Consider the following 57,671-nt stretch of genomic DNA (forward strand, 5'->3'; position numbering starts at 1 on the left):
AGGCGACAACGTTGAAATGTCAGTAGAATTAATCCACCCAATCGCAATGGACCCAGGTCTACGTTTTGCGATCCGTGAAGGTGGTCGTACTGTAGGTGCTGGTGTTGTTGCGAAAGTAACTGCATAATCACTTTCAGTGAAAAAAGCGCTCTTTTTAGAGCGCTTTTTTTATACTTAATTGTCTAACAATCACTATAAAGGCTGGCCCTAACTGATATTTCAATGTCCTTATTTCCCCTTAATCCTTTTTATTAAATTTGTATGATAAGAATTAAGAAAACGAACAATAAAGTTTGAGTAACTAGGGTTACTTACTAAGGAGCTTTGGGTATGAATGCTAAAGTGAATATTACGAATCGTGCAGGTGCAAGCTTTCCAGTACGTCGTATGAATTTTGACTTTAATGATGTACCAGAATATTGGATGAATGGTTCTGCTGGACTCACACACTTTATGACTGCATTGTCAGCACTGTTTCCCGCTGGTGAGAAATTCTTTATAGATAGTGTAAGAGCAGTACGTTATCACCCAGCTATTAAAGATGATGAAGCGCTCCAAAAAGAAATTAGTGCTTTCATTGGGCAAGAAGCAATGCATACTCAAGAGCATGTAAACTTCAATGCTTCTGCTCAAAAGTTTGGTCATGATGTAGAAACGTTAGAGAAATTTACCGATACGGCAATTCAAACAGCCATTAAAACTTTTGTAAAAATTGTCAAACCTTTCGGTATGACAAAAGAAATGGTTGACTTGACTGCTACAACCGCTCTTGAGCATTTTACCGCTACTATTGCGTCGCAATTATTGGTCAATAAGCACATTCAAGAGCTTATGACAGATGAGACAATGTCAACAATGTGGTATTGGCATGCGATTGAAGAAAATGAGCATAAAGCCGTAGCTTATGACGTGTACGAAGGTGTGTTTGGTAAAGGCATAAAAGCTTATGCGTTACGAACCAGTTCTTTGGTATTTGCTATGACTTTAATCTTTTTAATCCAGTCATCCTTTGTGCTTCGTTTATTAAAGCAAGATAACAAGTTGAATTTAGATGAATTATCAGTAATTTACAAATACGGATATAGCCCATCTAAAGGTATTATTAGTGGTATGGCTAAAGAAATGTTAGCTTACTTTAAACCTGGCTTTCATCCAAATGACCTAGATACCGTTGGTCTATTGAAAACATGGAAAGCAAAATTAGGTTTATAGATTTAATTCATGATTTATAAAGGGCCGATAGTGGCCCTTTTTTATTTTTCTATAATTATATTAAAGAGATCGTGGAGCAGATATTGCACCTTTATGTGTCTATGAATGACCTCATCTGATATTTCTCTGTCCTCATCTGCACTTAATTGGTACATCGAAAGACGTATGATTATAAATATTAAGAAAATAAATAAAGTTATATGTGAATTAGCTATTCACTTAAAAGGAGTCTGAGATGAATGCTAAGGTAAATATTTCCAATCGTGCTGGCGCTAGTTTCCCTGTGCGTCGTATGGATTTTGAATTTGCTCAGGTCCCACGTTATTGGGCAAATTATGATGCAGCATTAACACATTTTATGACAGCATTATCGGCCCTTTTTCCAGAAGGTGAGCAGTTCTTTGTAAATAGTACGCGTGCTGTTCGAAATGATCCAAAGCTTGCTGATCCAGATCTTCAAAAAGAAATTAGTGCTTTTATTGGTCAAGAAGCGATGCACTCCAAAGAGCATTTAGCATTTAATGCTTCAGCACAGGCTTATGGTTATGATGTGCGTCATATGGAAAAGCAAACAGGAAAAGTCATTAAGATGGGTACAGCTGTTGTAACCAAATTAATGAAACCTTTTGGCTATACCAAAGAAATGATTGATTTGACTGGAACCTGTGCTCTAGAGCATTTCACATCGACCATTGCAGCTGAACTTTTACAAAACCCTGAAATTCAGGCCATGTTCCAAGACGACACTATGTATCATTTGTGGATGTGGCATGCAGTTGAAGAAAATGAACATAAAGCTGTCGCATTTGATGTGTATACCAGCATGTATGGACAAGGTCCGAAAGCTTATTTTATGCGTTCAACAGCCTTGATTATTGCAATGGCATTAATCTTCGCAACTCAGTCTTATTTTACTGCTAAGTTACTTAAAACTGATGATAAATTAACTTGGAAAGATACGAAGTACATGCTTAAGTTCATGTATGGTCGTAAAGGTTTTATGACTCGTCAAATTCCAGAGTTACTTGATTTTTTAAGACCAAAATTTCATCCAAATGATTCGGATACCACAGCATTGTTGGCAACTTGGCGAGAAAAATTAGGTCTTTAAAAAATACTGAAAAAAGGGCAATTCAATTGTCCTTTTTTTTGCTCGTTTTTTCTTGGGAAGTTTTTATAATACGCACTACTTTGGAATCTTCATTGCGTTGAAACTCATGATTCGTATTATGCAAAACACTGATGTGGATATTGTTGTTCAAATTGAAAAATCAGTTCAGACCCATCCGTGGTCAAGACAGCAATTTATTGAATCTTTGAATTCTTATCAATGTACAGTGATTGAGTCACAAAACAGAGTGGTTGGGTTTTGTATTTTACAGCCTGTTTTAGATGAAGCTAATTTGTTACTCATGGCCGTTGACCCTAAAATGCAAGGGCAGGGTTTAGGATATGAGTTATTAAGTGCATCAATTGAAAAATTAAAAAATCAGCCAGTACAAATCTTTTTAGAAGTTCGTGAAAGTAATAAAGCTGCCATCGGTTTATATGAAAAAACAGGCTTTCACCAAATTGACCTGCGTTGCAATTATTATCCTACCCAAGATGGTGGGCGCGAACATGCGGTCATTATGGTAAAAACCTGTACAGATGATTTCGCATCTTTATTTAATGATTAAATTATTCCATTCAGAAGGTAACGTAGTCATAAGAGACGTACCTAGCTGTTGAATTTCTTCTGGTGATAATGACCTGTTTAAACGGCGCCATTGCCCATCGAGCAGAAGTTCTAAAGGGGTATATTGCGATTTATAGTTCATTTTGGCTGAATGAGGCACCCAATAGCCTAAGTAGAGATATTCTAAACCGAGCGATTTCACATATTCAATTTGGTTAAGAATAGAGTAAACACCAAGTGATCTACGATGCTCATCGGGATCAAAGAATGTATAGACAGCCGATAGTCCATCATCCATTAAATCACAAGTAGAAACGCTAATGAGCCGATTGTCTTTCCAAAGCTCAAGAAAAAAACTATCTGTGCAGCTATGTACTAAAAACTTTTCAAACTGATCTAGACTTGGTGGAAACATATCACCATCTGCATGGCGTTCATTAATATAGCGTTCGTATAAATCATAATGAATTTGGGCTGCTTGTCGCGTAGGCAGAACAGTCATGGTGAGATCTTGATTTCGTTTCCATGCTTTTTTTTGCATGCTGTTCATTTGGAAATCGGCCACTGGGACACGACAAGACAAACATTGTCTACATAAGTGACATTCAGGGCGATAAACAAAGTCGCCACTACGGCGAAAGCCTAAACGAGAAAGTTCTGAAAGAGTGACCACATCAATTCGATGGATGGGATCTAAAAACACCATGCGTGCTGATTTATTTTCTAGATAGCTGCAATCATGAGGTGGAGTAATATAATACTGCAGATCATTTAAAAGGGACTTCGGGTGATATGATTTCATGATTGGTCCCTCCTGTTATCATTCCATTAATTTTGCATCTAATGCTATTGTTTTACTTGAAAATACACGTTCTTGATACTTTTTCCAATTGATAGAGGGGTGAATAATTACATCTTGTAACGATTTTAAGTAGTCTTGACGAGAAAGTGTACTGGCTCCCAGACTAATTAAGTGACTGTTTACGAGTTGGCAGTCTATCCATGGTAGCTGATTTTCTTGTCCAATGAGCATTAATGTATAAAAAGCCATTTTTGAAACATCGGTTTCGTTGCTAAACATTGACTCACCAAAACATCCTTTACCAATCGTAACACCATATAAACCTCCTACAAGCTCCTCTTGTTGCCATACTTCAATACTGTAACCATAACCAGCATTAAACATCTCACAGTAGCCTTGAATAATATCTTCACTAATCCATGTTTCGTCTGCATAACTTCTTGGCAAAGAGCAAGAGCGAATAACTTGTTCAAAGGCATGATTAACCGTAATTGCATAGTCATGTTTTTTCATATTTCTCAGTAATGACTTGCTGGGCTTGTAGTTTTGAGGGTAGATCACGCAACGAGGTTCTGGGCTCCACCAACAAATAGGCTCATCTTCATTAAACCAAGGAAAGAGACCATGGGTGTATGCTTCATATAGGGTAGAAGGGGAGAGGTCCGCTCCGATACAAATTAAACCATGCCCATCTGGGTCAGCTTCAATCGGGTCAGGAAAAATGAATTGAGAAAGTGGAAGTGTATTCATAGAAACAAAATAAGATGAGCTTTAAGGTTATGCTATAAAAATTAATATATGTCAGCTAGTCATTATTCTAAAAAAACAGCCGTTATAAGAACGGCTGTTTTTAAACTCTAGAAATCTATTAATTAAAGATTATCTAGATATTTTTCAGCATCTAGAGCCGCCATACAGCCAGACCCAGCAGAAGTAATCGCTTGGCGATAAATGCTGTCAGCGACATCACCAGCAGCAAAAACACCAGCTACAGAAGTCGCTGTTGCATTACCAGAGGTACCGCTTTGCACTTGGATGTAGCCATCACGTAGGTTTAACTGGCCTTCAAACATTCCAGTGTTTGGCTTGTGACCAATTGCTACGAACAGACCATGAACCTCTACGTCTTGCTTAGATTCATCTTGAGTTGATTTAAGACGAACACTGGTTACGCCAGTATTGTCACCCAATACTTCTTCAACTTCGTGGTTCCAGATAATGCTGATTTTGCCTTCTTTTTCTTTGGCAAATAAATGATCTTGCAAAATCTTTTCAGAACGTAAAGTATCACGGCGGTGTACTAACGTTACATGTGAAGCAATATTTGATAAATAAAGTGCTTCTTCAACAGCAGTGTTACCACCACCTACAACCATTACTTTTTGGTTTTTGTAGAAGAAACCGTCACATGTTGCACATGCGCTTACACCTTGGCCCATAAAGTTTTGTTCAGACTCTAAACCAAGATATTGAGCTGTAGCACCAGTTGCAATAATCAAAGCGTCACATGTGTACTCTTCCATGTCACCTTTAAGAACGAAAGGACGTACATTTAAGTCCACTTCGTTAATATGGTCATAGACGAGTTCTGTACCAAAGCGTTCAGCATGTGCTTGCATACGATCCATTAATGCAGGACCTGTTAAACCTTCAGGATCGCCCGGCCAGTTGTCAACTTCGGTTGTTGTTGTAAGCTGCCCACCTAGTTGTAAACCTGCAATTAAAGTAGGTTTAAGGTTTGCACGTGCTGCATATACCGCTGCACTATAACCCGCAGGACCAGAACCGAGAATAATTAACCGAGAATGACGAGCACTCATTGAGGGTATCCTTATTTATTTCGAGAATTTTGAAAATTATACGTGAATTTGCCGACCAATAGCGTTAAATCAATGTGGATAATATTGATCAGGTCAATCGAATTAAGTTATATAACAATATAGAAGTGCCTTATGTTAACAACAACTGTAAAGAATCATGCACCTTTTTTGTAAGAACAGGTGCATAATATAAAGTTCATTCGTTGAAGATCTAAAATGTAGTTCTTCACATCTCTAAACCAATAATTAAATGGGTTACAGGACAGTATATGACTGCGGTGTCAAGTGTTTATGCACAGCGCTTATTGATGACATTATTCTTGGTTTCTTTTGGTATTTATATGTTTTTGGCAACAGTAACATATACACCATTTGACCCGGGCTGGATGCATATTTCCAGTGATACTCAGCAAGTATCCAATGCAAGTGGTATTGCTGGCGCATGGATTGCAGATTTGCTGTTTGGTTTTTTAGGATGGGCAAGTTTGCTTATTCCAATTTTCCTTTTCATTGAAGCAATTCAGGTTTGGTGGCCACGTAGTTTCTTAAATCGTCCATTTCGTTACGCTGCTCAATTCTTTTTAATTCTAGTAATATCTAGCCTACTTTATTTGCACTGGAATGTGCCGGCAGATACTTTAGATAATGCAGCTGGGGGAATTATTGGTTATGAGTTAGGTCAAAGCTTATCTCAATTATTAACAATTTACGGTGCGACCTTATTTTTATTGGTTTTCGGAGTGGTCTTGTTTACTCTTGCATTTGGGGTGCAATGGAATAAAACATGGATTACGCTCAAAGCTACACCAAGTTATTTGCAAGATTTATTTTATAAAAATGTATCACCGAATGAATCGGATTATGACTTAACAACTCAACCTGCCAACAAAGCAGGCGCAGTTAAAGTTGCTGAAAATACAGAGACAAATGAGAATGCTTCAGATGAGAAAGAAATACCAGCTCAATCTGATACAGCTCAACCGCAATCTACGACAACACGACATGATGCGGTTGCTGAGCGCTTATTTGCAGATGTGCTAGCGAAAGAGCAGAGCCGACCTGAAGCTGTTGCAGATACACCAGTTGCAAATACTCAAAACTTTGAGCATACGCTTGAGCAGGCTCATAAACTTGAACGAGATAGCCAACGGTTAGTTGCAACTGGCGAAGTATGGCGTGCTTTACAGCGCGATGATGCGAGTCATAAGCAAGAAATTGATGCGCTTTTAAGAGCTGCTGATGATTCGACAGAAACAGGGCAAGTTCCTGCTCATGAGCAATTCCAGCAAACAATTTCTCAAGTAAATCAAAATCAGCCTTCATCTAAACAAGACATTCATGGTCTTGATTGGAATGATGATGAGATCTTTGATGAGTTACTTGCTGCGGTTCCAAACAGTAAAACTGCAACAGATGTGCATACACCGTTTGTTCAAGATCACCATGTAGAAACCGAACAAACTTCGCAATCTATTAATATTGCGAATGAAACATCTTCGCCTAACTCTAATTTAAATCAGTCACCTAAAAATTTAGCAAATGAACAAGTCTTTGAAGATTTTGATGATTTATTAATAGATGAAGACATTGCTCCAGCAGAGCCTGTAAGAGCAAGTAGTTATGCGCAATCTTCAGCATTTGTAAAAGCTCCTATTCAAACGACTATTCAGGCTGACAAACTTTCAAAAGAAGAGTTTATTGAGGCTTGGCAGGAGACTGCTGGGAAACCGCAGGAAAATTCTGATTTTGATGAAGATGATTTCGATTTTGATGCGCCATTAACTGATGCATCAGGTCGACCAATGTCTCGTGCAATGCAAGTTGCCAAAAAGCGTTTGGATTTGCCAACGTTACCTGGTCTTGAACTACTCGATAAGGTCGATCCGAATAAGAAAGTCAACTTTACTGAAGAGCAGCTTTCTCGTTTGTCTGAGTTACTTGAAATTAAACTGCAAGAATTTAATGTTAAAGCTCAGGTGGTAGAGGCTCAACCAGGGCCAGTTGTTACTCGTTTTGAGTTAGATTTGGCGCCGGGTGTTAAAGCTTCTAAGGTCACGAATATCTCACGTGACTTGGCACGTTCAATGTCGATGGCATCTGTACGTGTGGTCGAAGTTATTCCTGGTAAACCATACATTGGTATTGAAGTGCCAAACAGTGCCCGTGAAATGGTACGTTTGATTGAATTATTGGAAACACCAACATATCGCGACCCAAGTGCATTAATTAGTATGGCGATGGGTAAAGATATTTCAGGTAATCCTGTACTCACTGATTTAGCGAAAGCACCACATATGTTGGTTGCTGGTACGACAGGTTCTGGTAAATCGGTTGCGGTCAACTCGATGATTTTATCGATGTTGCTTAAATATACGCCTGATCAATTACGTTTAATTCTAATCGATCCAAAACAGCTCGAACTTGCAAACTATAATGATATTCCACATTTATTAACTCCAGTCGTTACTGACATGAAAGATGCGGTAAGTGCTTTGAACTGGTGTGTGAATGAAATGGAACGTCGTTATAAACTTATGTCGTTCTTAAAAATTCGTAAATTAAGTGACTATAACCGTAAAGTTGAAGAAGCGATTGCGAATGGTGAAGACTTAATTGATCCGACTTGGAAGCCAAGTGATTCAGCGACACAAGAACGTGCACCTCGTTTAACGCCATTGCCATCTATTGTCATTGTTGCGGATGAGTTCGCTGACATGATCATGCAAGTTGGTAAGAAAGCAGAAGAAATGATTACGCGTTTAGCGCAAAAATCTCGTGCTGCTGGTATTCACTTATTGCTTGCAACTCAACGCCCATCTGTTGATGTTATTACCGGTTTGATTAAAGCAAATATTCCAACGCGTGTAGCACTGCGTGTAAACAGTAAAATTGACTCACGTACTATTTTGGATGCTGGTGGTGCAGAAGACTTGTTAGGTCATGGTGATATGCTGTTCTTAGGACCAGGTAAAATTGAGCCAGAACGTGTGCATGGTGCTTTCATTAGTGATGATGAAGTAAACCGTATTTGTGATGCTTGGCGTGAGCGTGGCGAGCCTGATTATATTGATGAAATCTTGACTCCATTTGATGAAGAGCCTGCATCACGTGGCTTTGAAGAGGGTGAGGGTGGTTCTGACCGAGATGCACTCTATGATCAATGTGTGTCATTCGTATTAGAAACTCGAAAAGCGTCTACATCTTCGCTACAGCGCAAATTTAGCCTTGGTTATAACCGTGCCGCTCGTATCATTGACCAAATGGAAGAGAACGGCATTGTGAGCTCAATGGGCCCTAATGGTAAGCGGGATATTCTAGTTTAATACGTATAATTTAAGCCTCTTCGGAGGCTTTTTTATAACTTAAATAAAGTGAACCTATTTATAAATGACTTAAAGATTTTATCGTCTAGTAAAAAAATGCTAATGTATTTTCCCTAAATAAATAACAATGAATTAAATCAGGAGAAAGACATGCTATTAGCTCTGATTACTTTAGCCTTTATTCACTTTTGCGCACTTATCACTCCTGGGCCTGATTTTTTTCTTGTATCTCAAACCGCCATTAGTCGTTCTCGTAAAGACGCTATGCTGGTCGTTGCTGGTATAACGGCGGGTGTTATGTTTTGGGCGTGCTTGGCGCTGATGGGGCTAAATCTTATCTTTGAAAAAATGGCTTGGTTAAAGCAAGGGTTGCTCATTGCTGGTGGCTTATATCTATGTTGGTTGGGCTATCAGATGCTACGTTCGGCTTTTTCAAAAAATCAGCAAGAGGGCAATGTTGCTGTTGAGCTCCCTAAAGCACCTTACTTATTTTTTATAAAAGGTCTAATAACTAATCTATCAAATCCGAAAGCTGTTATTTATTTTGGTAGTGTTTTCTCTTTATTTTTAGCTAATCCTCAACTTGATCAGGTTCACTGGCTACTCTTTATTATTGTCACAGTCGAGACAATTTTATGGTTTTGCTTTGTGACTTTTATTTTTTCATTACCAAGTTTTAGAGCAGCTTATCGTAATTTTTCAAAATGGATTGATGGTATTTCGGGCGGTATTTTTACCGTATTTGGTATTTTCCTGATTGGTAATCGATAAGTTTAGATAAGAAAAAAGCCTCTTTAAGAGGCTTTTTTAATCGATAAGTTTAGATCACTGATATAGGAATAATATAACAAAACTGACAAGAATCAGCAGCCACATGATAGATCCTATAATAATTAAAATGATTTGAGGTGTATTGAACTTTTCTTGCTCAATTGTCGTATTTAATTGTTTTTGTGCATAGTTCAACGCTTTAAAGGCTGGGATTAAAAATATGATGCTGCAGAGCGAGATAAGCCAGTAAGGATCAGGTAGGCCAACCAGTAAAGATGCAATGAGATATCCTAGATACATCCAAACTGAAGAGAAATCATTAGTATACCCTTGTTCTTTGGCATAGTTTTTTATGTGATTAAATAGTGAATATAAAAATAATATAGAAAAAATTGCACGAGCAGCGGGCATAATATTTAACTTATCTTTGATTAGAAAAAATCGCCATGCCTTAAACATCCACCAAATTGGGTATAAGCCAAACGAAATTAAGGATAGAAAGATAAATTTATTAACACTAATAATTTTTAAATTTTCTATATGATTTGACTGGATGGATTGTGTTTGTTTTAAATTAATATGTTCTGGGTTCATAAATTTATATTTAGAATTAAATGGTGTTGATGACTTTAAGATTATTTGTAATAAATATAAATAATTTAGGTAATTAAATAAACCACATAATCTATCTCTTAAGTTTTACTAAGATAGATTATGCAGTCTTATTCAAATAGAAAAACTAGGCAAACTTTGCTAGAACTTCTAAAAATGGTGCCGATTGACGCGGAAACTTAGCAATCACGTCATGAATGCGTTCACCTTCAGGATTTGTTGCATTGATATCGCGTCCGTCCGCAATAAATTGCGTTAAAAGACGCTCATAGTCTGTTGGGCGCATATGTTTGAATGCATGGTAGAGCACATGAAAATCTGCATTCACACCACTTGGAGGAAGTTGGTTGAGGTAGGCAAAAACACGCTCATCGGACCATTCTTCATTGAAAGTTGCTGGCTGTGATAATGCCATGACAATCTCCTCATTTTAAAAAAGGCAAAATAACTTGCGTTATTTTGCCTTGATTCTGATTTATTGAATAGTCAGAAATAGAATTATCGTTCTTCAGGTAAATTGATATTCATTTCTAACATTTCGATATTAGCTTCAGAGCGAACTTGCATTTGGATATGCTGTTCACCTACACCGCTAACATAACGACTAACCACTTGCATGATTTCTTTTTTCATCTGATCAATTTTGTCTTGGCTTAAACGGCGGCCTAAACCTTGTTCAGAAGCAACAATAACTTTCAAACGATCTTTGGCAGTTTGAGCACTTGATGGTTTTTCTTCGCTGCTAAATAATTTACTCCAGAATCCTGCCATATCTACGCTCCAAATAGTCGTGCTAACCAGCCTTTAGGTTGAGCTGTGATGTGTCGATAAGGACGGTCTTCACCAAGGAAGCGTGCAACCAAATCATCATACCCCTGACCAGCTTTAGTTTCTGAATACAGAATAACTGGCTTACCTTCGTTTGATGCTTGTAATACACTTGGACATTCTGGAATAACACCTAATGTCGGTACGCGTAAAATATCTTTAGAAATATCATCAATTGTCAGCATTTCCTGACGGTCAGCACGTTCCGGGTTAAAACGTGTAATACATAAATGTTTACGTATACGCCCTTCGTTGTGTTCAACTTTCTTGGTTTTGCTATCTAACATACCAATAATACGGTCAGAGTCACGTACTGAAGAGATTTCAGGGTTTGTTACAATGATTGCTTCATCTGCATGATACATAGCTAAAATTGCGCCACGCTCGATCCCTGCAGGTGAGTCACAAATGATGTAATCAAACTCTTGAGATAACTCATCAATAACTCGAGCAACACCTTCGTCGCTCAACGCATCTTTATCACGTGTTTGTGAAGCCGGTAAAATATAAAGGTTTTCGATATCTTTATCGCGAATAAGGGCTTGCTGCAGACGTGCTTCGTTATTAATAACATTAACAAAATCATAAACAACACGACGCTCACAACCCATAATTAAATCAAGGTTACGTAAGCCTACATCAAAATCAATCACAACAGTTTTATGACCACGAAGGGCTAAACCTGTTGCAAAAGATGCGCTCGTTGTAGTTTTACCTACACCACCTTTGCCTGATGTTACGACAACAATTTTGGCCACCGAATCCACTCCTATTATGGTCATACACCCTTAAAAGGGCTGTTTTTTGGTGATTTGCTTAATAAATTAAAGTTCTAGAGCTTCAAATTCAAGCTCTTGCTTTTCATTTAAATAAATATGTACTGGTTTTTTTACCACATGTTTAGGGATATCATCTGCGACACAATACGTTCCGGCAATGGAAACGAGCTCAGCCTCTAAAGATTGGCAAAAAATGCGTGCAGCTGCGTGCCCGCCCGCACCAGCAATGACTCTACCACGAACTGTGCCATAAATATGTATATTTCCTGAAGCGATTACCTCGGAACCACTATTCATGCCAGCCTTTAAAATAATATCGCCGTTATCTTGTACAAGGGATTGGCCTGTACGCAAAATTTCATCATGATAAGAGGTAATATGAGCGACCGCTATCTTGTTTAGTGGTTTTTTTGTTTCTGATGAAGACGAGGCAGGGGCCGTAGTAGGTTTTTCCACAATCGCCACTTGTTCAGCTGTTGCTTTAATGCGCTGTAATGGTTGATCTGCCGGTAAAACAGGGAATTGAATAGCGCGAGCTTCATCTCCTAAAAGACCGTCGATTACCGCCATTGGTTGTAAACCTAAGCTCACCAGAAGTTGAATCAATGCAATTAACTCTTGCTCAACTGTACTGTCAATAATCACTAAAGTTCCTTGATAGGAACCTTCATTTAAAATATTTGATAATTGCTGGCGGATCACATCATGATCATTGGTATCGAAGGTTATCCTGCTAAAGTTAACCATTCTGCCGGTAATCCGTATATCAGCCATAAGTCTTCCTTCAAGGCGTTAAACGAGCTGTAATATCGTTAAGTTTATTGTAAATAGGGCAAATGCTAGAACAATTCGTGCCAATTCTCTAGCGTGATTCATAAAAAATTAAATAAATGCTTATTCTTTGATTCGATCATACTCCGCAAGGGTTTGTTGCCATTGTTTGACCTTAACTTGTTTGCGTACAGACTCCAGTGTCTCAAACACGACAGATTCAACCAATTGCTCAAGCTGACGATTATTAATATTTATTTCACTTACTCTTTGAGAAATTAATTGATAAGTGGGATTTGGAGTATCTTGAGATCCCTCAATTAAAGGTTCAATTAAACCTGCACTAATATTTTCACCTAATCTTTGACCAATACTTTGAATTTGTTGTTCAATGCGGCCGCCCACCAAAGGAATTAAGCGTAATAATTGAGTTAACTCAGGTGTATCAATGATGGCTTGATCTACAATTTTACCCACACCTTTTGTAATGGCAGGCTTTTGTTCTTTTAAAGCGGTCGCTAAAGACTCTTGTAATAATGCGGTTAGAGCGACAGTAAATTGTTCACGATGATGATTAACCAAGTCGTGAATAATTTGTTTATGACTAGAACTGGTTTCAAGTTCATATCTAATGCCATCAATCACGGTAATTACAACGCGGTCAGATAACTCTTCCATTACGACGCGATAGTAAAACAACCCAGTTTTTCGCCAGCTTTCCGGAACAACTGGATAGCCTAACTCATGTAAACGGTAAGCAATAATCCCTGCGCGGAATAAACGTAAAAAACGGAGTTGAGGAATAATAGCTAAAATTTCATACCAGTGAATAAACGGGAAAAAGAACCAACGTTTATGGTGCTTGTTGATAATCGCAATAGCCCAGCGCACAAGCAACTCAACAATTAAAAAACCAATAAACCAAGCTTCTGATGTAATCACCCACGGATGTAGTGAAGTACGATAAAAGCTGAGTACTTGGGGCAAGTGAATATGTTCAAAGAACCATGCCCCAATACTGCTCATTAGAAAGAAATTAGTCGCAAGACAGAACAAGTTAAAAATGATAATAAACACCATAAAGATGTCGTAGACCAAAAACAGCTTAAATGAAAGGCTGTTTGGGTCTACATGATGATATTTCGTTTTTTTCCCAGAACTGTTTTGCATAATAACGGGCGCTTTCTTAAATATTTACAGTGGTATATTGAGACTTCATTTGTTCAATAAGTTGATCTTTTTCAGTCCAAATGTCATGAACCCATTGCTGAAAACGTTCACGATAAGCTGCATCATCTTCATAATTGCCGCCAAGCACCCACTCTGGAATTTCAATTTTACGTAAGTTAACCGCAATTTTTGAAACATCTCCGAGCCAGAAATCACTATATCCCGGTACACCATCAGGATAGACGATAGTCATATCAACTAGGGCATCGATTTTGTCACCCAAGATATTTAATGCAAGTGCTAAGCCACCTGCTTTGGGTTTTAGCAAATGCTTATAAGGTGATTTTTGCTGATCATGCTTTTCTTGAGTAAAACGAGTCCCTTCCAAATAATTTAATAGTGTGAAGGGCTGACTTAAAAGCTGCTCACAAGCTTTACGTGCTTCCATCATGTCACGGTCTTTAAGTTCAGGATTCTTCGCGATCTGTTCTTTAGTGTGACGCTTCATCATTGGGAAGCCTAAAATTTTAAATGCTTGCCCAACAAAAGGAATAAAGATGAGTTCCCATTTAGTAAAGAAACGGGTAAGGGGCATACGAGTTAAACCAAAATATTGATTTACAGTTGTATCTACCCAACTTTGATGATTACAGGTCATTAAATAACGACCATGCATATTCAGATCAAGTCCTTCATCAATGGTAATGTCCCATTTTAGATTGGGTAGAACATGGTCAATTAACCAATTATTTACCCCTAACCAGCTATTTGTAATTTGAATATTAGTTTCATCTATTTTTGATGATTTTTTTAATAGTTTGGTCAGACCTAATGCAAGAACAGGAGGACCATGAAAAAAAGTACTTCCTGTAATGACTGTACCTACAGTGAGTCCACGTGTAATTTTTTTTAGCGCAGATTGTTTATTGGGTGCAGTTGACATATAAAAGACCCCGAATGTCTCAAATCCATAGAAAAGTTGTTCAACTATAACTGTCATAATATGAAATACAACGTTATCTTAGACAACAATGAAGAAATTGTGATGAGCTAGCATCTTAAAGTGCATCAAAATATTACAAAAACATAACTAAACTGTTTATTATTAACAAAATATCAATGTTTTATACTTCCTTTTTGTTTCATTATTCATTCAGACAACAAAACACACAAAGTGAGGAGGCATGCAATGCGTGCATTAGTTATTTCAACAGTAGTAGGGGCAGCAGTAGTTCTTTCTGGTTGTCAAACAACTGGTAATAATCTTGGTGGCGTTGAATACGATAAAGCCGCATTAGGTACTTTAATTGGTGCAGCAGCTGGTTATGGTATTTCTAAATCAAATGCAAACTCTAGCCGTCAAAACAACCGTGCTGCGGCAATTGGTGCAGTTCTTGGTGCTGCTGGTGGTGTATATCTTGACCAGAAAGAGAAAAAACTTCGTCAACAAATGGCGGGTACTGGTGTAGACGTTGGCCGTAACCCAGATGGTTCTGTTCAATTGATCATGCCTGGTAGCATTACTTTTGATACAAACAAATCAAACATCAAGCCAAACTTCTACGCAACTTTGAACAAAGTGGCTCAAACTTTGGCTGAAGATAACAAGAGTGCAATTCTTGTAACAGGTTATACTGATAACACTGGTAATGACTCTATCAACATTCCATTATCACAAGCACGCGCTCAATCAGTACGTAGTTATTTAGCTAGCCAAGGCGTTTCTGCTAGCCGTATCGACGCGCAAGGTTATGGTTCATCTAACCCGATCGCAGATAACTCAACTGCATCTGGCCGTGAACAAAACCGCCGTGTAGAAATCAGCATTTATGCTAAACAATAAGATCTAGTTTATTGTTTCAAAAACCACCTTCGGGTGGTTTTTTTATGTGTGCAGTATAAGAAATAATCACGACATTCTGCGGCGCATAAATTGCATTATTAGACATCATTTATACATATCCGTAGATTTACTATTGGGATTCTAAAAAAGAGATGACTATAATCATGCTCGAAAAATTAATAGGTAATACACGATGTCATCTGCCAGTCAATTGAACAACAAGCAAGAAGAAGCCATGAAATATACTCAGGGCCCTTTATTGGTGCTTGCTGGCGCTGGTTCAGGTAAAACATCGGTAATTACGCGTAAAATTGCCTATTTGGTGCAACATTGCCGTATTCCTGCGCATCGTATAACCGCGATGACCTTCACAAACAAAGCTGCACGTGAAATGAAAGAACGTGTGACTAAGCTTTTGTCACGTGAAGAAGCAAAAGGTTTATCCGTTTCGACTTTCCATACTTTTGGTTTAAATCTTTTACGTTTAGAACTTAAAAATTTACCTTTAAAAGCTAATTTTTCGATTTTGGATGCAGACGACTGTAAACGTATTTTGATGGATCTCATGCATCGCGACAATTTATCGGGTGCAGAGAGTAAAGAATTAATTGCCAAGGCAATGAAGAAAATTTCAGATTGGAAAAACGATCTGATTTTGCCAGAACAAGCACATTCGACTTGTGAAACACCAGAAGATGTCCAGTTTGCACATCTCTATCAACTTTATGAACGTAATTTACGTGCCTACAATGCCGTCGATTTTGATGACCTTATTGTTATGCCAACACGCTTATTGCAAGAAAATGCAGAAGTACGTGACAAGTGGCAAAACCGTGTCCGTTACTTATTGGTCGATGAATATCAAGATACCAACACTGCTCAGTATATTTTGGTCAAACTATTAGTTGGTGTAATGGGGCAGTTCACCGCGGTAGGTGATGATGACCAGTCGATTTACGCATGGCGTGGCGCTAAGCCTGAAAATATGGCATTGCTTAAACAAGATTTCCCAAATCTACATATTATTAAGCTTGAACAAAATTACCGTTCGACCAGCCGTATTTTAAAAGCAGCCAACTGTGTGATTCAAAACAACCCACATATTTTTGACAAGAAATTGTGGAGTGATAAAGGGCATGGGGAAGTCATCCGAATCATTACATGTCGTAATGATGACGATGAAGCAGAACGCGTGGTAAAAGACTTACTGACTCATAAGCTGATGAACGGTAAGAACTGGAAAGATTATGCTGTGTTGTATCGCGGGAACTTTCAGGCTCGTGTATTAGAAACCCAGCTTCGCCAAATGCAAATTCCGTATAAACTCTCTGGCGGTACATCGTTCTTCGCGCGTGCAGAAATTAAAGACGTGATGAGTTACTTGCGTCTTATTATTAATCCAGAAGATGACAGTGCTTTCTTGCGAATTATTAATACACCTAAACGTGCGATTGGCCCTGTTACTCTAGAGAAACTAGGTTTATTCTCACAAGAAAACAATTTGTCTTTACTCGGTGCTTCTGCTGACCAGCGTTTAAGCATGGTGCTTCCTAAAAAGGCAGAAACACAGCTTCATGAGTTTGCCGATTTTATCGCGACATTTACGCGTGAATTGTTAGAAGATGATGAGCCTGTGCCTAAAGTTCGTCAAATGATGAATGAAGCGGGTTATATGGATTACGTTCGTGAACAGTCTGCAACACCTGCACAAGAGAAAAGTAAGCTCGATAACATTGAGAATTTATTTACCAGTATTCAAAACCTCATTAACCGTGCAGAAGACGTCGATGAAAAGAATATTGAAAGTGTCATTCGAAAACTGGTTCTGCTCGATCTGTTAGAACAGCAGCAGGAAGAAGAAGATACGGACAAAGTTAACCTTCTTACTTTGCATGCAGCAAAAGGTCTGGAATTCCCATATGTATACATTATGGGACTTGAAGAAGAACTATTGCCTCACAAGAACTCGATTGCAGCAGAAACCATTGAGGAAGAGCGCCGTCTCATGTACGTGGGAATTACACGTGCACGCCAAGGTTTAACGTTAACTCTAGCGGAACAGCGTAAAAATGGTGGACAGATGAAACAAATGACGCCTAGCCGTTTCCTTGATGAGCTTCCGCAAGATGAGCTTGAGTGGTTAGGGCGTAAAAAGAAAATTGCGGCTAATGTTGATCCTAAAGAACAGGCTCAACAATATCTGGCAAATTTAAAAGCTTTATTAAAGCGTTAATTTTTTTAATTTTTAGGAAATCCCATGAAAGTTCAAGTGAAATTGCTCGATCCGCGTTTAGGTAAAGAATGGCCTTTACCTTCATATGCAACAGCAGGTTCAGCGGGTTTAGATTTACGTGCCTGTTTAGATGAAGCAATTGATATTGAACCAGGACAAACTGTTTTAGTTAAAACAGGTATGGCAATTTATATTCATGATGTAAATTTTGCTGGTTTAATTTTACCGCGTTCAGGGTTAGGTCATAAACACGGTATCGTGCTTGGCAACTTAGTTGGTTTGATTGATTCGGATTATCAAGGTGAATTGATGGTTTCAGTTTGGAATCGTGGTCAAACCACATTCCGTTTAGAACCAGGTGAGCGCTTGGCACAGTATGTTTTAGTGCCAGTCGTACAAGCTGAATTTGAGCAAGTAGAAGAATTTGAAGAAACTTTACGTGGCGCTGGTGGCTTTGGCCATACAGGTAAACAATAAGTTTTTTTAAATATTAACGAAAATCAAACGCCTGTTGAACAGGCGTTTCTTTTTACATCTTGAATGTTACAATGGATTATATTACAACACGCTTTACTCATATTCTTTTAACTTTTTTAGCAAACAAACCTTTCAAAAATTTTGAATAATCTATGTTTTTGCGATAGATCGAATTGATCTTTAAATAGAAGATACGCTATGAATGTAAGACACTCATTTCCAAAAAGTATTTTTCGTGCTTACGATATTAGAGGCAAACTTTCTTACTTAACCACGGATGTTGTCCGTTCAATTGCCTACGGATTGGCACAACAATACAAACAAGCAAAACAAACTCAATTAGTGATTGGCTATGATGCCCGTCTCACAAGCCCAGCCTATGCACACTTAATTGAAGAAATTTTAATAGAACAAGGTTTAAAAGTGACCAACATTGGTTGCTGTTCATCACCAATGATGTACTACATTGCCCGAGATTTTGGGGGCAATGGCATTATGGTGACCGCAAGCCATAATCCAAAATCTGACAATGGTATTAAGTGGATTTTAAAGGGCGAACCGCCGTCTCCGGAAATGATTCAACAGGTGGGTGAAGAAGCTCAAACTTATGTACCATCTCATTCAATTTCTGTACTTGAGTTAACCTTACCGCAATTTAAAGCTGAATTTTGCCAGCAATACCAACAAGCCATTTTTAAAGATATTCAGTTAAAACGTCCTTTAAAAGTTGTTTTAGATGGTTTGCATGGTTCAGCTGGGCATTGTTCAAAATTAATATTGGAAAAAATGGGTTGTGAAGTCATTGCTTTACGCACTAATCCAAATGGTGAGTTTCCAGATCACGCACCCGACCCTTCACATGCGGCACATTTAACTCATTTGCGTAAAGCTGTAGTTGAGCAGCAGGCGGATATCGGCATTGCTTTGGATGGTGATGGAGACCGCGTTGTTTTAGTTGATGAAAAAGCACAGATATTGACCGCAGACCGCTTATTGTCGCTTTTTGCCCAAATGTGCCTTGAGCAGCACCCAGAGCAAGAAATTGTTTTTGATGTGAAATGTTCGCGTATGGTTCAAGAAACTGTCGAGAAACTTGGCGGAAAAGCAAAAATGATCCGCACGGGAAGTAGCTTCCTACGGGCTTATTTGTCTCAGTCGGGTGGGCGTGCCATTTTCGGTGGAGAATATGCAGGTCATTATGTGTTTAATGATGGCCGTGGTTTTGGCTACGACGATGGTTTGTATGCTGCATTACGTGTAATGGAGTATTTTACTCAATCGAGTGCTACAACAATTTCTGAGTTATTTGCCCCATATCCAGAAAGATGTTGTACAGAAGATACCTATATTGGTACGTATCAGTCTGATCCAAAGTATGTATTACAAGATATTGAGATTTTGAGTCATCGCTTAGGGGCACGTATTAGTAAAATTGATGGCGTACGTCTTGATTTTGATGATGGTTTTGGCATTATTCGAGCATCAAATACTGGTGAATACTTTACAGTACGATTTGATGCAGATAATCCTTTACGATTAAAGGAAATCCAGCAAAAATTTGTGGATATGTTGCAAGAACACTATCCGCAAATTGCACAAGAACTTTCAGAGGCCTAAGTAAGGAGAGGCGTAATGCCACAACATCAGCATATCGGTGTCGACAAAGCAAAAATCTTGATTGAAGCTTTGCCGTATATTCAACGCTTTACTGGTAAAACGCTGGTGGTGAAATACGGTGGCAACGCAATGACTGATCCGGAGCTTGAAAGTTCATTTGCTCGAGACATTGTTTTACTTAAAACTGTAGGATTAAATCCGATTGTTGTTCACGGTGGTGGGCCACAAGTGGACTCATTCTTAAAGCAGTTAGGCCGTGAATCTGACCGTATTGACGGTATGCGCGTAACTGATGCTGCAACTATGGAAGTGGTTGAAATGGTTTTAGGTGGGAGCGTAAATAAATCAATCGTTAATTTGATTAATAAACACGGTGGACGTGCGATTGGTTTAACAGGTAAAGACGGCAATTTACTTCGTGCCCGCAAATTGCTTATGGAAAAGCAGGAAGAAGATGGTTCTATCAAACATATCGACTTGGGTATGGTTGGTGAAGTGACTGGCGTTAAAACAGATGTATTGGAAATGTTCACCCAAAGTGACTTTATTCCAGTTATTGCACCGCTAGGTGTAGATGAAGAAGGCAATACTTATAATATTAACGCTGATTTAGTTGCAGGTAAGGTTGCAGAAGCATTAGGCGCTGAGAAATTAATTTTGCTCACCAATATTAGCGGTGTGCTTGATGAAAATAAAAATCTGTTAACTGGTCTTACGACACAAGAAGTTGATCGCCTCATTGAAACAGGTGTGATCTATGGCGGTATGATTCCTAAGGTAGGCTGTGCGCTTGATGCTGTTAAAGGCGGCGTTGTGAGTGCGCATATTGTTGATGGTCGCGTGCCACATGCAACATTACTTGAAATCTTCACTGATCATGGCGTTGGAACATTGATTTCTAATCGCACTAAAACAGCTTAAGAAATCCGTTATTCTTAATAAAAAGATCACCCTAGGTGGTCTTTTTTTATACCATTTTAATTTGGTCATTTTTTTGTCATGAGCTTTGACTAGTGTAGGGGGTGTCACTAGGAGCGTTCATTATGCTGGAAAAATTTAATCAATATCGCCAAACCTGGACTTTACCTTTAAATCGTCATAAAGCAATAAATCAGACGCAATTTCGTTTTGAATGGGTTGATAATTTAAAAGAATTACAAGATGTACAACGGTTTCGTGCACAACAATTTAGTCAACAATTCGGAATCAAGTTTGAAGATAACCTAGACCAAGATATTTATGATTTTGGTTGTGAGCACGCAGTCTTACGTGAAAAGTGGACTGGAGAAATTGTAGCGTATACGCGTCTAAAACTATTTCAAGGCCATGAAATAGCACAGAGTTACAGCGCACATGAGTTTGATATAGTTCCTCAATTATCCCATCTTCCAAATGTGTTAGAAATAGGCCGTACTTGTGTACATCCCCGCTTTCGTAATGGTAAAGCGTTATCTATGTTGTGGTTAAATCTTGCACCGAAAGTGCTATGGTCAATGCGTGCTAAATATTTAATGGGCTGTGTCAGTATTCATTTGCAAGATAATTTGGCTAGAGCGTACTACACGCATCGCCAGATTCAGCAGTTACCAGAAAGCAAAACGATTGATATCCGTTCAAAAAAAATCTATGAACCTGAATATCCTGAGTTTAGCTTTCCACAAGATGAACGTATGCCAAAGCTGTTCCAAATGTATCTGAGCATGCAGTCAAAACTATCGAAACAGGCATTTTTTGATGAAGAGTTTAACTGTTTGGATTATTTTGTATTTCTTGAGGTGAATAAAGTTGCGACCTCATTTGTTATGAATAAAATGGTGCAGCGTTAATCATATTTTCTATTTTGTAATAGCCAGCACATATTGAGATTTGCAAGCACTTTTACTCTCATGCACAATAGAGCAGATGGGGTAATTAGAAGTAGTTTAAAAAGCGATATGTGCCAGCTATTAGGAATGAATTGTGCAACACCAACGGATATCACTTTTTCCTTCCGTGGTTTTTCACAGCGTGCAGGAATTACCTCAGATCATAGTGATGGATTTGGCATTGCATTTTTCGAAGATAAAGCGTGCCGTTTATTCGTTGATAACCAATCAGCAGTTGAGTCTCCAATTGCCGATCTCATTCGTAATTATCCTATTAAATCACGTAACGTGATCGCTCATATCCGTAAGGCCACTCAAGGTAAAATCACTTTAGAAAATTCTCATCCGTTTATTCGAGAGTTGTGGGGGCGACACTGGATCTTTGCCCATAATGGTGATTTACATGACTTTAATCCGCCATTAAGTGGACGTTTCACACCAGTAGGTAATACCGATAGTGAGCGTGCATTTTGTTATTTGCTCGATCAACTCGTTGAAGCTTTTGGTTATGAAGAACCAAGTCTTGAACAGATATTTGAAGTGTTAGAAAAGATTTCTCCGCAAATTGCGGAATACGGCACATTTAATTATTGTCTATCTAATGGCAAAGCATTATTTAGTTATGCCATTACTAAATTACATTGGCTCGTTCGTGAATATCCATTTAATCATGCGCATTTAATTGACTTAGATGTCGAAGTCGATTTTAGCCAGGTAACCACTCCAGAAGACCGTGTGGCAGTAATAACCACTGAACCTTTAACACATAATGAAAATTGGACAGCATACCAACCTGGTGAAATGATTTTATTTCAACATGGTCAACCAATTAAAAAAGCGATTACTTTTGTAGAAAGATTAAAGCGCGAACAGGAAAATCCTGAACTTAAACGTATTACGCGTGCAGATCAGTATTAATATAAAATACATTTAAAATATATGAATAAGGATGTTTATATATTTTTATCATTTAATAATAAAATAGTTTGTTCAAAAAATACTTTATTATTTTAGTTGGTTAATTTTAATTTAATATTTAAAAAACAATAACTTGAGTTAAATATAATTTTTATATGCTAAAGCCGACAAATTAGGTTTGTTTTTATTTATATTCTTTAAATATATCATGCAGTTTATGCAACGATCATTAATCATCATTGGGGAGATGTATGAAAATGAAATGGGCTTCAGAATATAATACGGGTATTGATGTTATTGATGAGCAACATAAACGAATACTTGATTATATTAATGAAATTGATGATGTAAAAGATGAAGAGGATAGACGTCGTATTAAAGATGTTCTAGACAATATTATCGATTACACGCAATCACATTTTACTTTCGAAGAAAGTTTGCAAGAGGAAGCTGATTATAAATATCGTGTACCTCATAAACGTGTACATGATTTATTTATTAAAAAAATAGAGTTATATCGTGAACGTTTTGAAATGGGGCACACGATTGAAGCAGAATTACAAGAAATTTTGGCTAAATGGTTAATTAACCATATTCAACATGATGATGCCGATTATGTAGGAGCAGTAAAAGAAAATATGATGGGAATTATTAGAGAAAAAGAAAAGAAAAAAGGGAAAAACTGGTTTGCTCGGTTTTTCTCATAAACTGAAATAAAAATAACTCATAATTTCAGTTAGCGCGGCAAACTATCATTTCGGTAGTTTGCTTTTTTTATTGAGCAAACTTTGATTTTCAAGCATGACACGGGCAAAATATCTCTAGTCTTTTTCAAGGAATGCATAATGCAGGACATACCTATGTCACGATGGTTATCGCCCCTGATGGCGTTTTGCTTATCTTTCATCATTATGGCGACATTGGCACCCACGATGGGCATCCAGATTGATCGTCAACTCGATTTCTGGTTGTTGTGGTTAGGCACAATGTTGCTATTGGCACTACCAGTTTGTTATTTGGAAATTGCTTTAGCAAAACGGTCGAAGACTACAGCCTTAAATGCTTTATCAAGTTTAACTCGTGAAGCAGATAGTTCCCCAAAATGGCGTTTGGTTGGCTGGCTTGCAGTTATTTTTATTCCATTTTTAGCTGGTAATGTATTAAGTACCGCTGGCAATTTACTGACTACACAACTTAATAATAGTGTTTCAGGACAACTTGTTTTTGCTGGCCTTGCTGTTGTGGCTCTCATTTTATCTTTTATTCCACGTCAAATTTTAATTTTACTGATGACGGTTGGTGTAATTGCTTCTCTTGTTTTAGCTAACACAATGGGAACAACTTTACAGCCTTGGCACTGGACCCATGTTGAGTTTAAAGAATGGGGTAATGCGACTGTACTTGCACTTGTTGCGAGTGGATTGGGCTTAGGGCTTTACTGGCAAAATAGTGTAGGTACTGTTCAGTCGCAAGAAGGTGCAACGAAAACTGTTCTTCCAATTTGGTTAGCTCAGTTAATTGCTGTGATTGCCTTTGGTTTCTTTTCTTTACAAGCACAGCTTCCTGTTTTTACTTGGATCTTTACCGCAGTAATGACCACAGCGTTATTTGTACAATTGGCTAGAGAGCAGCTTGCTCAGCGTCAGCTTATGCCTATTTTACAGTGGGTGATTATTGTTGTAACGATTGCTGTTTGGGCTGTGCCTGAGCTTCATAACATCTTTACGCTGATTTTGATGCTTTGGGGATTACTCATTTGCTTGATCTATGCCATTTTTGCTGGCTGGGTTATGAAAATTAGCCATTTACGTAAATCTATGAATTTTAGCAATGAGTTGTTTTATAACTTATGGCGCATTGCGGTACGTATTGTATTGCCGCTTTCAATTGTTATTGCCATGATTGCGGTGATTGGACAAATTATCTGATGGAAAAAGCTCAGCAAGTGTGGGTTGCTTATGCAGCCCCAGAGCAACAGTTTTTAGTTGCTATTCCATTTGAAGCTGGTATGACTGCATTACAAGCAGTTGAGGCGAGTGGCTTGCAGACACAGGTCAGTTTGCCTGAGCCATTACAACTTGGCATCTTTGGTGCAAAAGTTGAAGCACATACGATTTTGCAAGCTGGTGATCGAGTTGAGGTTTATCGACCTTTAACGATCAATCCCAAAGATATACGTCGTAAACGTGCTGAGAAAAACCCTGTGGGGCGATATATTAAAAGTAATCGCTTTAAGCAATAAGCCCCATAAACAAAACCCCTCAAAGTATTTCACTTGAGGGGTTTATTTTTATTAGAAAAAACGATTATAGTGGTGGTGCAGTTAAAATCGCTTCTTTAGAAGCAGGTAAACCTGGTTGCGATTCTGGAATAGTTTCTAAACCTTCAATTTTAGTTACAGTACCAGTTCCATCAAAGTAAATTTTTAAATGCTGACCATGTGCTGCGGGGATTTTAGCTTTTTTAGCATAAGTTCCCGGGATATAGTTGTAAATGTAGTCCCAACGTAGAGGATTTAGAGGATCAGTCACTGTTGGACTACCAAGCAAAAAACGCACTTGCTGGAAATTCATGCCGACTTGTACTTGAGAGGCTTGAGCTTTGGTCAATGGAGTCCCTTGAGGAATATCAACCTTATACACACCAAAGATTGAACAACCAGCAAGGAGTGAAGTGACTAATAACGTCAGCACGAGTTTTTGCATTTTGCTACACTATCCCAATAAATTATGATGCATTTGATCAAAGGATAGATCATACTTCATCTAAATTCTATTGCCTATTCCAACTTGAGATTTGTTGAGAGACCTTTTTTCATGCCTATTTCCAATCAAGATTTGCGCAAAGCTGGACTTAAAGTTACCCTTCCACGAATTAAGATTTTGGAATTATTAGAAAATTCAAAACAACATCATCTTAGCGCCGAAGATATTTACAAGACTTTGTTAGAACAAGGGGAAGATGTCGGCCTTGCGACAGTTTACCGTGTGTTAACACAATTTGAAGCTGCGGGTATCATTCAGCGCCACCATTTTGAAAACAATCATTCTGTTTTTGAAATTATGCAAGAAGATCACCACGATCATTTGGTTTGCCATAATTGCAACAAAGTTATTGAATTTACTAATGATATTATCGAGAAAGAACAGCATGCTGTAGCAGAGCAACATGGGTTTACCTTAACGGGTCACTCATTAAACCTCTACGGTTACTGTAACGAACCTGAATGTCAGGAAGTGCTGCGCAAGAAATAATCGTTTTCACACAAAGAAAACAAATAAAAAAGGAAGGTTACGTTTAACCTTCCTTTTTTTATGAAGAAATTACTGTCGGTCGAAGGTTAGATGCTGATTTGTGCCTGCAATTTGATCAGGACTTTCTTCAGCAAGCTTAATTGTTAAACGTAAATCGTTTGGTGAGTCGGCATGTTTTAATGCATCTTTGTAGGTAATTTGGCCTGACTTATAAAGATCAAACAGTGCTTGGTCAAAAGTTTGCATACCGAGTTCACGTGAGCGTTTCATTAAATCTTTAATTTCATGAATTTCGCCTTTGCGTATATAGTCTGAAATTAGTGGTGAGTTAATGAGAATCTCAATCGCTGCACGGCGCGAATTACCATCAGGCGTTGGAATAAGTTGCTGTGCAATCATGGCCTTTAAGTTAAGTGATAAATCCATGTAGAGCTGGCTATGACGGTCACTTTCAAAGAAGTGAATAATACGGTCAAGTGCTTGGTTGGCGTTGTTCGCATGCATTGTGGCTAATACAAGGTGACCTGTTTCGGCGAAGCCAATCGCGTAGTCCATAACTTCACGAGAGCGAATCTCACCAATCAAGATTACATCGGGTGCTTGTCGCAAAGTATTCTTTAAGGCAATTTCAAATGAGTCTGTATCAATTCCGACTTCACGTTGAGTAATGATGCAGCCAGCATGTTCATGAATAAACTCAATCGGGTCTTCAATGGTAATGATATGACCTTTAGAGTTATGGTTCCGATAGCTAATCATTGAAGCCAAAGATGTCGATTTACCTGTACCTGTTGCCCCTACAAAAATAATGATGCCACGTTTGGTCATCGATAAATCTTTAAGCACAGGTGGTAATTGCAAGTCATCAATTGAAGGAATTTTAGTTTCAATTCGACGTAGTACCATGCCTGGCATGTCGCGTTGCTGAAAAGCACTCACACGAAAGCGGGCAGTTTTATCACGGTTCATAATGGCAAAGTTACATTCACGAGTCTCAGCAAATTCTTTGCGTTGTTTTTCACTCATGATGGAGTGTAATAGTTGTCCAATAATTTCGCCTGAAAGACTATTTTTTGAAATGGGAACAATTTGCCCGTTAATCTTCATCGATGGTGCAACGCCATCTGTAATAAAGAGGTCGGATGATTTTTTTTCAACCATGAGGTTGAGTAGGTCATTAAAATCCATATTTATTCTCTAGTTATTTTTATAGAAATGATTCAGGCTGTTTGGCAGCAGTACGAGCTGTTTGAGGGCTGATCACACCGCGAGACACCAAATTTTTTAAGCTTTGGTCGAGGGTGGTCATGCCATGATTTGCGCCAGTCTGAATAGCTGAGTACATTTGCGCGACCTTGTTTTCACGAATTAGGTTACGAATGGCAGGAATACCAATCATGATTTCATGAGCTGCGACACGTCCGCCGCCATTCTTTTTAAGCAGGGTTTGTGAAATAACAGCCTGTAAAGATTCAGACAGCATGGCACGAACCATATCTTTTTCTTCGGCAGGGAATACGTCAATCACACGGTCAATGGTTTTCGCAGCAGAAGTGGTATGCAGCGTGCCAAACACCAAATGACCTGTTTCGGCAGCGGTAAGCGCTAAACGAATAGTCTCTAGGTCACGCATCTCACCGACCAAAATAATATCTGGGTCTTCACGCAGTGCTGAACGTAGCGCCTCATTAAAGCCGTGTGTATCACGATGCACTTCACGTTGGTTAATCAAACATTTCTTAGATTGGTGTACAAATTCGATAGGGTCTTCAACCGTTAGAATGTGGTCATAACGATTTTCGTTGATGTAGTCCATCATCGCTGCAAGCGTCGTTGATTTACCCGAACCTGTTGGACCTGTCACCAGTACAATCCCGCGAGGATAGTCACAAATGTCTTTAAAGATTTGTCCTAAGCCTAAATCTTCCATGGTGAGTACTTTGGACGGAATGGTACGAAACACTGCACCCGCACCACGGTTTTGGTTAAATGCGTTAACACGGAAACGAGCAACGTTGGGTACTTCAAAAGAAAAGTCGGTTTCGAGTTTTTCTTCGTAGTCACGACGCTGTTTATCATTCATGATGTCGTAGACCAAACGATGAACATCTTTATGATCTAGAGCAGGTAAGTTAATGCGACGGACTTCACCATCAACGCGAATCATTGGTGGCATGCCAGCAGATAGGTGTAAATCGGACGCGCCATTTTTCACAGAGAAGGCGAGTAGCTCTGTAATATCCATAATTTCCCCAAGTAAATCAAAATATGTCATTATTTTGTAGAATAATATACGGCTTTCACCGAGGCTTACCAACACCTCGCTTTAGGTGAAAAGCAAAAAAGTTTTTTGAAAATGAGAACCTTGTCAATGAATTACCTGCAAGATGCGCGTCAGCACGTATTACAGCAAATCCAAAGTGCCTGTGTACATGCTCAGCGTGCGCCTGAAACTGTGCAACTTTTAGCCGTATCGAAAACACATCCAAGTGAAAGTTTGCGTGAAATGTATGCAGCAGGGCAAAGAGCATTTGGCGAAAACTATTTGCAAGAAGCTTTGGAAAAAATCGAAGCTTTACACGACTTAGACATTGAATGGCATTTTATTGGTCATGTTCAACGCAACAAGACGAAGCATTTGGCCGAGAAATTTGATTGGGTACATGGTGTAGATCGTTTAATTATTGCCGAGCGATTATCTAACCAACGTGGCGATGATCAATCTGCACTTAATATTTGTTTGCAAGTCAATATTGATGGGCAAGACAGTAAAGATGGTTGTGTACCAGATGAAGTTGCCGAGCTGGTTGCTCAAATCAGTCAATTACCAAAAATCAAGTTACGCGGTTTAATGGTCATTCCAGCACCTGACAATACTGCTGCATTTGCAGATGCTAAAGCCTTGTTTGATGCTGTGAAAGACCAACATGCCCACCCACAAGATTGGGATACTTTAAGTATGGGAATGTCGAGTGATTTAGAAGCTGCAATTGCTGCTGGTTCAACCATGGTTCGTGTAGGAACAGCCTTATTTGGTGCTAGAGACTATTCGCAAAAAGGCTGATGTAAGCTTTATCTTACAGAAACTGCGGCCTTTTGCGGCTATGGCAGACAACGTTTTTTTCGTACTATGAACTCATCAGGAAACAGGATGTTTCTAAGAATAACAATAAACAGTGATGAATGGATGCATACAGGTACGACAGGAGTTATACCAACGCAGAATCTAAAAAAGCCCCGACAGGATGTCGGGGCTTTTTAGTTTTAACCTACTACTTCAATGGTACTTGCACCCGCGCCGAGTGGTTTTACCTGAATTTGTACAGGAATACGTTCATGCATTTCTTGAATGTGTGAGATGAGAATGACTTGGCGTCCCTGATTTTGTAGTTGGTCTAGAGCATTCATGACCATATGTAAAGATGAGGCGTCTAAAGTACCAAATCCTTCATCAATAAACAGCGATTCAATTTTCATTGAGCCCGAGGCCATATTGGCAATCGCTAAAGACAAGGCAAGGGCAGTTAAGAACGACTCACCGCCAGACAAAGATGCAACAGAACGGGTTTCTCCATCCATGTCATGGTCAATAATCGCAAGACTTAGAGACTGATCTAGACGTTTTAACGTATAACGTTGAGACAGCATCGCCAGTTGCTGGTTGGCATGTTCTACTAAAATATCTAGGTGATATTGCTGGGCATAGTCACGGAACTCTTTACCTTTGGCATCGCCAATCAAACCTGAAATTTTGCTCCAGCGATGTTCTTCTTGCTGAATATTTTGAATTTGCTCGGCGTATTGTTGCTGTTTAGCCAGATTTTGCTGATGGACTTCAAGCTTAAGCTTGAGGCGATCACGTACTTCAAGCTGGCCTTTGAGCTCTGTAATATTGTCTTGAATAAGGCTAACAAGCTTTTCATATTCAATATCTGGCTGAGTTTGTAAGTGCTCGCTCAATTGCTCTTGCATAGTTTTAAGGGCAGAAGAGGCTTCACTTAATAAACGCTCGGCATGATTAAGACGGTTACGAATGTCTTGCTCTTGAGCTGAATTAATTTGCATGAGCCATGTAAGATCAGATGCTTGAAAATCAGCGTGGGCCTTTAACCAGTTTTGAATTTGCTCATCAACCTGCTGCTGGTGCCCCGCAGTGTGTTGATGTTGATGCTTGAGTTGGTCGAGCGCCTGTTTTTGTTGTTCAAAGTGCTGTCTGGTTTGTTCGAAACGTTGTTTAGCTTCATGATACGCCGTTTGTTGCTGCTGACGTTTAGCGTCATGCTCAATTAACCATTCATATGGTTTAATATCCGAGCGGCCTGTCATTTGCTGAATAAGCGATACCGCTTTTTCATTATTTTGTTGGCCTTTAAGCGTAATTTCTTTGAGATTTTGATCGATCTCATCAATTTGCTTGGTCATTTGCTCAAGGTTAGCAGCTAACATTTTAAGTTCTTGTTGCTGCTGCTCAAAACGCTGTGAAAGCTGTTCTTGTTGTTCAAGCTGCTTAGCGCGTGCATCTAAAACTGACCAAATCTGCTTAGCTGTTTGGCTACTTGCTTGCTGCCATGCATGCTGTTCGGCTTCAGATAAACACTCAACAATATGTTGAACTTGTTGTTGCCATTGCTGTGCTGTATTGAGCAAGCTTTCATTACGTTGAATCGTTTGAACGAGCTGATTATGCTGTTTAATCGCTTGGGCTAAACGCATGTTTTCTGAGTCAAATGAACTTATAACAGTTTGCGTGGTTTGTCTGAGTTCGTTCAGCGTTAGCAAGATTTGTTCAGGAGCTTGATTAAGCTCAATATTTAACTGATTGAGGTTAAGCGCTTGCTCAAGTTCTTGCTGTAAGTTTGTTTGTTTTGCCTGAAGTTGAGCTAGATATTTCTGAACTTGCTCAAGCTCGGCACGACACTGGGTGAGGGCATGCTGTTGGGTTTGCCACGCATTAAATGTAGTTTGCTCGAGTACAATAGCTTGTTGCTCTTGCTGTTGATGCAAATCGAACAAGGCCTTGGAGACTGCACTATCATCAATACGGTAAGGATGATGGGTACTTCCACACACTAAACATGCTTCACCTTCTTTAAGATTGGCCCGTAACTGCTCAATATTTTCGGTGTGTAGTAAACGCTGCTGTTGCAAAATGTGCTGTAACTTTTCACGTTCATTTTTTGCTGTTTGGTAGTCTTGTTCAGCTAACTGGCAAACGGTTTTAAGCTGCTGCTCTTGGGCTGAGACTTGGGTTTGTTTTTCAGAGAATTGCTGAAGCTCAGCGTATAGCTCATGATAAATCTTTATTTTCTGTTGAATCAGATCTAACTGAGTGATTTGAGCAAGCTTTTGATCTTTGTCTTTACGCTGTTGCTCAAGTTTTAACTCAATTTGTTCAACTGTGCCGAGTGAAGCTGTGAGTTGTTCAACTTCACTTTTAGCTTCCGATAGCTTTTGGCGAGCAAGGGTAGGGTTACCGAGCTGTTGTTCAATCGTTTCGTAATTTTGAATAAATTGCCCGAGCTGATGTAGATGTGCTGAAAGGCCCTTATCTAATACAGCATATTTCTGAGTCTGAGTAAGTTGTTGTTGTAGATAAACTTGGTTCTGCTCAAGCTGTGCAATCTGCTGTTGCACAGTATTTTGCTGTTGTTGCAGTGGACTGAGTTTCTGATCAAGTACATTTTTCTTTTCTTTGCACTTTTTATATTCATCGGCAATAAAGGCACGTTCTTGAATGGACTGTCGAACTTGATTTAAAGCTTGTTGATGTTGCTGCTCAAAATCGAGTGTCTGTTTGAGCTCTTGTTCTGTGAGTTGATACTGTTTTTGTCCAGTTTCAAAAATTTGTACTAAATCATTAAACTTGGTTTGCGCTTGCTGAATTTGCGGCTCAAGTTGTTGTAGGGCTTGTAAATTTTGAGCTTGCTGAAAAACTTGTGGGCGTATTTCAGAGAAAACTTCGAGTCTTTTTAATTGCTCACGCTCACCAGCCAATTGTTGATGATGATTTTGCTGGGTTTGAAACTGTTGTTGTTTAGCTTGAACTTCTTGCTCAAGTTTTGCTTTACGTTCAAACCATTGTTGCTGTTTGTCTAAAACATTTTTTTGTTGTTCTAACTGTTGATGGTTTTGCTCGGCTTGCTGATATTGTTCGGTAAATGTAGCAATATCTTCATCAGACAAAATTTCGATATGGCCTAAAAACTCTTCAAGCTGTTTACGCTGCTTTGCAATATCGGCTGTTTTACGAAAAGCCAATTCACCGATTTTGGCGAAAATGCTGGAGTTGGTCAGGTACTCAAGTAACTCACCACGCTCGCTGTCTCGTGCTTTTAAAAACGCGGTCACTTCTGACTGAGCAAGTAGTACAGCACGAGTAAACTGTTCAAAAGAAAGCTGGGTAATTTGTTTAACTTTTTCATCAACCGCTTTGGCTTTGTCGGCAAGCACCACGCCATCGGTTAGGCATTTTAAGTGGCGTTGTACGCTTTGTAATTTACCATTTGGGTTTTCACGCGCACGTTTAATTTCCCAACGTGCCAAATAGCGTTTTTGATCTTGCGCAATAAAGCAAAGCTCAGCAAAACCATGTCCTGTACCACGGCGTAAGACAGTTAAAGGTGAGTTGGTCAGTAATTCAGAACCATCAACATCTTTTAATTTGCCATCACTGTCTTTAAGACGTGGAACCCGATTAAACAAAGCTAGACACATGGCATCTAAAATGGTTGACTTACCTGCGCCTGTTTTCCCTACAATTGCAATCAGACCTGCATGGGCGAGAGGCGCGCTTTCAAAATCAATAAAGTGTTCATCAGAAAGAGATGCCAGATTTTTTATTCGAATGGATAAAATTTTCATGACATATCCTTAAGGGGTTGCATCATTTTCAAGATGTTTTTGTGCTTCTTGTACCAAGCTTAGAAAATCTTTTAAGACAGCATCATCGGCGCTGTAACCTTGTTTTTCCCAAATATTTTGAAAGAGTTTTTCTGGTGTTGGTGGTTCAAGAGCAATGTGCTGAGTAGTATTTGAATCGGTCGCGTCTTTATTCACATATTGACGTGAAATACGCACTAAACGGTAGCGGTCAGGTGGCAGGGCTGCCTCAAACTGCTGACGTAAATTAGGCTGTGGTGGCGTTAAACTATAATATTCAATATCCACATATTCACGGTGGTCAATATTCTCAATCACGCCGTGAGGCAAGGCTTTAAGTTGTTGCAGTACCTCGTTTAGCTCACCACGAATGCGGTGCAATTGTATGCAACGTGGAATTTCGACAGCTTCAAATTGCAAACGGCTGTCTGTGTCTTGAGTCGGATCAACTTTGACCTCAACCACTTGGTGCTTATAGTTAATTTCACTAAAAGAAAGCGGAATTGGCGAGCCACTATAACGAATGTGTGGCTGACCTACTTTTTGTGGTTTATGTAGATGTCCTAAAGCGACATAGTCGACCGCATCTTCAAACAAAGTTGTTGAAAGCGCCTCTTCGTTACCAATAATAATTGGGCGTTCAGAGTCGGATGTTTCTCCACCTTGCATATGGGCATGCGACATCAAAATAAGTGCTTGGTCTGGTGTCTTGCGACGTTTGGCTTCAGCAATGAGTTGCTGGTGCAAATAGGCAATCGCATTTTTACTGTTAGTGGTATGTTCATTAAAACCCGTAATTTCGGCCGAACGTAAAAAAGGTAGGGCAAGACACCACGCAACAATATCTTGATTTTGGTTATAGATAGGTAAAAGTAGTCGATCGAGGTCTAAGGTTTTATCTTCATTCCAGCGAACCACGCCCACGGTTTTTGCGTTATATTTTTCTAAGAGTGGTTCGACCTGTTCAATACGATAGCCTGAGTCATGGTTACCCGCAATCATGAGTGTTTGCATGTGCGGCGCAAGGCGATGAGCATCTGCTAAAAATTGGTAGAGTTGTTTTTGTGCTTGAGAACCGGGGTTAATCACATCAAAAATATCGCCGGCGATGAGTAGGGCGTGTGGCTGTTTTTCTTGAATTTGAGTGAGTAACCAGCTTAAAAATTGTTGGTGTTCGTAGTGGCGTGAATGATTATAAAAAAACTGCCCCAAATGCCAGTCAGAAGTATGTAGAAAATGTACGGACATAGAAACAGACATCAAGCCAAAATAAACACAGATACGTTAGCATAAATTGGCAGGAGATTTTATCAAGACATTTTAAAGTGCTCGTTATTTAAGCCTAAGTTGAAACTTGAATTAATTTTTTCACTTTAAACGCCGCTTTGTTACTATCGACTCAAACCATGAACTCTGAGAACAAAATGACCATTCATAAATACGAAGTAAAAATACAGTGGGAAGGCAATACGGGTACAGGCACTTCATCTTATCGTTCATATAAACGAGACTTTAGCATTCAACATCCTCAGAAAACCACAATTCAAGGTTCATCAGACCCTGCCTATTTAGGCGATGTGACCAGATGGAACCCTGAAGATTTATTGGTGGCATCAGCTTCAGCTTGTCATAAGCTTTGGTATTTACACCTGTGTGCAGTCAATCATATTCATGTGCTGAGTTATGTCGATCATGCGCTTGGTTTTATGGAAGATGCAGATCCAGTTAAACGTGGTCACTTTACTCAAATTATTTTAAGACCCGAAGTTGTTTTAGAAAAAGGTGCAGACCAAGCGCTTGCAGCAAAACTGCACGAAGAAGCACATCACGAATGTATGATTGCCAATTCGGTGAATTTCCCGATTATATGTGAAGCGAGTTTTAGGTTTGCTGAATAATTAATATGCAAAAGCCACCGATAAAAAGGCGGTGGCTATACATTAAAAATAAATAAAATCTTTAAGCTGCATTTTCATCGACTTGGAAAATACCAAAAACGTTGTGGTCTAAATCGACAAAGTAACCATGCCAAGCACGGCCCGGAATAGCAAATTTATCCATCGCGACAATACCGCCTTGCGCTAAAATTTTTGCAGCCACTTCATCAAAGTTTGCCACCTGAACCGAACAGGTAAATGCATTGGTGCCATATTCCATTGGAGGCGTTTGAGCGGGGCGTTTTAATAGCCCACCCATAATTGAAGGTGTCTCTATGCGATAATATTCAATCGGTAAGCTTTCATCGAGTTTAAATTGCCAACCAAACACAGCTTGGTAAAATTGCGCATCGCGGGCAGGGTTTGAAGACTGGATTTCAAAATAGGCAATAGTGTTCATATTATTTAAATCATATTTTTATGGTGCAAAAAGTATACGCATAGCCTTTATAGCCACGAAAGCACTATTGTGTATGGTGAGCGTAAAATAAATGAAAGTGCTAGAAAATAAAAACCGACGATTCGAGTGATGAGAGAATCGTCGGTCAAAAACTTCATCAAGGGTTTCGGCTGCTAACAAAACCTAATCCGAAGGAAGGAAAGAGTCGTAATGAAAGGTCACCGAAACAATTTTGCGGATGCCGTGCAAAGGAAGTATTCGGTTGCTGCGACCTTGTTACCCTATATAACGTCAAGAGATCAGGATTGGTTGACAGAAAAATGAAAAAAAATCGAAAAAAATTTATAATTATTTTTTGAACCCATAAATTAGGCAAAAATATGACCAAATTACGTTCTTACTTTCTCTGGTTTTTTGGTTTATGTATTGTGCTCACCTTAATTGTAGGTGTGGTTGCAGCACTATTACCAGCGAGTGTAGGTGGTATTTTAACAGCCGTTCCATATTTAGGTGCAATGATTTTTGTCTTATTTAAATTTCTAAAGAAAGAACGCCGTGCCCCGACTGTACCAGAAAAAAAGAAATTTACTTTGGGTTTTACCCTGATTTTTTGGGGCTATAACTTGTGTGGTGTTTTATTTGGTCTGTTTTTATTTGCCAGAAAAGACCCTGAGATTTTGCAGAACTTTATGCTTTACCTCAAACAGCCTCAGTTTTTAAGCATTATGGTGATTATGCTTTTAATGTTAGCTATTCCGCTTTATTTAATTACCTACTGGTTTTATGGCAAGCAGGCACAGCGAATGGCTGCCAAAATGTTTAACGTGTAATAGATCACTACGAAAACTCATACGATTAAATATAAATGAGTCTTATACAATTAAATAAAACTTGAATCCTCAGCTTAGGAGGAAATATGAATAAGAATGTATTAATTACAGGTGCAAGTGGTTTTATCGGAACGCATTTAATTAAGTTCTTGCTACAAAAAAATTATAACGTGATTGCTATGACACGGCAGGCTGGAAAGGCATCTGACCATCCTGCCTTGCAGTGGGTGCAAAAGTTTGAAGATATTTCGACCCGACAAATTGATTATGTGGTGAATTTGGCAGGTGCAAATATTGGCGAGAAACGCTGGACCGAGTCACGTAAAAAACAACTCATTGAAAGCCGTGTAAATACGACCCGAAAATTGTATGCATGGCTCAAACAATCTGAAATTTTTCCGGAAGTAATTGTGTCTGGTTCTGCAATTGGTTATTACGGAATAGATGATCAAGAAAAGTGGGCAGAGGTGTGCACAGAACAAAGTCCGCCACAGCCTATTTTTATGTCCGAGCTTTGCCAAGAGTGGGAACGCGCAGCTTTAGCAGACGCTCAGCAAAATACTAAAATTATTCGTTTAGGTGTAGTGTTTGGGCAGGGCGGTGGCATTTTGCCTAAAATGTTGCTTCCGATTCGACTCAATTTAGTGGGTCAAATTGGTCATGGTCGTCAGCCTGTGGTTTGGGTGCATATTGAAGATGTATTAAATGCAATAGAGTTTATATTTCAGCATCCTCAATCTGCTCAAATTCACAATGTCGTGGCGCCAGAAAATGTGACTCAAAAGGTATTTGTTGAACAAGCTGCTGCGGTTTTGAATAAGAAACCACTGTTGTCAGCACCAAGCACTGTTTTTCGTTGTTTGTTAGGGGAACAGTCGCAATTGATTTTGAATGGTCAATATGTCAAACCTGCTACCTTACAAGCAGAAGGATTTAAGTTTGCTTATCCTCAGTTAAAAATGGCTTTAGAAAATATACTCGCCTCAGGCTAAGATTTTATTTTGCAAGCGCTCTGGTGAATATGCTTTGGCATCAACTAAAGTCGGTTGACCCAGCATAAGCTGACGGAGCAATTGCGCAGAACCTGCACCCATACATAACCCATTTCTAAAATGACCAAAGTTTGCCCATAGGTTATCCATTTCAGGCATTTTGCCAATGTAGGGAACGCCATTTGGTGAACTTGGTCTAAGTCCCGCCCAACGATGTACAATCGGGAAATCGGCCAGTTCAGGCACCATTTCTAAACATGCTTCTAAAATATTGTGCTGGGTGGTTTCATCGGTAGACGTGTCAAAACCACGATGCGCCATGCTAGACCCGCACACAATATGACCGTCCATACGTGGAATGAGATACATCACTCGATTCATACACATGGTCGGTAGCCAGTGGGCAGGGGTTTTAAACAACAACATTTGGCCTTGAACGGGTTCGACTGGAATTTCGAGTTGTAATTGGGAGTTCCAGTAATGGCTCCAAGCACCCGAAGTTATTACAAAATGGTCTGCTGTATGTTTGCGACCATCTTCAGTTTGTAGGGTTTGTATCACATCACCCTGTTGAATCAGCTTTTTAACAGCTGAGTGTTCAAAAAACTCAACATTTGGATGTTGCTTTAAATAGCTAATCAGGGACTGTAAAACGCGTGGGTTGCGAATATTAGACAGTTCAGGGAAATAAATCGCTTCTTGAAACTGATCGGAAATATGCGGGTTGACTTGTTCTAGCGCATCTCGCTGTAAATATTCACAGCGCTGCATTGGTTCTTGATGCTGTTCTGCGTAGGACAAACCAAAGTCAAAATCTTCTTCATCAAAAATTAGCATGCCTGTGTCATGAATTTCAAAATCAATCCCTGTAATAGGGTAGAGCTTTTGGTTCCATGCTTGATAAGAGGCTTTGCCAAATTGAGCGAGTTGGTTCACTGCATGCACATAGCGCCACGGATACATCGGAGAGAGAATGCCTCCGCCAGCCCAAGAGGCTGCTTGTCCCGCTTGTTGTTGATCAAAAATGCTGACTTTACAGCCTTGTTCAACCAACTCCAGCGCAGACATTAATCCACTTATGCCCGCGCCAATGATTGCAATATGCATGCAGTGTTATCCTTTCTCTGCGAACTTAGTTCATTTCCTTGAGTTTTTCAGCAGCGGTTTCTGCAAAGTAAGTCCAGATCCCGTCTGCACCAGCACGGCGGCAGCACATGAGTGATTCTAAAATGACTGAGTCTGATAACCAGCCATTTTGAATTGCGCCAGCTAACATTGCATATTCACCACTCACTTGATAAATGAATGTCGGAATACCAAAGGTATCTTTCACTTCACGTACCACATCTAGATATGGCATGCCTGGTTTTACAATTACCATGTCGGCGCCTTCTTGAATATCAAGCGCGATTTCATGTAAAGCTTCGGCACGGTTGGCAAAGTCCATCTGGTAGTTATATTTATTACCACCTTTTAGGTTGGATGCAGAGCCAACAGCATCGCGGAACGGGCCATAGAAGCTAGATGCATATTTCGCAGAGTAGGCCATGATGTTGGTATAGATGTGACCATTAGCTTCTAAAGCCTGACGAATTGCGCCAATACGGCCATCCATCATGTCACTTGGAGCAATCACTTCGGCACCTGCTTCTGCGTGACTTAAGGCTTGTTTAATCAAGCACTCTACAGTCTCGTCATTCAGCACATAGCCTGTTTCATCAATAATGCCGTCTTGACCATGAGTCGTGTAAGGGTCGAGGGCACCATCAGTAATTAACACCATTTCTGGTAATTCTTTTTTAAGCAGACGGCAGGTGGTTTGGACTAAACCATCTTCACGCCATGCAGCTTCTGCGGTGAGGCTTTTATCTTCTTGCGGAGTAACTGGAAAAAGAGCCAGTTTTGATACGCCCAATTCCAGAAGTCTTTCAGCTTTTTTCAGTAACAAATCTGCCGACAAACGCTGAATGTTTGGCATACTTGGAATATCTTGGGTCTGATTTTGTCCCGGTAATACAAATACTGGATAAATCAAGTGATTGGTAGTGAGCTGTGTTTCGCTGACCATCGCACGCAACTGGTCATTTTTACGGATACGGCGCATGCGAGTAGCTGGAAATGCAGGACGATTGAACGTATAAGTCATAACAATCTCGATGTTCGGTATTACACTAGGATAGGTTGGCGGATATTCCATTACTGTCAACCGACTGCTGTATTGTAGCCCCATAATGCTGGATTTGTACAAAATTATGGGTGTTTATCATGCTTTTAAATTTAGGCAATGTATGAGTGAAGAAAAGAAAAATTGGACTGGGAACATCCATTTAGGTGCAAAAACAGACTTAACGGTGGTTCTCAACCAATTATGTAAGGCGTTTAATAGCTCTCCTTTTTTTAAGCATAGTGGAATGATTATGCGTGTGGTGGACGGGCACATTGAAGGCTATATCGAGATGCAACCCAACCTGATTGGCAATTTGGCATTTCAGATTTTGCATGGCGGCGTTGCTGCAACTTTGCTCGATAGTATTGGTGGAATTGTGGCAATGGAACACCTATACCGCCGTTCAACTCCCGAAACTTTAACTGAAACCATTAAACAAGTATCGCGTTTGGCAACCGTCGACATGCGTGTAGATTATTTAGCACCAGGGCGTGGTAAATATTTTATTGCACGTGCTGAAGTATTACGTTTAGGTCGTAAAGGCTGCACCATGCGCATGACCATGGTCAATGATGAAGATAAAGCCATTGCTGCGGGTATTGCTTCATATGCCTATTAAGCAATGAATTGAATCATTTAAAAGCGCCAAGTGCGCTTTTTTTAGTGTTTGAAAAGCTAAAATTTTCATAAAAACTTTGAGATAAACATTAATTTAATTAGAACGAACGCATGAGTTATAAAATTTTATTCTCATATTATGAGGTTTTAGCGTTAAAATTAGCTCCTTTGACAATGCGGTATGTCTTGTTTATAGAAAAAGAAAAACTCTATAACAAGGTGTAGTGCGAGATTGATGGCAAAGCCAACTCATCTTTAGGAACATACCATGACTGATGCACAAAGCAATGTACAAGAAACAGTGCCAACAACATCTGCCTCGGATGAAAACAATCAAAACAAGCGCAAAAAATTTCTTGGTTTTTTTGCGCTGATTTTATTGATCGCCGCTATTTTGTATGCAATCTGGGCATTATTTTTAAATAATTCCGTGAGTACGGATAATGCCTATGTCGGTGCAGAAACCGCGCAAATTACTTCAATGGTGAGCGGACAGGTCGCTCAGGTTGTCGTAAAAGATACCCAAACTGTACATCGTGGTGACGTGCTGGTTCGTATTGATGACCGTGATGCCAAAATTGCATTGGCTCAAGCTGAGGCAGAACTTGCCAAAGCAAAACGCCAATATAAACAAACTGCGGCAAACAGTAGTTCTTTAAACTCTCAAGTGGTGGTGCGTGCTGACGAAATTAACAGTGCCAAAGCACAGGTTGCTCAAGCACAGGCAGATTATGACAAAGCTGGGTTAGAACTCAACCGCCGTGCACAACTTGCCGCATCTGGTGCAGTATCTAAAGAAGAGCTCACTAAAGCACAAAGTGCAGTTGAAACAGCTAAAGCAGGGCTAGAGCTTGCCAAAGCTGGTTTAGCGCAAGCCTCTTCAAGCCGTAAAGCTGCTGAAAGCACCTTAGCTGCAAACGAAGCGTTAATTCAGGGTGTAAGCGAAACATCAACACCTGATGTACAAGTTGCACAAGCGCATGTTGAACAAGCTCAGCTTGATTTGGAACGTACCGTGATTCGTGCACCAGTTGATGGAGTAGTTACGCGCCGTAATATTCAAGTCGGTCAACGTGTTGCGCCGGGTACGAGCATGATGATGATTGTGCCACTTAACGATTTATATGTAGATGCAAACTTCAAAGAAAGTCAGTTGAAAAAAGTCCGTCCAGGTCAGGCGGTCACGCTGACTTCAGATTTATATGGCGATGACGTTGAATATCACGGCAAAGTGATGGGCTTCTCTGGTGGTACAGGCTCTGCCTTTGCCTTAATTCCGGCTCAAAACGCAACAGGTAACTGGATTAAAGTGGTTCAACGCTTACCAGTCCGTATTGCACTTGACCCGAAAGAACTTGCTGAACACCCACTGCGTGTTGGCTTGTCGATGGAAGCAAAAGTCGACTTATCTGCGAAGTAAACGCTTATGAAAACGCAAACACCTTTTGCCGAACTAAGCGGTGGCCGTTTAATACTGGCAGCGTTTGTTATTGCCTTGTCGAACTTTATGGTTGTGCTCGATACGACCATTGCCAATGTATCTGTACCGCACATTACCGGTAACCTTGCCGTTTCAAGTACACAAGGGACATGGGTTGTTACTTCGTATGCAGTTGCAGAAGCGATTTGTGTACCTTTAACAGGTTGGCTTGCAGGGCGCTTTGGAACTGTTCGGGTTTTTATTTTTGGTCTGATTGGTTTTACCATTTTTTCTTTTTTGTGCGGCCTAGCAAACTCGTTAGGTATGCTGGTGTTTTTCCGTATTGGACAAGGTTTATGCGGTGGCCCGCTTATGCCACTCAGTCAAACCTTGCTGATGCGTATTTTCCCTCAAGAAAAGCATGCACAGGCGATGGGCCTATGGGCCATGACTACCGTCGTTGGGCCAATTTTAGGGCCGATTTTGGGTGGTCTGATTAGTGACAACCTGTCTTGGCACTGGATTTTCTTTATTAACTTACCGGTTGGTATTATTTGTGTTTTAGCGGCAATGCGCTTGTTAAGAGTGGCTGAAACAGAAACGATTTCTTTAAGAATCGACACCGTCGGTTTAGGTTTGTTAATTCTGTGGATTGGTGCACTACAGCTCATGCTTGATTTGGGGCACGAACGAGACTGGTTTAACAGCACCAGCATTATCGTTTTAGCTTTAACTGCCGCCATTGGCTTTGTGGTGTTCCTCATATGGGAGCTCACCGACAAACACCCCGTCGTAGATGTGAAAGTCTTTAGGCATAGGGGCTTTGCTATTTCGGTACTGGCCTTGTCGCTCGGCTTTGGAGCATTCTTTGGCAGCATTGTACTGATTCCGCAGTGGCTGCAAATGAACCTTTCCTACACTGCGACATGGGCCGGATATTTAACCGCAACCATGGGCTTTGGTAGTTTGACCATGTCACCGATTGTGGCAAAGCTCTCGACCAAACATGACCCACGCGCACTGGCAAGTTTTGGTTTGATTTTGTTGGGTGCTGTTACCTTAATGCGAGCATTCTGGACCACAGATGCCGACTTTATGGCGTTGGCTTGGCCGCAAATCTTACAAGGTTTTGCTGTGCCATTTTTCTTTATTCCACTGTCGAATATTGCACTTGGTTCGGTACTCCAGCAAGAAATTGCATCTGCTGCGGGCCTCATGAACTTCTTAAGAACCATGGCAGGGGCGATTGGCGCTTCAATTGCAGTGACCGTGTGGGACGACCACGCCAAAGTTGCCCGTAGTGAAATGGTGTCAAACCTACATACGACTGAAGTACAAAACACACTTTTGCAAAATGGTTTTACGGCTGACTCGACGCTCGGAATTATTTCAAACCTTGTCGATAAAGAAGCCATTACCATGTCGGCAAACCATGTGTTTTTGCTATTTGCGATGGTGTTTGTCTTTGCAGGGCTGGTGATTTGGCTGTGTCCTAAACCCAAACAGGTCAGTGGCATGCCTTCTCACTAAACACAAAAAAGCATCTCTTCGGAGGTGCTTTTTTTAGGCCAACTACAAAATGAGCGAGTTTATAAATAGCAGATTTTGCCTGTATTTAAAGAAATAAAGCATGCCAGAATTGGGCAAATCAGTTATAAAAGAGTGTGATAACAAACAAGGAGACATTACACAGAGTATAAAATAAACACCGCCAATCATTTAATATTATTAAAACTTTATTTTTATCAAAGATTAAAAAACTGAAGACCTGAAAACAAAGAAGCTTGCATGGCAATTGCATGGATAGGCAGGCGTATATATTGGAGTTATCACGTGAATAAAAGATATTCATTTTTGTTCAGTAGTTTATTAGCAGTCGGTTTATTACAAGGATGTGGAGATGACTCCTCGTCAGATCAGCCCAAGGATGATTCAAATATAACCCCACCCAATTTAATTGTAGATAATGACCCGACCAGTTGTAGCAAACTGGCACAAGACGGTTCAAACGTGGTGGTCGGTTCAAACCAAAATGGTGACCCAGCCGCGCCAGAGGGTGCATCGGGTTATAGACTCGGTAACACGGTTAAATACGCAGATAAATATATGGTGGTGGCAAACACGCCACTTGCGGTAAAAGCAGGTTGTGATGTTTTAAAAGCAGGCGGTAGTGCAGTTGATGCAGCCGTAGCGGTACAAGCCGTGCTTGGTTTGGTCGAACCACAATCGAGCACGATTGCCGGTAGTGGTTTTATGATGTATTACGATGCTAAAACCAAACAAGTCACTGCTTATGATGGCCGTGAAACCGCACCAGCAGCAGCCAACGAATTTTATTTAATTCGCCAAAATATATATGACCCAAATTCACCTCCGCCTGTACCAAGTGCGCGCCGTAGCGGTCGCTCGATTGGTGTGCCGGGTGTGATGCGTTTATTGGAACAAGCACAAAAAGAGCATGGCAAACTCAAGTGGAACCAACTTTTTGGTGAAGCGATTGGTTTGGCTGACAACGGTTTCCGTATTCCGGGGCGTTTGGCAGATGCAATTGCAAGCAATGCAAACAACTTAGCGCTCGATGCAAATGCAATGGCAACCTATTTCTACCCAGATGGATCACCTCGTAAAGTGGGTGAAACCATGACCAATAAAGCCTATGCAAAAACCCTAGAAGCACTCGCTTCACAAGGGGCAAATGCACTGCACACTGGGCCGATTGCGCAAGCCATTGTGGCAAAAGCAGGGCAAACGGTGGGGGATGACCCAGCACGGACTCCAATTACCCCAAGTTTGATGACCTTGCAGGATTTATCAAACTATCAGGTGAAAAAACGCGACCCGATTTGTACGACGTATCGTGACCGTTACTATATATGTACCATGCCACCTCCATCTTCGGGAGGGATTGCAGTTGCACAGACGCTGGGTATTTTAGAAAACTTTGACATGTCGCTCTATCCACCTAAGAACCCTGAAAATGAAGGCGGTGTACCTGATGTGATGGGTGTGCATTTAGTGTCTGAAGCAGAGCGTTTGGCCTATGCCGACCGTGACAAATATGTCGCAGATACTGACTTTGTTCGTTTGCCAGCACAGGGTATTCCAAGTTTTATTGATAAAAATTACTTAAAACAGCGTGCTGCACTGATTAACCCGAACCAAAGTATGGGCGTTGCACCAGCGGGTAATTTCAACCCAGCTTCGGGTGTCGACACCACTGTTGAACATGGTACGACTCAGTTTACGATAGTAGATGCCTATGGCAATGTGGTTTCAATGACATCGACTGTTGAATCGAGCATGGGTTCATTCCATATGGTGGATGGTTTCTTGTTATCAAACCAGTTAACTGACTTTAGCGCAAACCCTTATGACAGCACGGGAGCACTTGTTGCCAACCGTGTAGAAGGAGGCAAACGCCCACGTAGTACTATGGCGCCAACCTTAGTGTTTAAAGGCACCACGCCAGATGAGTTTTATATGGCAACAGGTTCACCAGGTGGCGGTACGATCATTCAATATGTAGTTAAAACTTTGGTGGGTGCATTGGACTGGAATTTAAATGCACAGCAGGCCACTTCGCTTGTAAACTTTGGCGCGACCAATAGCAAAAACACCAATGTGGATAGCTCAAATGTACAGCTTTCTTTAGTTGACCTGATTGAAGGCTTAAAAGCAAAAGGGCATGGCATCTCTAACACTGCACAAACCAGTGGTATTTCAACGATTATGAAAGTAAATATAAATAATCAAAGTAAATACGCAGGTGGGGTAGACCCACGCCGTGAAGGGATCGTGTTAGGCAATGGTGCTTTATAGGCCAAACTTAAAAAAGCTGTCATTTTTGGCAGCTTTTTTTTATGAGGGGCCTTGAAAAAAACAAAAGGCACTCAATTATGTAAGTATGTTCATCAGTGGCAGACTGTTGATAAAATGCACAGCATTTTATTTTAGTTATGCTATGATGTGCAGACATTCATGGGGATGTTATTGGCTTCGACGCCGGTGATGAAACTCATAGATGCATGCCGAGAGCGCATTTTCTCTCGTAAATAAAATTTGCATTTTAATAGTCGCAAACGACGAAACTTACGCTCTAGCTGCCTAAGGGCAGTTTGTCCGCTTCCTAGAATACTTGTGGTTTAGGAACCCGACCGTAGCGCACGCACACAAGTCCGTATAGAGTCAAGCCTCGGGGCTTTATACCAAACTTAGAGGATCGCACCTTGTACCCTGTTCGTCGGGTCACTTGGTGTTAAAACAATAGACGATATCTAAGCATGTAGTATTCTCGAGCGTAGTGCTGGCGGACGCGGGTTCAACTCCCGCCATCTCCACCAAAATACTTTAAATAAATCAGCCACTTATCATAAGTGGCTTTTTTATTGACAGAATTTTGACAGGCTAGAGTTTATTATAATTTTTGCTATTTCTCATTTATTCTTGGATTTATATAATTAGGATTTTAAAAACGTGCTTTAGTTAAACATTTTTACTTATATTTTATGGATAAAGTGGAAATGTGTGATTAGATATATTTTGAGTTTATAGTTTACTTTTATAGATTAGAGCTAGATTCGATAGAGATACTAAAAACTATAGATTCATCGAATTAAGTATTAGAATTATTTTTAGCTTCATGTGGTTAAGAGAACTGGTTTTCTGTATTTTTAGCTCTATAATTAATTATCAATCTATTATTATGATAATATTTAACGTTAAATGAACGATTATTTGTATCCTATATTGTGGTGGAATACCAGCCTATCTCCTCCTATTAGTTCTAAAAGAGGGGTTGCTAATAATGATAAAAAAAAATTAGTAGCGCTAGTATTAGAAAAATTTATGAATATTGGATATGAATTTATTTGCTTGGGTGAAGTTAGCCAAAGCGACCTAGATTTTTTTGATATGGAAATTTCTCCCCAATCACTTGGGTATTATTGTGCTAAGGGAGTTGAAAAATCCGGAAGAGTTTATTTTGATACATGTATTTATTATAAAAAAACAAACACACTAATAAGGCATGGAAATACAGATGTTAAAAATTTTGAAATGTACTCTTCAACTAGAACTTTTAAATATGGTCAAAAATATACTTTCCAGCTAAGTCTAGGAGATGTTGCTATTATTTATCTTTCGCATTGGCCGAGTAAGAGGAATGATGTATATCTAAAATTAACATCAATAGCAGAGAGGTTGAGGATTGATGTTGAAGCAGAGCTAGCCTTGGGAAGAAAGGTTATAATGATGGGAGACTATAATGTGGAACCTTATCATGATGCTCTAGTTCATCATTTACAGTCGTCTCGAGAAAAAGAATTAGTGCTAAATAAAGCTGCAGCACGAGTGTTATATAACCCATGCTGGAAATTTCTATCATCTATTCAAAACAGTTCAGGAGTGATGAAAGAGGGGACTTATTATTATCCATCAGGGGCATTTAATCGTTGGTACACGATAGATCAAGTTTTATTCTCCCATGGTTTTTTAGTTGGAGATTGGGAATTAAAAGATGAGCATGTCAAAATCATTGATATTGATTTATTAATGACAGATTGTAAAAATGGATTAAGCCCTAATGTATCAGATCACTTACCAATAAGTGCAATTTTAACAAGGAAATTACCATGACAAAATTTTTAACGGCTATTGAGTCTGGAATAGAAGCCTCCTTGGATAAAGAAAAAAATATTAAAGAAATATTAAGCATGGTTGATCAAGTTAAACATGAAGTAGAAAGTTTTTCTAAAGGTAAAGTTACACTAGAGTTAGCATCTCCTTACGAGGGTTTAGGGGTATTTTTGAAAACAATAGCAATTGCAGAACATAATAAAGTAAATAATGGAACAGACAAACCTGCTGATAAAATTTTGAAGGCTGTCTTGGTGAGTGATAAGTCAATTTCAGAACGACTAACTGTAATTGAATTTGGTACGCAAGGCTATCCTTGTACAATTAAGGTTGATGGTGACGAATTATCTGCGGGGGATTCTGAAGGATTGGAAAGGATATTTGTCAGGCTTCTAGGCTCGCCTGTAACTGGTAAAAAATTAAGAAAACTTGTTGGTTTGTAAATTTTTAAATATAAATCAGTAAAATAGCTATATTAGAATTTTATTGTGCTTATATACTCGATGTGTCTTTTAGTTTCAATAAGAGCACATTAGTCTGATTACATCTCTACTTGATAGGAAAATTACAAATGGGAGAATTACAACATGGCTAGATGTACAGCCCCTGTCCGCGGACATAGCTCAGCTGCTGCTGCCGCTGCTTGTCCTGCATGCCGTAATCGCAGTAGTTATCGCTATAGTGGCTATGGTTCAAGCTATTCATCAAGTAATAGTGGGAGTAGTTACACAGGCAGTAGCTACGGCAATAGTGGAAGTTCTAGTAGATCAAGCAGTAGTTCAAAGCCACGTTGGGCAAGAGCTGGTTCATCTATTTCGTACACGTCTGCTCAAATAATGTCACTTACACCAATTCGCCAAACTATTGAGATACGAGCAGTAGAACAGCCAGACCTACGTGACGTTTTCCTCTGCCATGCATGGGATGATCGTCAGGGTGCAGCCAAGGACCTGCATCAGTTACTTGTAGCATCTGGTGTTAAAGTTTGGTTCAGTGAGAAGGATTTGGGGCTTGGTGTGCCAATGATGCGTGCCATTGATAAGGGGTTAGCAAATTCTAGAATAGGGCTTGTTTTAGTGACTCCAGCACTTTTAGCTCGCCTTCCTAAAGAAAGCGTTGCAGACAAAGAGCTTTCGACACTTTTAGCTGGTAACCAATTAATTCCAATCGTGCACAATACAACTTATGAAGCACTCCGTAATGTCAGCCCTATGCTTGCCTCTAGAAGTGGCTTGGACACTTCTGAGGACTCAATGGCTGTCATTGCAGAAAAAATTGCTGAGCTAGTTACGATTTGATTTTAATGGAAATGAACTCTAGCAATCTAATTTTCTATTGAAATAGAGAAACCTGAAATGTGAATTTCAGGTTTTTTATTGGGGGAAATTTCAAAACATGATTACTCCGCTGGGGAGCTGTTTAATAAAAGGGTAATCATCGATTCTTAAATAATTTATAAGATTTGGTTAGATCAAATGAACGACTTGATAACGAGATATTTAAATAATCTGGGGCAGTGGCATGAAGTAGCGCTGACAACGACTAAAGCGATAGTGGCAATAGGGGTGCTGTGCTTAGTCGCTTATCTTTTGACGATCAGCTATATCCCATCGGAAATTAGCTTTGGCGATACACTCATTTTTTTACTGATTTTCGCAGCATTTTCTATTGTCTATACTGCGTTCTGCATGATGCTATTTTTCTTTGGTATCTCTTTAATGCCAGTGACTTATTTCATCTTAAGTGTGGTTGATAGATATTTGCCATCTCATGTAAGAATCGGACAAAAACTTCCATTTCCAAAGATTAGTATTATCACATTCGGAGTATCTGTTTACCTCCTATACATTATTCGTGGTTTATTTTTACTAGATTGGAAAATTAATGCTTATATTGGTATTACTGTAAGTCTAATCTCTTTATTTTATTATGCTTTTTACGTTAATCAGAAGAGGGTCAAAGAGTTCCGTTTAAAATTTGAAAATTTAGAGGATATTATTAATGATCCTAAAGCAAGTGAAAATCTAAAAACTTTTGCAGAAGCAAAGTTAAAGCAATTAGAAATATGGATTAAGAATGCTATACAATCAGCTCTTTTTCTTATTCTGACTCCACTAATTTTCATGTTTTTGATTGGAGATGTAGGCAAAATTTTCTTAAATTACACTATGCAAAATACTGGTGTGAGAATGGAAAAAGCAACGTTATATATTAAGACACCTTATGCAAACTTAATTGAATTACCCAAAATCACCACTAAAGAACTAAGCCAAAACCAAATTTTTATTTTTAAGGATATGAAAGTTCCATTTCAAGGAATCGGCAAAAACACTTTAGTCTCTTACAAAGTGAAAGATATTGAAAAGCAGATTGTGATTCCTAATGAATATATTACTGTAGAGCGAATTCAAAAGACCGATAAGTAAATATTTAATAAGCAAAGATAATTACTACCTTTGCTTATTAGATTGTGAAAGAAGTGATGCCGCTAATGATTTTGTAGTATCACTATATTTGTCACTTTGTAATACTTTAGATGCTTTTGTCTCCATCTCGCTTCCTGTTTGTTTACTTGAATGTGTTTGAGACAACGCAGAAGCAGCTAATTGTTTTTGTATTGCCGAAGATGAAGAGTCTCGTAATACATCCGATGCCAAAGAGCTTACTGCTTTAGATGTTTGTTTTGTATTTTTAGACATAATAAATTCTCCTATGGTAATTAGTCTTTTTTGTGATTTTTCTTATATCGATAGAAAGCCACTTTCTCTCGATATTCTTTTAGGGCTTCTGGGTGATCTGCTATAAATTTCCCCATTCTTTTTTTACCCCCTTTATATTTATCGTTTTCCCTCATCTTTTTAAGATCAGCTTTATAACCCCCTGATTTTGTAGCTCTGATAAAAGATGCACCAGCAGCTATACCTTGATTAACGAAATAAGGGGTAGCGATATTTGTAAAGAAATATGAAGTTCCATATGCTGATTGCTTAGCTAAAGTGTTTATAGGCAATAAAATAATTTGCCCCTTTTCTTTTTCTTCACCAATAAGAGCATGAGGTAAGTCAAAAAAATCTGATTTCCATTCATTATCTAAATGGCAAAAGTAATTAACTTTCTTATTTATTCTCTCTAATGGGATATTTAGCTCATTACATTTTTCTTGTGTAAACTCTATAAAATGTTTCATCCCTAGGTTTATCGTTATATCTGAAATAGTATCTAAACCTAATCCTTCAACAACTAATATTAGTTCTTCTAAATCTTCAATTGCACCAGACATAACCGCTTCAGAAGAAGTTAATGCTTCCAGCAATTTAGCTGCTTTTATTTCTCCAGCGCCTCTGCCTTTATAACTTTTCTTTGTCCATCCAATCCCTGTGCCTTTAGGTTCCTGAAAGTGGCTACATAATTCCGTGGCCAAAGTTTGATTATCATCTTTTAAGGCGGTCAATAAAGTTTCCATAAATGCCTTAATACATTTATGTGCATTCATGCAATGAGCATTATTAGTCATTGCCACACTGTAGGGATCTAGAAATACCTTTGTATCTTTTTCCAACTGTAAGTTAAGAAAGTCTAGAGACTCGGGCGGTGGTACCTTAAAAAAATCAAGAAATGTAGTCAAAGTTTAAACTCCAATGATACTGAAACATGATAAAAAGTTCGCTATACCGAACTAAGATCATTATTTATACTAAATTTTACATAGTCAAGTTTTTTTTTACGCTACTCCGAACTTTTTTCTTGTAAAATATACTTAGTATCAATCAAGAGACATATGAGATGGCAAATACACTTGGTGATAAAATTAGACTTCTTAGAAAAGAAAAAAAACTTACTTTAGAAGCCTTAGCCAATAGTGCTGGATTAAGTAAGAGTTACTTATGGGAACTAGAAAATAGAGAATCTCAGAAACCCTCAGCAGAAAAGTTATTATCCATAGCTCAAGCTTTAAAAGTTGAAGTTGAGTTTTTTTTAGAGTCTGACTCACGAACTCCTGAAGAAAAACATATTGATAATGCATTTTTTCGGGAATATAAAAATTTAAATTCTCAAGAAAAAGAACAAATAAGGAATATAATGGCAGTGATTAAATCATCATCAGGTTAATAATAATGGATGAGAAAATAAATCCACCTAAAGCAGCTAATAGATTATTAAAGGTTATAGACGTTTTTTCTCAGGCGCATGGTTTAGATAAATTTCCGATTAACGTTGATATGCTCGCATATGAAACTGCTAATATTTTTAAGTGGAATGATCCCATCACTGAAATTAAAGAAGTTTCAATAAAAAAATTTGATGGGGCATTGTTTAAAAATAGTACTAATAAATGGACTATATTATATAACCCAACTGTGGAATCGTCGGGAAGAATTTTATTTACAAAAGCTCATGAACTTGGTCATTACATTCTTCACAGAACATTACAGGATGAGTTTCAGTGCGGGAATGATGATTTTCAAAGTTATGAAATTGCTTCTATTGAGACAGAAGCTAATAAATTTTCATCTTATTTGCTTATGCCTATAGATGATTTTAGGAGTCAAATTGATCAATCAGATTTAATTCAATCCTTATCTTTGTGTGCATTGAGATATGGTGTTTCATTAACTGCTGCAATATTGAAATGGCTAGAATTTACTGATGAAAGTGCAATTCTAATTAACTCAAGAGATGGTTTTATGAATTGGGCAATTTCAAGCAAGGTTGCTGTAAAAAATGGAGCATTTTTCAGAACAAAGAAAAATATTATTGAAATACCTGAAAAATCTTTAGCCTCGAATCTAGAAATTATTGAATCTAAACAAGGTGAAGAAATTAAAGCAACTATCTGGTTCCCATACGCCTGTAAGGACAGCTCAATAATAGAATATAAAGTATATTCAGAAAAGTATGACCATATTTTAACTTTAGTTGTATTACCACGTACTTTAAAAGTTTGGAAGCCAAAAGATTTAAATTAATCTGGATAAGTAGATTTAAAAAACATAATTGGATTATTACTGATTAGATGAATGATTAAATTCATTCCCCAAGGCCCCCGTGTCACAACAGAACTTTAATTTTTTGCGCTGATTTAAAGTCATCCACCATTGCGACACAGAGATAAGGGAGCTAAGCCAAACGCTTAGCCCATGTCTTCTTTATCGCACCGCCGCATCACACTAAAAAAAGTAGGGGCAAAGTCCTGTGGGAGAGCAGGACTTTGCAAACTGACATGTTCTAGACGTTGCATGAGTTTAGGCGAATACACTTGTTCAAGCCGTTGGTAAATACAGTCGCAACTGGCTGGGGTGTGCCCACCCGACAGGCAAATTTTTTCAAAATCCTGCTGAGTGTGGAGGTCACAACCCGAAACGCTGTAATCGCCGACAACGAGGCCTAAAACCAAAATAGTTTTATAAAATTTCATATTATTCTCTTAATGATTGGGGATATATCAATGAGAAAAAATAAACCGCTATATTTAAAGTATTAAAATCATTTAAAAAGGGAATAGTTAACCCGCCTGAAATACAGGAAAATAAAATGATTAAAATTTTAAAATAAAATTATTTACAAATTTAAAATATTTTAGGTGAGAGAAAGCCTAAATTTTAAATAAATAAAATTACGAGAGAGGATAGGGGATTAATATAAAAAAGGTCATGGTCAACTCCTAGAATTTATGGAGCTCTACCACCAAAGATCACCGTCAATTGATTATGGTGGTAGAACGAAAGGGGGTTAGCAGACTGGGATCCAAGGAACCAGCACGCGCGAGCGCGTCCCCCTCCCGTCCTACCGCAAAGAAAAGGGACGCAAGGGTCTAACGACTTATAGTAAAACTATAACCCGCCATGGATCTACGGTCTGCTAAAACCGACTGGCAATGTAGGCCAGCGAGACCATAATAATCATAAGTTTTTAACAGGTCAATTCAATTTAAATAAAATATTATAAAAATTTTAAATATAAATTTATATTTCAATTAAACTCAAAAGTTAATATATTTAAAGCTGTAAATTAATAAAAATAATAAAGCTAAACTAAACGTTTGGCCTATACTTAAAATGTATAACGGTAATTAATAAATACTCGGTGCTGGTCCCAATCTTTCCGAGACATTCCATTTATTTTTTCACCTAAGTTTACATTTTCAAACTTCGACTCATAATGCAAAAATGAATAACGCACATCTAAGTTTTTCACCCACGGCAAGGCATAACTCACTGTAAAGTCAAAGTAACGCTCTTTACCCTCAATATCACTGCTGATGTTATTTTGGTGAGCGCCAAAGCCATAAATATACTTCGCCTCGGTTTTTAAACCTTTCACATAGTCTTTCCAGTTATATTTCAGGCGAAGGGCAACGGCGGTTTCATCGTTGTTGGTAAAGTCGGAGCCAATGGTCGCAGAGGTCGGAAACGGGTTGGTACCGTGGTCTTGCGTCACAACCGAGTTGCGGGCGGAGTGCACGGCAAAGTTATCTTCAATCCAAAAACCATCAAACTTTGAAACGGCAATGCTGCCTTCAATATTATTCTTGGCTAGATTTACATCGACAAAATAGCCATTGCCACGGTTGTTAATGTCTTGGCCTTTGACACAGTCCAGCTCGGTTTCGGCACCGCATTTAAACAGCTTGCCATCATCACGCGAGAAAAAAGCACCTGTGTTAAATGTCCACACCAAGCCATGAAACGGCAACTTATATTGAGCAATTGCCCCGTACTTTTTTAAGTAATCTTTGCTATTTAAATACTCGGCATTCACGCTCCAGTTTTTGTACTGATACTTAGCTCCCAGCAAACCGACATAATCAATACGCTCGTCATTTTCAGTCACCAGTTTTTCAAATGAGTCCATGCTGCGCGGTTTCCAGCGGTCATAGTAAGCCATGTAAGTTTGTAGCTGATCATTCAATTGAAACTGACCACTCGCACCCGAAAAAGTATCGGGCACCGCGCGGTTATTGGTGCTTTTAAGTAACAGCGAATCGTGCAACTGGCGACCTAATTTAATTTCGCCTTTATCGCCCAGTTTAGCTTTGATGTAGAGCTGCCCTAAAGTTGCAAAGTTTTGATCGAGCTTGCCGTTATTTTCGACCTCTAAAAGCTGAGTGCTAGGCTTGCCAGAGTCAAATAACTTGGTGACTGCATAGAGTGAACCATCTACCCCAAGCCAGTTCCACATGTACGGGGACTGATAATTTAACTCAATCCCTAAGGCACTTTGTTCATATTCACTCGATGAAGGCGAAGGGTTGGCAAGCGTGGGGTGGGCAGTGCCTTCATCGTTCCAGTAACGAGTGTTAAGTTTTAATTCTAACTTGCCAAATTCTTGAGGAAGCTCTGCATAAGCGTTGCTCGCACTGCCTAAACCAATACAGCCCCATAGCAAATATTTATTCATTTTAAATTCCTTTTTTAAGCATGAATAAGCCCTTTGCCTAACGCTGGGTTAGGCAAGCTTTTTATGAAATGGATGAATTAAGGAGAGAGTTTTTCGAGCACTTGGCCTTTGGTTTCAATGGCAAACAAGAAGGTTACAAGCCCACCAATGAGCGCCACAACGGCAAGCACACTAAACACATATTGAATGCCATAGCCACCAACAACGAGGCCGACCATAACTGGTCCAATTGCAGAGCCAGCACGTAGCCAAGCGGTACTAAAACCAATGCCCATCGCACGTAGGCGAGTTGGGTAAAGCTCGGCAGCGTAAAGGTATAAAGAGAATGAAATGGTCTGTAAAATGGCATAGCTCAGCGTTGCTAAAATCACAACTTCCATCGCCGATTTTGCACCTAAAATCGAGAGGCTCATAAGTGGAATAATTGCCAAGAAAAACGCTGCACTGTACCAAGGACGGCGGCCAACTTTATCAATCATTAACGCACAGATAATAGAGGCAATCACACCCACGCCTGAGGTAATCCAGCCATAACCTAAACTGGTTTGAAGCGACAGACCAAAGTGTTGTTTGTAGAGAGATGGCAGCCAAGTCACCATGGCATTGTTCACCATATACACGCAAAACCACATGCCCCACAGGGTAAAGGTACGTTTACGGTAAATGCCACGGAACAGCTCGCGCCAATCGGTTTTTGCCATGCCTTGCGGATTAATTTCTTTAACCACAGGTTCAGCCAAAGTTTTACCGCTTTTGATGGCACCGTCTTCAAAGCTTTTGACAACTTGATCAGCTTCTTTAAAACGACCTTTGGAAGCAAGCCAGCGTGGTGACTCAGGCAAGAAAAACCGTAAAGGAATGACCAGTAAAGATGGAATTAGGCCCACAATAAACATGACTTTCCAGCCGTAAATTGGCATCAGGAAAAATGCTGCCATGCCTGCAAACATAAGACCGAGGGGGAATAAAACTTCATAGAGCAAGAAAAACTTACCGCGCTTTTCTGCACCAATAAACTCGTTAATATAGGCACTCGCAACGGGCACTTCGCCACCTGTTCCAACACCTTGTAAGAAACGGAAAATTAACAGCGACATTCCGCTCCACGCAAACAGACAAGAAATGTCCATTGCCACAAACAGTAAAATAGTAAAAGACAGTACTTTTAAACGACCGACTTTTTCGGCAAGAGAACCAAAGAAAATCGCACCGACCAGTTGCCCGACATAGCCCGCGGCAATGATCGCACCGACATAGGCAGGCGTCAGGTGCCATTCGGTAATGAGTTGGGGTAAAGCAAAGGCAATTGCTAGAACAGTATAAGCGTCAAAAAAGGTCGCTATACCAATGGTAATACGCATAAATTGCAATCGACCAGTGACGGGTAGCCGTTCAAGTCTTGCAATAATTTCCGCATTTTTTTGATGATGACTAATTTGTTCTACATCCGCTAGATTTGTCATCTTCTATCTCCTTATTACTACATTCCTCGTAGTTTTTTTGTTCTATTTCGCACTACCTGTTCACCACAGTTTGCATGCTTTTTATTATTGTTTTTAAGAGACATGCCCGATGTTTGGCCTCAGGCAGCGTACAGGAAAAAAAGGCTAGCGTACATGCTAGCCCGAATAGAATTTAAGCAACGGCTTGGGTTAAATCGACCTTGCCAATTCCGGCTTGACGCATTGCATCATGAATTTCTTGCTCAGCACCATCTGCCAGTGGAAGCAGAGGCGATCGCACAGTGGCATGGTCCAAAATTCCGCGAGCAACCAGTGCATGTTTAAGCGCGACCGTGCCTTCCATGTGTGAACCACGGTGGTAAACATTGCGAGTTACTGGTAAAAGCTGGTCGTGAATCGCACGAGCTTTGGCGTAATCTTTAGCTTTACCTGCTTTAATCATTTCAATTAACAGTTCAGGGGCAATGTTGCCATAGCCAACCAAAGCGCCGTCTACATCAAACATAGTGTGAAGCAAATATTCATCGTGGCACGTCAACACTTGTAAGTCTGGACGTTCACGGCGAATAATCGGAATTTCGACATCCCAACGACGCATGTTACGCACACCATTTTTCATGGCAAATACACCTGGCTGTGCAGAAATATCGAGTAGAGTGTCTAGGTCGTAAGTGGCCTTCGTTGCATCTGGATATTGGAATAAAATAGATGGCAAACCGCTTTCTTCATAAATCGCTTTATAGCGGTCTTGTGGCGCGCCTTTTTGATAGCCAAAACGCAACCAACCATGTGAAGGGTAAATCAAACCTGCCGAAGCACCTGCGCTGACCGCACGTTTTGCTTCTTCTGCTGCAACCGAAGTACCTTCGAGTGTAATCCCTGCGATTACCGGAATTTTGTCATCTACCGATTTAACAAAGCTTTCGATGACCTGCATTTGTTCTTTTTGCGACAAGAATGTTCCTTCACCTGCATGCCCAAGAACAACCAAGCCTTTCACACCATCAATACTGCCTAACCATGAACCTAAACGTTGAATTGCATTATGGTCTACTTGTCCGTCACGGGTAAAAGGAGTCACAGGTGCTGGGGTTAATCCACGTAAATCTAAACTCATAATCGTACTTCCTATACAGTGTAATTAAATATTCTCTGGTTCTTAATCTGACTTAAATCGTGTTGTAGAGAACATGATTGGAGTATAGAAATAGGTGAGCTATGTAGGAATTACCAATTCTTGAATTTCAGTTATACTGAAAATGTATGGCTCAAAATGCTGCCTATTTACGATTTAGGAAGAATCGATGAATTATGAATTATGGAAAATATTTTTAGACGCGGTGGAACTCGGTAGCTTAAGCAAAGTTGCCATGTTGCATAACACCAACCAACCACAAATCAGTCGGCAAATGAATGAGCTTGAAGCGCAATGTGGTGGTCGTTTATTTAACCGAACTGGACGTGGCGTCGAACTCACCGATTTAGGTCAGCATTTACTTCCTAAAATTCGTTCATGGCTGAACGTAACTGACCAACTTAATAATGAAATTTTGCACTCGACCGATACACCGATCGGGACGGTTCGCATTGCCAGTTTGCCGTCTACTGCACATCCATTGTTATCAACGTTGTATAAAGTGCTTCAAGAGAAATATCCCTTAATTAAACTGTCGGTGCGTGAAGGGCAAGGGGTGCATTTGGAAAAATGGCTTGAAGATGGCAGCGTCGATTTAGCCATACTTTATCGCTTTAACCCGACACCTAAACAAGGCGATGTTTACCTTACCGAAGCCGATACTTATTTAGTCGGCTGCGAAGGTGATGAGTTAACTCAGGCCAATGAAGTCGACTTTAAAGAGGTAAGTCAGTTACCACTGGTCACGTTTTGCAGGCCAAGTAACTGGCGAAACTTTTTAGACCACATGGCCTATGAAAATGGGGTAGAGCTAAATATTGTGTT

Annotated in this window: 55 protein-coding genes, 1 other RNA gene and 1 pseudogene (1 of these 57 running past the window's edge); 33 read left to right on the forward strand and 24 right to left on the reverse strand. The window is 39.5% G+C overall.

Translation table 11 applies throughout. The features are described from left to right. The 4 genes and pseudogenes from JGE69_RS00005 to rimI all read left to right on the forward strand — a co-directional run. Positions 1 to 127 (forward strand): annotated as a pseudogene (locus JGE69_RS00005) (elongation factor Tu); the annotation flags it as partial. Positions 128 to 330: 203 nt separating this feature from the next. Then, the gene (locus JGE69_RS00010) at positions 331 to 1,212 is read left to right on the forward strand and encodes a metal-dependent hydrolase (protein ID WP_002121792.1); all 882 of its coding nucleotides are present in this window, start codon (positions 331 to 333) and stop codon (positions 1,210 to 1,212) included. 235 nt (positions 1,213 to 1,447) lie between these two features. Continuing rightward, positions 1,448 to 2,323: a metal-dependent hydrolase gene (locus JGE69_RS00015; protein WP_002121736.1), complete on the forward strand. Its 876-nt coding sequence runs from the start codon at positions 1,448 to 1,450 to the stop codon at positions 2,321 to 2,323. 106 nt (positions 2,324 to 2,429) lie between these two features. Next, on the forward strand, positions 2,430 to 2,891 hold the full coding sequence (gene rimI, locus JGE69_RS00020) for a ribosomal protein S18-alanine N-acetyltransferase (protein ID WP_199111766.1): 462 nt from the start codon (positions 2,430 to 2,432) through the stop codon (positions 2,889 to 2,891). Here the strand turns inward: rimI and JGE69_RS00025 are convergent. The 3 genes from JGE69_RS00025 to trxB form a co-directional block, all read right to left on the reverse strand. After that, positions 2,877 to 3,692, reverse strand: coding sequence for an arginyltransferase (locus JGE69_RS00025; RefSeq protein WP_004703325.1), 816 nt, complete (start codon positions 3,690 to 3,692; stop codon positions 2,877 to 2,879). The two genes, rimI and JGE69_RS00025, sit on opposite strands and share 15 nt — an antisense overlap. A gap of 18 nt (positions 3,693 to 3,710) precedes the next feature. After that, on the reverse strand, positions 3,711 to 4,442 hold the full coding sequence (aat, locus tag JGE69_RS00030; protein ID WP_005070905.1) for a leucyl/phenylalanyl-tRNA--protein transferase: 732 nt from the start codon (positions 4,440 to 4,442) through the stop codon (positions 3,711 to 3,713). A 122-nt stretch (positions 4,443 to 4,564) separates the two neighbouring features. After that, the gene (gene trxB / locus JGE69_RS00035) at positions 4,565 to 5,512 is read right to left on the reverse strand and encodes a thioredoxin-disulfide reductase (RefSeq protein WP_086260976.1); all 948 of its coding nucleotides are present in this window, start codon (positions 5,510 to 5,512) and stop codon (positions 4,565 to 4,567) included. A 269-nt stretch (positions 5,513 to 5,781) separates the two neighbouring features. Between trxB and JGE69_RS00040 the strand changes: the two genes are divergently transcribed. Beyond that, positions 5,782 to 8,835, forward strand: a complete 3,054-nt coding sequence (locus tag JGE69_RS00040) for a DNA translocase FtsK (RefSeq protein ID WP_199111767.1) — start codon at positions 5,782 to 5,784, stop codon at positions 8,833 to 8,835. A gap of 150 nt (positions 8,836 to 8,985) precedes the next feature. Next, a complete protein-coding gene (gene rhtC, locus JGE69_RS00045) occupies positions 8,986 to 9,606 on the forward strand; it encodes a threonine export protein RhtC (RefSeq protein WP_031947563.1) in 621 nt (206 codons plus the stop codon). A 54-nt stretch (positions 9,607 to 9,660) separates the two neighbouring features. On the opposite strand, the gene JGE69_RS00050 is transcribed toward rhtC, so the two are convergent. The 7 genes from JGE69_RS00050 to JGE69_RS00080 all read right to left on the reverse strand — a co-directional run bounded on the left by JGE69_RS00050 (position 9,661) and on the right by JGE69_RS00080 (position 14,709). Then, positions 9,661 to 10,200 (reverse strand): hypothetical protein, encoded by a 540-nt coding sequence (locus JGE69_RS00050; protein ID WP_033848346.1) that lies wholly within the window; start codon positions 10,198 to 10,200, stop codon positions 9,661 to 9,663. A 145-nt stretch (positions 10,201 to 10,345) separates the two neighbouring features. Continuing rightward, entirely contained in the window at positions 10,346 to 10,633 is a 288-nt protein-coding gene (locus tag JGE69_RS00055) for a PA4642 family protein (protein ID WP_033848348.1), read from the reverse strand. 83 nt (positions 10,634 to 10,716) lie between these two features. After that, on the reverse strand, positions 10,717 to 10,989 hold the full coding sequence (gene minE, locus JGE69_RS00060) for a cell division topological specificity factor MinE (RefSeq protein WP_000896934.1): 273 nt from the start codon (positions 10,987 to 10,989) through the stop codon (positions 10,717 to 10,719). Positions 10,990 to 10,991: 2 nt separating this feature from the next. Continuing rightward, positions 10,992 to 11,804: a septum site-determining protein MinD gene (minD, locus tag JGE69_RS00065; RefSeq protein ID WP_002121719.1), complete on the reverse strand. Its 813-nt coding sequence runs from the start codon at positions 11,802 to 11,804 to the stop codon at positions 10,992 to 10,994. 66 nt (positions 11,805 to 11,870) lie between these two features. Continuing rightward, positions 11,871 to 12,599 (reverse strand): septum site-determining protein MinC, encoded by a 729-nt coding sequence (gene minC / locus JGE69_RS00070; protein WP_199111768.1) that lies wholly within the window; start codon positions 12,597 to 12,599, stop codon positions 11,871 to 11,873. Between the two features lie 120 nt (positions 12,600 to 12,719). Beyond that, positions 12,720 to 13,766, reverse strand: a complete 1,047-nt coding sequence (locus JGE69_RS00075; RefSeq protein ID WP_086264821.1) for a hypothetical protein — start codon at positions 13,764 to 13,766, stop codon at positions 12,720 to 12,722. A gap of 16 nt (positions 13,767 to 13,782) precedes the next feature. Beyond that, positions 13,783 to 14,709, reverse strand: a complete 927-nt coding sequence (locus JGE69_RS00080; protein WP_199111769.1) for an acyltransferase — start codon at positions 14,707 to 14,709, stop codon at positions 13,783 to 13,785. 246 nt (positions 14,710 to 14,955) lie between these two features. Between JGE69_RS00080 and JGE69_RS00085 the strand changes: the two genes are divergently transcribed. From JGE69_RS00085 to JGE69_RS00130, 10 genes are all read left to right on the forward strand, one after another. Continuing rightward, complete coding sequence (locus JGE69_RS00085) at positions 14,956 to 15,609, forward strand: OmpA family lipoprotein (protein ID WP_005070886.1); 654 nt, start codon at positions 14,956 to 14,958, stop codon at positions 15,607 to 15,609. A gap of 193 nt (positions 15,610 to 15,802) precedes the next feature. Beyond that, positions 15,803 to 17,842, forward strand: coding sequence for a UvrD-helicase domain-containing protein (locus JGE69_RS00090; RefSeq protein ID WP_005070868.1), 2,040 nt, complete (start codon positions 15,803 to 15,805; stop codon positions 17,840 to 17,842). 24 nt (positions 17,843 to 17,866) lie between these two features. Beyond that, complete coding sequence (gene dut, locus JGE69_RS00095) at positions 17,867 to 18,319, forward strand: dUTP diphosphatase (protein WP_002121799.1); 453 nt, start codon at positions 17,867 to 17,869, stop codon at positions 18,317 to 18,319. Between the two features lie 198 nt (positions 18,320 to 18,517). Further along, on the forward strand, positions 18,518 to 19,936 hold the full coding sequence (locus JGE69_RS00100; protein WP_199111770.1) for a phosphomannomutase/phosphoglucomutase: 1,419 nt from the start codon (positions 18,518 to 18,520) through the stop codon (positions 19,934 to 19,936). A 15-nt stretch (positions 19,937 to 19,951) separates the two neighbouring features. Beyond that, entirely contained in the window at positions 19,952 to 20,857 is a 906-nt protein-coding gene (argB, locus tag JGE69_RS00105; protein WP_002121716.1) for an acetylglutamate kinase, read from the forward strand. A gap of 122 nt (positions 20,858 to 20,979) precedes the next feature. Then, the gene (locus JGE69_RS00110) at positions 20,980 to 21,762 is read left to right on the forward strand and encodes a GNAT family N-acetyltransferase (RefSeq protein WP_002121744.1); all 783 of its coding nucleotides are present in this window, start codon (positions 20,980 to 20,982) and stop codon (positions 21,760 to 21,762) included. Positions 21,763 to 21,870: 108 nt separating this feature from the next. Continuing rightward, the gene (locus tag JGE69_RS00115) at positions 21,871 to 22,719 is read left to right on the forward strand and encodes a class II glutamine amidotransferase (protein WP_033848359.1); all 849 of its coding nucleotides are present in this window, start codon (positions 21,871 to 21,873) and stop codon (positions 22,717 to 22,719) included. Positions 22,720 to 22,970: 251 nt separating this feature from the next. Then, complete coding sequence (locus JGE69_RS00120) at positions 22,971 to 23,426, forward strand: bacteriohemerythrin (protein WP_002121698.1); 456 nt, start codon at positions 22,971 to 22,973, stop codon at positions 23,424 to 23,426. 153 nt (positions 23,427 to 23,579) lie between these two features. Continuing rightward, complete coding sequence (locus tag JGE69_RS00125; protein ID WP_005075306.1) at positions 23,580 to 24,647, forward strand: hypothetical protein; 1,068 nt, start codon at positions 23,580 to 23,582, stop codon at positions 24,645 to 24,647. Continuing rightward, complete coding sequence (locus tag JGE69_RS00130; RefSeq protein WP_199111771.1) at positions 24,647 to 24,961, forward strand: RnfH family protein; 315 nt, start codon at positions 24,647 to 24,649, stop codon at positions 24,959 to 24,961. The genes JGE69_RS00125 and JGE69_RS00130 overlap by 1 nt, the downstream gene beginning before the upstream one ends. A 64-nt stretch (positions 24,962 to 25,025) precedes the next feature. Here the strand turns inward: JGE69_RS00130 and JGE69_RS00135 are convergent, their stop codons facing one another. Beyond that, a complete protein-coding gene (locus tag JGE69_RS00135) occupies positions 25,026 to 25,424 on the reverse strand; it encodes an outer membrane protein assembly factor BamE (RefSeq protein ID WP_002121740.1) in 399 nt (132 codons plus the stop codon). 111 nt (positions 25,425 to 25,535) lie between these two features. Between JGE69_RS00135 and fur the strand changes: the two genes are divergently transcribed. Beyond that, entirely contained in the window at positions 25,536 to 25,973 is a 438-nt protein-coding gene (fur, locus tag JGE69_RS00140) for a ferric iron uptake transcriptional regulator (protein WP_016141990.1), read from the forward strand. Positions 25,974 to 26,042: 69 nt separating this feature from the next. Here fur and JGE69_RS00145 read toward each other — a convergent pair whose 3' ends face one another. Both JGE69_RS00145 and JGE69_RS00150 read right to left on the reverse strand, forming a co-directional pair. Next, positions 26,043 to 27,161: a PilT/PilU family type 4a pilus ATPase gene (locus JGE69_RS00145; RefSeq protein ID WP_032037409.1), complete on the reverse strand. Its 1,119-nt coding sequence runs from the start codon at positions 27,159 to 27,161 to the stop codon at positions 26,043 to 26,045. Positions 27,162 to 27,180: 19 nt separating this feature from the next. After that, entirely contained in the window at positions 27,181 to 28,218 is a 1,038-nt protein-coding gene (locus JGE69_RS00150) for a type IV pilus twitching motility protein PilT (protein ID WP_002121749.1), read from the reverse strand. Between the two features lie 126 nt (positions 28,219 to 28,344). Between JGE69_RS00150 and JGE69_RS00155 the strand changes: the two genes are divergently transcribed. After that, positions 28,345 to 29,037, forward strand: a complete 693-nt coding sequence (locus tag JGE69_RS00155; RefSeq protein WP_199111772.1) for a YggS family pyridoxal phosphate-dependent enzyme — start codon at positions 28,345 to 28,347, stop codon at positions 29,035 to 29,037. 200 nt (positions 29,038 to 29,237) lie between these two features. Here the strand turns inward: JGE69_RS00155 and JGE69_RS00160 are convergent, their stop codons facing one another. Beyond that, positions 29,238 to 32,834 (reverse strand): SbcC/MukB-like Walker B domain-containing protein, encoded by a 3,597-nt coding sequence (locus JGE69_RS00160; RefSeq protein ID WP_199111773.1) that lies wholly within the window; start codon positions 32,832 to 32,834, stop codon positions 29,238 to 29,240. 9 nt (positions 32,835 to 32,843) lie between these two features. Next, a complete protein-coding gene (locus JGE69_RS00165) occupies positions 32,844 to 34,112 on the reverse strand; it encodes an exonuclease SbcCD subunit D (RefSeq protein WP_086264830.1) in 1,269 nt (422 codons plus the stop codon). A gap of 164 nt (positions 34,113 to 34,276) precedes the next feature. Here JGE69_RS00165 and JGE69_RS00170 point away from each other — a divergent pair, with 164 nt between their 5' ends. After that, entirely contained in the window at positions 34,277 to 34,750 is a 474-nt protein-coding gene (locus tag JGE69_RS00170) for an OsmC family protein (RefSeq protein WP_199113191.1), read from the forward strand. A 61-nt stretch (positions 34,751 to 34,811) separates the two neighbouring features. Here the strand turns inward: JGE69_RS00170 and JGE69_RS00175 are convergent, their stop codons facing one another. Then, positions 34,812 to 35,189 carry a VOC family protein gene (locus tag JGE69_RS00175; protein ID WP_199111774.1) on the reverse strand — a complete coding sequence of 126 codons (378 nt, stop codon included), beginning with the start codon at positions 35,187 to 35,189 and terminating at the stop codon, positions 34,812 to 34,814. A 380-nt stretch (positions 35,190 to 35,569) separates the two neighbouring features. On the opposite strand from JGE69_RS00175, the gene JGE69_RS00180 reads away from it, so the two are divergent. After that, a complete protein-coding gene (locus JGE69_RS00180) occupies positions 35,570 to 36,019 on the forward strand; it encodes an ABZJ_00895 family protein (protein ID WP_199111775.1) in 450 nt (149 codons plus the stop codon). A gap of 86 nt (positions 36,020 to 36,105) precedes the next feature. Then, positions 36,106 to 37,011: a TIGR01777 family oxidoreductase gene (locus tag JGE69_RS00185; protein ID WP_199111776.1), complete on the forward strand. Its 906-nt coding sequence runs from the start codon at positions 36,106 to 36,108 to the stop codon at positions 37,009 to 37,011. Here the strand turns inward: JGE69_RS00185 and JGE69_RS00190 are convergent. Then, positions 37,003 to 38,118 carry an NAD(P)/FAD-dependent oxidoreductase gene (locus JGE69_RS00190; protein WP_044099913.1) on the reverse strand — a complete coding sequence of 372 codons (1,116 nt, stop codon included), beginning with the start codon at positions 38,116 to 38,118 and terminating at the stop codon, positions 37,003 to 37,005. The genes JGE69_RS00185 and JGE69_RS00190 overlap by 9 nt on opposite strands. Positions 38,119 to 38,143: 25 nt before the next feature. Next, positions 38,144 to 39,157: a porphobilinogen synthase gene (gene hemB, locus JGE69_RS00195; protein WP_000222569.1), complete on the reverse strand. Its 1,014-nt coding sequence runs from the start codon at positions 39,155 to 39,157 to the stop codon at positions 38,144 to 38,146. A gap of 142 nt (positions 39,158 to 39,299) precedes the next feature. On the opposite strand from hemB, the gene JGE69_RS00200 reads away from it, so the two are divergent. From JGE69_RS00200 to JGE69_RS00240, 9 genes are all read left to right on the forward strand, one after another. Then, positions 39,300 to 39,797, forward strand: coding sequence for a thioesterase family protein (locus JGE69_RS00200; RefSeq protein WP_002121786.1), 498 nt, complete (start codon positions 39,300 to 39,302; stop codon positions 39,795 to 39,797). Between the two features lie 267 nt (positions 39,798 to 40,064). Then, positions 40,065 to 41,216, forward strand: a complete 1,152-nt coding sequence (locus JGE69_RS00205; protein ID WP_199111777.1) for an EmrA/EmrK family multidrug efflux transporter periplasmic adaptor subunit — start codon at positions 40,065 to 40,067, stop codon at positions 41,214 to 41,216. Between the two features lie 6 nt (positions 41,217 to 41,222). Then, positions 41,223 to 42,746 (forward strand): DHA2 family efflux MFS transporter permease subunit, encoded by a 1,524-nt coding sequence (locus JGE69_RS00210; protein WP_086394284.1) that lies wholly within the window; start codon positions 41,223 to 41,225, stop codon positions 42,744 to 42,746. Positions 42,747 to 43,049: 303 nt separating this feature from the next. Further along, the gene (ggt, locus tag JGE69_RS00215; protein ID WP_199111778.1) at positions 43,050 to 45,035 is read left to right on the forward strand and encodes a gamma-glutamyltransferase; all 1,986 of its coding nucleotides are present in this window, start codon (positions 43,050 to 43,052) and stop codon (positions 45,033 to 45,035) included. 161 nt (positions 45,036 to 45,196) lie between these two features. Then, positions 45,197 to 45,556: a transfer-messenger RNA gene (gene ssrA, locus JGE69_RS00220) on the forward strand. Positions 45,557 to 45,962: 406 nt separating this feature from the next. After that, on the forward strand, positions 45,963 to 46,850 hold the full coding sequence (locus tag JGE69_RS00225) for an endonuclease/exonuclease/phosphatase family protein (protein WP_227616437.1): 888 nt from the start codon (positions 45,963 to 45,965) through the stop codon (positions 46,848 to 46,850). Continuing rightward, positions 46,847 to 47,293 carry a hypothetical protein gene (locus JGE69_RS00230; RefSeq protein ID WP_199111780.1) on the forward strand — a complete coding sequence of 149 codons (447 nt, stop codon included), beginning with the start codon at positions 46,847 to 46,849 and terminating at the stop codon, positions 47,291 to 47,293. Before JGE69_RS00225 ends, JGE69_RS00230 begins: the two co-directional genes overlap by 4 nt. Before the next feature lie 144 nt (positions 47,294 to 47,437). Beyond that, on the forward strand, positions 47,438 to 48,148 hold the full coding sequence (locus JGE69_RS00235) for a toll/interleukin-1 receptor domain-containing protein (RefSeq protein WP_199111781.1): 711 nt from the start codon (positions 47,438 to 47,440) through the stop codon (positions 48,146 to 48,148). A gap of 177 nt (positions 48,149 to 48,325) precedes the next feature. Next, positions 48,326 to 49,276 carry a hypothetical protein gene (locus JGE69_RS00240; protein WP_199111782.1) on the forward strand — a complete coding sequence of 317 codons (951 nt, stop codon included), beginning with the start codon at positions 48,326 to 48,328 and terminating at the stop codon, positions 49,274 to 49,276. Between the two features lie 24 nt (positions 49,277 to 49,300). Here the strand turns inward: JGE69_RS00240 and JGE69_RS00245 are convergent, their stop codons facing one another. Both JGE69_RS00245 and JGE69_RS00250 read right to left on the reverse strand, forming a co-directional pair. Continuing rightward, on the reverse strand, positions 49,301 to 49,549 hold the full coding sequence (locus JGE69_RS00245; protein WP_017391764.1) for a hypothetical protein: 249 nt from the start codon (positions 49,547 to 49,549) through the stop codon (positions 49,301 to 49,303). A gap of 20 nt (positions 49,550 to 49,569) precedes the next feature. Beyond that, entirely contained in the window at positions 49,570 to 50,343 is a 774-nt protein-coding gene (locus JGE69_RS00250) for a hypothetical protein (RefSeq protein ID WP_227602344.1), read from the reverse strand. Positions 50,344 to 50,633: 290 nt separating this feature from the next. Here JGE69_RS00250 and JGE69_RS00255 point away from each other — a divergent pair, with 290 nt between their 5' ends. Continuing rightward, a complete protein-coding gene (locus JGE69_RS00255) occupies positions 50,634 to 50,960 on the forward strand; it encodes a helix-turn-helix domain-containing protein (protein ID WP_199111784.1) in 327 nt (108 codons plus the stop codon). Between the two features lie 5 nt (positions 50,961 to 50,965). Continuing rightward, positions 50,966 to 51,817, forward strand: a complete 852-nt coding sequence (locus tag JGE69_RS00260) for an ImmA/IrrE family metallo-endopeptidase (protein ID WP_199111785.1) — start codon at positions 50,966 to 50,968, stop codon at positions 51,815 to 51,817. A gap of 164 nt (positions 51,818 to 51,981) precedes the next feature. Here the strand turns inward: JGE69_RS00260 and JGE69_RS00265 are convergent, their stop codons facing one another. The 4 genes from JGE69_RS00265 to JGE69_RS00280 form a co-directional block, all read right to left on the reverse strand. Then, positions 51,982 to 52,266 carry a hypothetical protein gene (locus tag JGE69_RS00265; protein ID WP_063098277.1) on the reverse strand — a complete coding sequence of 95 codons (285 nt, stop codon included), beginning with the start codon at positions 52,264 to 52,266 and terminating at the stop codon, positions 51,982 to 51,984. Between the two features lie 635 nt (positions 52,267 to 52,901). Beyond that, complete coding sequence (locus JGE69_RS00270; RefSeq protein ID WP_199111786.1) at positions 52,902 to 54,248, reverse strand: OprD family outer membrane porin; 1,347 nt, start codon at positions 54,246 to 54,248, stop codon at positions 52,902 to 52,904. 77 nt (positions 54,249 to 54,325) lie between these two features. Then, a complete protein-coding gene (locus JGE69_RS00275) occupies positions 54,326 to 55,711 on the reverse strand; it encodes an MFS transporter (RefSeq protein ID WP_061875642.1) in 1,386 nt (461 codons plus the stop codon). Positions 55,712 to 55,883: 172 nt separating this feature from the next. After that, entirely contained in the window at positions 55,884 to 56,828 is a 945-nt protein-coding gene (locus JGE69_RS00280) for a dihydrodipicolinate synthase family protein (RefSeq protein WP_000050876.1), read from the reverse strand. Positions 56,829 to 57,015: 187 nt separating this feature from the next. On the opposite strand from JGE69_RS00280, the gene JGE69_RS00285 reads away from it, so the two are divergent. Beyond that, on the forward strand, positions 57,016 to 57,671 hold the 5' portion of the coding sequence (locus tag JGE69_RS00285; protein WP_199111787.1) for a LysR family transcriptional regulator. Its footprint extends 235 nt past the window's final position; 656 of the gene's 891 nt are visible here — the first part of the coding sequence; it begins with the start codon at positions 57,016 to 57,018; the stop codon falls past the right edge of the window.

This window comes from Acinetobacter sp. C13, assembly GCF_016809775.1.
Classification (GTDB): Bacteria; Pseudomonadota; Gammaproteobacteria; order Pseudomonadales; family Moraxellaceae; genus Acinetobacter; species Acinetobacter pittii.

Excerpts from the sequence above, each read along its gene's own strand:
- JGE69_RS00135 (WP_002121740.1), bottom strand. The coding sequence starts at position 25,424 with ATGCAAAAACTCGTGCTGACGTTATTAGTCACTTCACTCCTTGCTGGT.
- JGE69_RS00205 (WP_199111777.1), top strand. The coding sequence starts at position 40,065 with ATGACTGATGCACAAAGCAATGTACAAGAAACAGTGCCAACAACATCT.
- JGE69_RS00180 (WP_199111775.1), top strand. The coding sequence starts at position 35,570 with ATGACCAAATTACGTTCTTACTTTCTCTGGTTTTTTGGTTTATGTATT.
- JGE69_RS00235 (WP_199111781.1), top strand. The coding sequence starts at position 47,438 with ATGGCTAGATGTACAGCCCCTGTCCGCGGACATAGCTCAGCTGCTGCT.
- JGE69_RS00050 (WP_033848346.1), bottom strand. The coding sequence starts at position 10,200 with ATGAACCCAGAACATATTAATTTAAAACAAACACAATCCATCCAGTCA.
- JGE69_RS00115 (WP_033848359.1), top strand. The coding sequence starts at position 21,871 with ATGTGCCAGCTATTAGGAATGAATTGTGCAACACCAACGGATATCACT.
- JGE69_RS00080 (WP_199111769.1), bottom strand. The coding sequence starts at position 14,709 with ATGTCAACTGCACCCAATAAACAATCTGCGCTAAAAAAAATTACACGT.
- rimI (WP_199111766.1), top strand. The coding sequence starts at position 2,430 with ATGATTCGTATTATGCAAAACACTGATGTGGATATTGTTGTTCAAATT.
- JGE69_RS00155 (WP_199111772.1), top strand. The coding sequence starts at position 28,345 with ATGAATTACCTGCAAGATGCGCGTCAGCACGTATTACAGCAAATCCAA.
- JGE69_RS00240 (WP_199111782.1), top strand. The coding sequence starts at position 48,326 with ATGAACGACTTGATAACGAGATATTTAAATAATCTGGGGCAGTGGCAT.
- minC (WP_199111768.1), bottom strand. The coding sequence starts at position 12,599 with ATGGCTGATATACGGATTACCGGCAGAATGGTTAACTTTAGCAGGATA.
- JGE69_RS00130 (WP_199111771.1), top strand. The coding sequence starts at position 24,647 with ATGGAAAAAGCTCAGCAAGTGTGGGTTGCTTATGCAGCCCCAGAGCAA.
- JGE69_RS00015 (WP_002121736.1), top strand. The coding sequence starts at position 1,448 with ATGAATGCTAAGGTAAATATTTCCAATCGTGCTGGCGCTAGTTTCCCT.
- JGE69_RS00210 (WP_086394284.1), top strand. The coding sequence starts at position 41,223 with ATGAAAACGCAAACACCTTTTGCCGAACTAAGCGGTGGCCGTTTAATA.
- JGE69_RS00190 (WP_044099913.1), bottom strand. The coding sequence starts at position 38,118 with ATGCATATTGCAATCATTGGCGCGGGCATAAGTGGATTAATGTCTGCG.
- JGE69_RS00270 (WP_199111786.1), bottom strand. The coding sequence starts at position 54,248 with ATGAATAAATATTTGCTATGGGGCTGTATTGGTTTAGGCAGTGCGAGC.
- JGE69_RS00230 (WP_199111780.1), top strand. The coding sequence starts at position 46,847 with ATGACAAAATTTTTAACGGCTATTGAGTCTGGAATAGAAGCCTCCTTG.
- JGE69_RS00055 (WP_033848348.1), bottom strand. The coding sequence starts at position 10,633 with ATGGCATTATCACAGCCAGCAACTTTCAATGAAGAATGGTCCGATGAG.
- JGE69_RS00110 (WP_002121744.1), top strand. The coding sequence starts at position 20,980 with ATGCTGGAAAAATTTAATCAATATCGCCAAACCTGGACTTTACCTTTA.
- JGE69_RS00125 (WP_005075306.1), top strand. The coding sequence starts at position 23,580 with ATGTCACGATGGTTATCGCCCCTGATGGCGTTTTGCTTATCTTTCATC.
- JGE69_RS00165 (WP_086264830.1), bottom strand. The coding sequence starts at position 34,112 with ATGTCTGTTTCTATGTCCGTACATTTTCTACATACTTCTGACTGGCAT.
- JGE69_RS00010 (WP_002121792.1), top strand. The coding sequence starts at position 331 with ATGAATGCTAAAGTGAATATTACGAATCGTGCAGGTGCAAGCTTTCCA.
- JGE69_RS00280 (WP_000050876.1), bottom strand. The coding sequence starts at position 56,828 with ATGAGTTTAGATTTACGTGGATTAACCCCAGCACCTGTGACTCCTTTT.
- JGE69_RS00245 (WP_017391764.1), bottom strand. The coding sequence starts at position 49,549 with ATGTCTAAAAATACAAAACAAACATCTAAAGCAGTAAGCTCTTTGGCA.
- JGE69_RS00040 (WP_199111767.1), top strand. The coding sequence starts at position 5,782 with ATGACTGCGGTGTCAAGTGTTTATGCACAGCGCTTATTGATGACATTA.
- aat (WP_005070905.1), bottom strand. The coding sequence starts at position 4,442 with ATGAATACACTTCCACTTTCTCAATTCATTTTTCCTGACCCGATTGAA.
- JGE69_RS00170 (WP_199113191.1), top strand. The coding sequence starts at position 34,277 with ATGACCATTCATAAATACGAAGTAAAAATACAGTGGGAAGGCAATACG.
- JGE69_RS00085 (WP_005070886.1), top strand. The coding sequence starts at position 14,956 with ATGCGTGCATTAGTTATTTCAACAGTAGTAGGGGCAGCAGTAGTTCTT.
- JGE69_RS00025 (WP_004703325.1), bottom strand. The coding sequence starts at position 3,692 with ATGAAATCATATCACCCGAAGTCCCTTTTAAATGATCTGCAGTATTAT.
- rhtC (WP_031947563.1), top strand. The coding sequence starts at position 8,986 with ATGCTATTAGCTCTGATTACTTTAGCCTTTATTCACTTTTGCGCACTT.
- JGE69_RS00185 (WP_199111776.1), top strand. The coding sequence starts at position 36,106 with ATGAATAAGAATGTATTAATTACAGGTGCAAGTGGTTTTATCGGAACG.
- JGE69_RS00175 (WP_199111774.1), bottom strand. The coding sequence starts at position 35,189 with ATGAACACTATTGCCTATTTTGAAATCCAGTCTTCAAACCCTGCCCGC.
- dut (WP_002121799.1), top strand. The coding sequence starts at position 17,867 with ATGAAAGTTCAAGTGAAATTGCTCGATCCGCGTTTAGGTAAAGAATGG.
- JGE69_RS00100 (WP_199111770.1), top strand. The coding sequence starts at position 18,518 with ATGAATGTAAGACACTCATTTCCAAAAAGTATTTTTCGTGCTTACGAT.
- fur (WP_016141990.1), top strand. The coding sequence starts at position 25,536 with ATGCCTATTTCCAATCAAGATTTGCGCAAAGCTGGACTTAAAGTTACC.
- JGE69_RS00200 (WP_002121786.1), top strand. The coding sequence starts at position 39,300 with ATGAGTGAAGAAAAGAAAAATTGGACTGGGAACATCCATTTAGGTGCA.
- JGE69_RS00255 (WP_199111784.1), top strand. The coding sequence starts at position 50,634 with ATGGCAAATACACTTGGTGATAAAATTAGACTTCTTAGAAAAGAAAAA.
- argB (WP_002121716.1), top strand. The coding sequence starts at position 19,952 with ATGCCACAACATCAGCATATCGGTGTCGACAAAGCAAAAATCTTGATT.
- minE (WP_000896934.1), bottom strand. The coding sequence starts at position 10,989 with ATGGCAGGATTCTGGAGTAAATTATTTAGCAGCGAAGAAAAACCATCA.
- JGE69_RS00160 (WP_199111773.1), bottom strand. The coding sequence starts at position 32,834 with ATGAAAATTTTATCCATTCGAATAAAAAATCTGGCATCTCTTTCTGAT.
- JGE69_RS00145 (WP_032037409.1), bottom strand. The coding sequence starts at position 27,161 with ATGGATTTTAATGACCTACTCAACCTCATGGTTGAAAAAAAATCATCC.
- JGE69_RS00265 (WP_063098277.1), bottom strand. The coding sequence starts at position 52,266 with ATGAAATTTTATAAAACTATTTTGGTTTTAGGCCTCGTTGTCGGCGAT.
- JGE69_RS00075 (WP_086264821.1), bottom strand. The coding sequence starts at position 13,766 with ATGCAAAACAGTTCTGGGAAAAAAACGAAATATCATCATGTAGACCCA.
- JGE69_RS00260 (WP_199111785.1), top strand. The coding sequence starts at position 50,966 with ATGGATGAGAAAATAAATCCACCTAAAGCAGCTAATAGATTATTAAAG.
- JGE69_RS00275 (WP_061875642.1), bottom strand. The coding sequence starts at position 55,711 with ATGACAAATCTAGCGGATGTAGAACAAATTAGTCATCATCAAAAAAAT.
- JGE69_RS00150 (WP_002121749.1), bottom strand. The coding sequence starts at position 28,218 with ATGGATATTACAGAGCTACTCGCCTTCTCTGTGAAAAATGGCGCGTCC.
- JGE69_RS00120 (WP_002121698.1), top strand. The coding sequence starts at position 22,971 with ATGAAAATGAAATGGGCTTCAGAATATAATACGGGTATTGATGTTATT.
- JGE69_RS00250 (WP_227602344.1), bottom strand. The coding sequence starts at position 50,343 with ATGAATGCACATAAATGTATTAAGGCATTTATGGAAACTTTATTGACC.
- hemB (WP_000222569.1), bottom strand. The coding sequence starts at position 39,157 with ATGACTTATACGTTCAATCGTCCTGCATTTCCAGCTACTCGCATGCGC.
- trxB (WP_086260976.1), bottom strand. The coding sequence starts at position 5,512 with ATGAGTGCTCGTCATTCTCGGTTAATTATTCTCGGTTCTGGTCCTGCG.
- JGE69_RS00090 (WP_005070868.1), top strand. The coding sequence starts at position 15,803 with ATGTCATCTGCCAGTCAATTGAACAACAAGCAAGAAGAAGCCATGAAA.